The sequence below is a fragment of the Kribbella sp. NPDC058693 genome (assembly GCF_042715335.1).
GTDB classification, from domain to species: Bacteria; Actinomycetota; Actinomycetes; order Propionibacteriales; family Kribbellaceae; genus Kribbella; species Kribbella jiaozuonensis.
Genome location: NZ_JBHXSQ010000004.1, coordinates 1 through 56415 on the forward strand (window position 1 = coordinate 1; position 56415 = coordinate 56415).

Annotated in this window: 53 protein-coding genes, 1 tRNA gene and 1 pseudogene (1 of these 55 only partly in view); 21 read left to right on the forward strand and 34 right to left on the reverse strand. The window is 67.8% G+C overall.

Annotation, left to right across the window (positions count from 1 at the left end):
* From ACFWUU_RS26145 to hutH, 7 genes and pseudogenes are all read right to left on the reverse strand, one after another.
* Positions 1-315: pseudogene (locus ACFWUU_RS26145) on the reverse strand (allantoate amidohydrolase); the annotation flags it as partial.
* A gap of 7 nt (positions 316-322) precedes the next feature.
* Positions 323-1246, reverse strand: a complete 924-nt coding sequence (locus ACFWUU_RS26150) for an ABC transporter substrate-binding protein (RefSeq protein ID WP_137256220.1) — start codon at positions 1244-1246, stop codon at positions 323-325.
* Between the two features lie 79 nt (positions 1247-1325).
* Entirely contained in the window at positions 1326-1976 is a 651-nt protein-coding gene (locus tag ACFWUU_RS26155; protein WP_137256219.1) for an ABC transporter permease, read from the reverse strand.
* 1 nt (position 1977) lies between these two features.
* Positions 1978-2634: an ABC transporter permease gene (locus ACFWUU_RS26160; protein WP_137256218.1), complete on the reverse strand. Its 657-nt coding sequence runs from the start codon at positions 2632-2634 to the stop codon at positions 1978-1980.
* On the reverse strand, positions 2631-3629 hold the full coding sequence (locus tag ACFWUU_RS26165; protein ID WP_380179091.1) for an ABC transporter ATP-binding protein: 999 nt from the start codon (positions 3627-3629) through the stop codon (positions 2631-2633). Before ACFWUU_RS26165 ends, ACFWUU_RS26160 begins: the two co-directional genes overlap by 4 nt.
* A 135-nt stretch (positions 3630-3764) precedes the next feature.
* A complete protein-coding gene (hutU, locus tag ACFWUU_RS26170) occupies positions 3765-5420 on the reverse strand; it encodes a urocanate hydratase (protein ID WP_380179093.1) in 1656 nt (551 codons plus the stop codon).
* A gap of 17 nt (positions 5421-5437) precedes the next feature.
* Positions 5438-6967 carry a histidine ammonia-lyase gene (hutH, locus tag ACFWUU_RS26175; RefSeq protein ID WP_380179095.1) on the reverse strand — a complete coding sequence of 510 codons (1530 nt, stop codon included), beginning with the start codon at positions 6965-6967 and terminating at the stop codon, positions 5438-5440.
* 119 nt (positions 6968-7086) lie between these two features.
* On the opposite strand from hutH, the gene ACFWUU_RS26180 reads away from it, so the two are divergent.
* Genes ACFWUU_RS26180 through ACFWUU_RS26190 form a run of 3 tightly spaced genes read left to right on the forward strand, consistent with a single transcriptional unit; the run spans position 7087 to position 8949 of the window.
* Positions 7087-7977, forward strand: a complete 891-nt coding sequence (locus tag ACFWUU_RS26180) for a GNAT family N-acetyltransferase (RefSeq protein ID WP_380179097.1) — start codon at positions 7087-7089, stop codon at positions 7975-7977.
* Positions 7974-8165 carry a hypothetical protein gene (locus tag ACFWUU_RS26185; protein ID WP_137256214.1) on the forward strand — a complete coding sequence of 64 codons (192 nt, stop codon included), beginning with the start codon at positions 7974-7976 and terminating at the stop codon, positions 8163-8165. Before ACFWUU_RS26180 ends, ACFWUU_RS26185 begins: the two co-directional genes overlap by 4 nt.
* 25 nt (positions 8166-8190) lie before the next feature.
* On the forward strand, positions 8191-8949 hold the full coding sequence (locus ACFWUU_RS26190; protein WP_380179099.1) for an IclR family transcriptional regulator: 759 nt from the start codon (positions 8191-8193) through the stop codon (positions 8947-8949).
* Here the strand turns inward: ACFWUU_RS26190 and ACFWUU_RS26195 are convergent.
* The gene (locus ACFWUU_RS26195; RefSeq protein WP_380179101.1) at positions 8946-10367 is read right to left on the reverse strand and encodes an aromatic amino acid lyase; all 1422 of its coding nucleotides are present in this window, start codon (positions 10365-10367) and stop codon (positions 8946-8948) included. The genes ACFWUU_RS26190 and ACFWUU_RS26195 overlap by 4 nt on opposite strands.
* 86 nt (positions 10368-10453) lie before the next feature.
* Here ACFWUU_RS26195 and ACFWUU_RS26200 point away from each other — a divergent pair, with 86 nt between their 5' ends.
* Complete coding sequence (locus tag ACFWUU_RS26200; RefSeq protein WP_380179103.1) at positions 10454-10819, forward strand: nuclear transport factor 2 family protein; 366 nt, start codon at positions 10454-10456, stop codon at positions 10817-10819.
* A 47-nt stretch (positions 10820-10866) separates the two neighbouring features.
* Here the strand turns inward: ACFWUU_RS26200 and ACFWUU_RS26205 are convergent, their stop codons facing one another.
* Both ACFWUU_RS26205 and ACFWUU_RS26210 read right to left on the reverse strand, forming a co-directional pair.
* A complete protein-coding gene (locus tag ACFWUU_RS26205) occupies positions 10867-11112 on the reverse strand; it encodes a type B 50S ribosomal protein L31 (protein WP_134110539.1) in 246 nt (81 codons plus the stop codon).
* Positions 11109-12191: a GTP-binding protein gene (locus ACFWUU_RS26210; protein ID WP_380179105.1), complete on the reverse strand. Its 1083-nt coding sequence runs from the start codon at positions 12189-12191 to the stop codon at positions 11109-11111. Before ACFWUU_RS26210 ends, ACFWUU_RS26205 begins: the two co-directional genes overlap by 4 nt.
* Positions 12192-12315: 124 nt before the next feature.
* Between ACFWUU_RS26210 and rpmG the strand changes: the two genes are divergently transcribed.
* Positions 12316-12483 (forward strand): 50S ribosomal protein L33, encoded by a 168-nt coding sequence (rpmG, locus tag ACFWUU_RS26215; RefSeq protein ID WP_137256209.1) that lies wholly within the window; start codon positions 12316-12318, stop codon positions 12481-12483.
* A gap of 42 nt (positions 12484-12525) precedes the next feature.
* On the opposite strand, the gene ACFWUU_RS26220 is transcribed toward rpmG, so the two are convergent.
* From ACFWUU_RS26220 to kdpF, 7 genes are all read right to left on the reverse strand, one after another.
* Positions 12526-13368, reverse strand: a complete 843-nt coding sequence (locus ACFWUU_RS26220; RefSeq protein WP_380179107.1) for a hypothetical protein — start codon at positions 13366-13368, stop codon at positions 12526-12528.
* Positions 13369-13420: 52 nt separating this feature from the next.
* Entirely contained in the window at positions 13421-14098 is a 678-nt protein-coding gene (locus ACFWUU_RS26225; RefSeq protein ID WP_137256207.1) for a response regulator, read from the reverse strand.
* Entirely contained in the window at positions 14095-16656 is a 2562-nt protein-coding gene (locus tag ACFWUU_RS26230) for a DUF4118 domain-containing protein (protein ID WP_380179109.1), read from the reverse strand. Before ACFWUU_RS26230 ends, ACFWUU_RS26225 begins: the two co-directional genes overlap by 4 nt.
* A gap of 12 nt (positions 16657-16668) precedes the next feature.
* Positions 16669-17298 carry a K(+)-transporting ATPase subunit C gene (kdpC, locus tag ACFWUU_RS26235; RefSeq protein WP_380179111.1) on the reverse strand — a complete coding sequence of 210 codons (630 nt, stop codon included), beginning with the start codon at positions 17296-17298 and terminating at the stop codon, positions 16669-16671.
* 14 nt (positions 17299-17312) lie between these two features.
* A complete protein-coding gene (gene kdpB / locus ACFWUU_RS26240; protein ID WP_380181760.1) occupies positions 17313-19325 on the reverse strand; it encodes a potassium-transporting ATPase subunit KdpB in 2013 nt (670 codons plus the stop codon).
* A 62-nt stretch (positions 19326-19387) separates the two neighbouring features.
* Positions 19388-21049, reverse strand: a complete 1662-nt coding sequence (gene kdpA, locus ACFWUU_RS26245; RefSeq protein WP_137256203.1) for a potassium-transporting ATPase subunit KdpA — start codon at positions 21047-21049, stop codon at positions 19388-19390.
* Complete coding sequence (gene kdpF / locus ACFWUU_RS26250; RefSeq protein WP_137256202.1) at positions 21049-21138, reverse strand: K(+)-transporting ATPase subunit F; 90 nt, start codon at positions 21136-21138, stop codon at positions 21049-21051. Before kdpF ends, kdpA begins: the two co-directional genes overlap by 1 nt.
* A 247-nt stretch (positions 21139-21385) precedes the next feature.
* On the opposite strand from kdpF, the gene ACFWUU_RS26255 reads away from it, so the two are divergent.
* The gene (locus ACFWUU_RS26255) at positions 21386-22009 is read left to right on the forward strand and encodes a hypothetical protein (RefSeq protein WP_137256201.1); all 624 of its coding nucleotides are present in this window, start codon (positions 21386-21388) and stop codon (positions 22007-22009) included.
* Here ACFWUU_RS26255 and ACFWUU_RS26260 read toward each other — a convergent pair.
* Entirely contained in the window at positions 22006-22821 is an 816-nt protein-coding gene (locus ACFWUU_RS26260; RefSeq protein WP_380179113.1) for a PhzF family phenazine biosynthesis protein, read from the reverse strand. The two genes, ACFWUU_RS26255 and ACFWUU_RS26260, sit on opposite strands and share 4 nt — an antisense overlap.
* A 61-nt stretch (positions 22822-22882) precedes the next feature.
* The gene (locus ACFWUU_RS26265) at positions 22883-23275 is read right to left on the reverse strand and encodes a RidA family protein (protein WP_137256199.1); all 393 of its coding nucleotides are present in this window, start codon (positions 23273-23275) and stop codon (positions 22883-22885) included.
* Between the two features lie 132 nt (positions 23276-23407).
* On the opposite strand from ACFWUU_RS26265, the gene ACFWUU_RS26270 reads away from it, so the two are divergent.
* On the forward strand, positions 23408-24502 hold the full coding sequence (locus tag ACFWUU_RS26270) for a TIGR03118 family protein (protein WP_380179115.1): 1095 nt from the start codon (positions 23408-23410) through the stop codon (positions 24500-24502).
* A 3-nt stretch (positions 24503-24505) separates the two neighbouring features.
* Here the strand turns inward: ACFWUU_RS26270 and ACFWUU_RS26275 are convergent, their stop codons facing one another.
* The 4 genes from ACFWUU_RS26275 to ACFWUU_RS26290 form a co-directional block, all read right to left on the reverse strand.
* A complete protein-coding gene (locus ACFWUU_RS26275; protein ID WP_380179117.1) occupies positions 24506-25378 on the reverse strand; it encodes a GNAT family N-acetyltransferase in 873 nt (290 codons plus the stop codon).
* A gap of 13 nt (positions 25379-25391) precedes the next feature.
* Positions 25392-26210 carry a class I SAM-dependent methyltransferase gene (locus ACFWUU_RS26280; RefSeq protein ID WP_380179119.1) on the reverse strand — a complete coding sequence of 273 codons (819 nt, stop codon included), beginning with the start codon at positions 26208-26210 and terminating at the stop codon, positions 25392-25394.
* A gap of 85 nt (positions 26211-26295) precedes the next feature.
* Positions 26296-26856 (reverse strand): cysteine dioxygenase family protein, encoded by a 561-nt coding sequence (locus tag ACFWUU_RS26285; RefSeq protein ID WP_137256195.1) that lies wholly within the window; start codon positions 26854-26856, stop codon positions 26296-26298.
* Positions 26853-27755: an amidohydrolase family protein gene (locus tag ACFWUU_RS26290; protein WP_380179121.1), complete on the reverse strand. Its 903-nt coding sequence runs from the start codon at positions 27753-27755 to the stop codon at positions 26853-26855. Before ACFWUU_RS26290 ends, ACFWUU_RS26285 begins: the two co-directional genes overlap by 4 nt.
* Before the next feature lie 116 nt (positions 27756-27871).
* Between ACFWUU_RS26290 and ACFWUU_RS26295 the strand changes: the two genes are divergently transcribed.
* The gene (locus ACFWUU_RS26295) at positions 27872-28882 is read left to right on the forward strand and encodes a LacI family DNA-binding transcriptional regulator (protein WP_380179123.1); all 1011 of its coding nucleotides are present in this window, start codon (positions 27872-27874) and stop codon (positions 28880-28882) included.
* 480 nt (positions 28883-29362) lie between these two features.
* On the opposite strand, the gene ACFWUU_RS26300 is transcribed toward ACFWUU_RS26295, so the two are convergent.
* A complete protein-coding gene (locus ACFWUU_RS26300) occupies positions 29363-29932 on the reverse strand; it encodes a PadR family transcriptional regulator (protein WP_380179125.1) in 570 nt (189 codons plus the stop codon).
* 108 nt (positions 29933-30040) lie between these two features.
* Between ACFWUU_RS26300 and ACFWUU_RS26305 the strand changes: the two genes are divergently transcribed.
* Complete coding sequence (locus ACFWUU_RS26305; RefSeq protein ID WP_380179127.1) at positions 30041-30871, forward strand: SDR family NAD(P)-dependent oxidoreductase; 831 nt, start codon at positions 30041-30043, stop codon at positions 30869-30871.
* A 251-nt stretch (positions 30872-31122) separates the two neighbouring features.
* Here ACFWUU_RS26305 and ACFWUU_RS26310 read toward each other — a convergent pair whose 3' ends face one another.
* Both ACFWUU_RS26310 and ACFWUU_RS26315 read right to left on the reverse strand, forming a co-directional pair.
* On the reverse strand, positions 31123-34047 hold the full coding sequence (locus ACFWUU_RS26310) for a M36 family metallopeptidase (protein ID WP_380179129.1): 2925 nt from the start codon (positions 34045-34047) through the stop codon (positions 31123-31125).
* A gap of 209 nt (positions 34048-34256) precedes the next feature.
* Positions 34257-35465 (reverse strand): hypothetical protein, encoded by a 1209-nt coding sequence (locus ACFWUU_RS26315; protein ID WP_380179131.1) that lies wholly within the window; start codon positions 35463-35465, stop codon positions 34257-34259.
* A gap of 331 nt (positions 35466-35796) precedes the next feature.
* Here ACFWUU_RS26315 and ACFWUU_RS26320 point away from each other — a divergent pair, with 331 nt between their 5' ends.
* Positions 35797-37092 (forward strand): ABC transporter substrate-binding protein, encoded by a 1296-nt coding sequence (locus ACFWUU_RS26320; protein WP_380179133.1) that lies wholly within the window; start codon positions 35797-35799, stop codon positions 37090-37092.
* A gap of 28 nt (positions 37093-37120) precedes the next feature.
* On the opposite strand, the gene ACFWUU_RS26325 is transcribed toward ACFWUU_RS26320, so the two are convergent.
* Positions 37121-37300, reverse strand: a complete 180-nt coding sequence (locus ACFWUU_RS26325; protein WP_380179135.1) for a hypothetical protein — start codon at positions 37298-37300, stop codon at positions 37121-37123.
* On the opposite strand from ACFWUU_RS26325, the gene ACFWUU_RS26330 reads away from it, so the two are divergent.
* Genes ACFWUU_RS26330 through ACFWUU_RS26345 form a run of 4 tightly spaced genes read left to right on the forward strand, consistent with a single transcriptional unit; the run spans position 37290 to position 41839 of the window.
* Complete coding sequence (locus tag ACFWUU_RS26330; RefSeq protein WP_380179138.1) at positions 37290-37955, forward strand: carbohydrate ABC transporter permease; 666 nt, start codon at positions 37290-37292, stop codon at positions 37953-37955. The genes ACFWUU_RS26325 and ACFWUU_RS26330 overlap by 11 nt on opposite strands.
* A complete protein-coding gene (locus tag ACFWUU_RS26335; protein WP_380179141.1) occupies positions 37952-38764 on the forward strand; it encodes a carbohydrate ABC transporter permease in 813 nt (270 codons plus the stop codon). Before ACFWUU_RS26330 ends, ACFWUU_RS26335 begins: the two co-directional genes overlap by 4 nt.
* A complete protein-coding gene (locus tag ACFWUU_RS26340) occupies positions 38761-39390 on the forward strand; it encodes a hypothetical protein (protein WP_137256185.1) in 630 nt (209 codons plus the stop codon). The genes ACFWUU_RS26335 and ACFWUU_RS26340 overlap by 4 nt, the downstream gene beginning before the upstream one ends.
* Positions 39374-41839, forward strand: coding sequence for a GH116 family glycosyl-hydrolase (locus ACFWUU_RS26345; RefSeq protein WP_380179143.1), 2466 nt, complete (start codon positions 39374-39376; stop codon positions 41837-41839). Before ACFWUU_RS26340 ends, ACFWUU_RS26345 begins: the two co-directional genes overlap by 17 nt.
* A 56-nt stretch (positions 41840-41895) precedes the next feature.
* Here ACFWUU_RS26345 and ACFWUU_RS26350 read toward each other — a convergent pair whose 3' ends face one another.
* Both ACFWUU_RS26350 and adh read right to left on the reverse strand, forming a co-directional pair.
* The gene (locus tag ACFWUU_RS26350) at positions 41896-42273 is read right to left on the reverse strand and encodes a DUF779 domain-containing protein (RefSeq protein ID WP_137256183.1); all 378 of its coding nucleotides are present in this window, start codon (positions 42271-42273) and stop codon (positions 41896-41898) included.
* A gap of 2 nt (positions 42274-42275) precedes the next feature.
* Positions 42276-43799, reverse strand: coding sequence for an aldehyde dehydrogenase (adh, locus tag ACFWUU_RS26355; protein WP_380179145.1), 1524 nt, complete (start codon positions 43797-43799; stop codon positions 42276-42278).
* Positions 43800-43882: 83 nt separating this feature from the next.
* On the opposite strand from adh, the gene ACFWUU_RS26360 reads away from it, so the two are divergent.
* The 5 genes from ACFWUU_RS26360 to ACFWUU_RS26380 all read left to right on the forward strand — a co-directional run bounded on the left by ACFWUU_RS26360 (position 43883) and on the right by ACFWUU_RS26380 (position 50973).
* The gene (locus tag ACFWUU_RS26360) at positions 43883-45334 is read left to right on the forward strand and encodes a GAF domain-containing protein (RefSeq protein ID WP_380179147.1); all 1452 of its coding nucleotides are present in this window, start codon (positions 43883-43885) and stop codon (positions 45332-45334) included.
* 83 nt (positions 45335-45417) lie between these two features.
* On the forward strand, positions 45418-47577 hold the full coding sequence (locus tag ACFWUU_RS26365; RefSeq protein WP_380179149.1) for a (Fe-S)-binding protein: 2160 nt from the start codon (positions 45418-45420) through the stop codon (positions 47575-47577).
* 79 nt (positions 47578-47656) lie between these two features.
* On the forward strand, positions 47657-48451 hold the full coding sequence (locus ACFWUU_RS26370) for an LppX_LprAFG lipoprotein (protein WP_380179151.1): 795 nt from the start codon (positions 47657-47659) through the stop codon (positions 48449-48451).
* A 99-nt stretch (positions 48452-48550) separates the two neighbouring features.
* Complete coding sequence (locus ACFWUU_RS26375; RefSeq protein ID WP_380181762.1) at positions 48551-50122, forward strand: alkaline phosphatase D family protein; 1572 nt, start codon at positions 48551-48553, stop codon at positions 50120-50122.
* On the forward strand, positions 50119-50973 hold the full coding sequence (locus ACFWUU_RS26380; RefSeq protein WP_380179153.1) for a hypothetical protein: 855 nt from the start codon (positions 50119-50121) through the stop codon (positions 50971-50973). Before ACFWUU_RS26375 ends, ACFWUU_RS26380 begins: the two co-directional genes overlap by 4 nt.
* On the opposite strand, the gene ACFWUU_RS26385 is transcribed toward ACFWUU_RS26380, so the two are convergent.
* From ACFWUU_RS26385 to ACFWUU_RS26400, 4 genes are all read right to left on the reverse strand, one after another.
* The gene (locus ACFWUU_RS26385) at positions 50961-52301 is read right to left on the reverse strand and encodes an ATP-binding protein (RefSeq protein ID WP_380179155.1); all 1341 of its coding nucleotides are present in this window, start codon (positions 52299-52301) and stop codon (positions 50961-50963) included. The genes ACFWUU_RS26380 and ACFWUU_RS26385 overlap by 13 nt on opposite strands.
* Entirely contained in the window at positions 52298-52969 is a 672-nt protein-coding gene (locus ACFWUU_RS26390; RefSeq protein WP_137256176.1) for a response regulator transcription factor, read from the reverse strand. Before ACFWUU_RS26390 ends, ACFWUU_RS26385 begins: the two co-directional genes overlap by 4 nt.
* A gap of 46 nt (positions 52970-53015) precedes the next feature.
* Positions 53016-53666, reverse strand: coding sequence for a hypothetical protein (locus ACFWUU_RS26395; RefSeq protein WP_380179157.1), 651 nt, complete (start codon positions 53664-53666; stop codon positions 53016-53018).
* 240 nt (positions 53667-53906) lie between these two features.
* Positions 53907-53980 (reverse strand) — tRNA-Gly (locus tag ACFWUU_RS26400).
* Between the two features lie 319 nt (positions 53981-54299).
* Between ACFWUU_RS26400 and ACFWUU_RS26405 the strand changes: the two genes are divergently transcribed.
* Both ACFWUU_RS26405 and dcd read left to right on the forward strand, forming a co-directional pair.
* Positions 54300-54740: a MarR family winged helix-turn-helix transcriptional regulator gene (locus ACFWUU_RS26405; protein WP_137256174.1), complete on the forward strand. Its 441-nt coding sequence runs from the start codon at positions 54300-54302 to the stop codon at positions 54738-54740.
* Positions 54741-54878: 138 nt separating this feature from the next.
* Complete coding sequence (gene dcd / locus ACFWUU_RS26410; protein WP_137256173.1) at positions 54879-55454, forward strand: dCTP deaminase; 576 nt, start codon at positions 54879-54881, stop codon at positions 55452-55454.
* Positions 55455-55503: 49 nt separating this feature from the next.
* On the opposite strand, the gene ACFWUU_RS26415 is transcribed toward dcd, so the two are convergent.
* A protein-coding gene (locus ACFWUU_RS26415) for a hypothetical protein (protein ID WP_380179159.1) crosses the window boundary here: on the reverse strand, positions 55504-56415 show its 3' portion. 615 nt of this gene lie beyond the right edge of the window; 912 of the gene's 1527 nt are visible here — the last part of the coding sequence; its start codon lies off the right edge, out of view — the gene reads right to left on this strand; it ends in the stop codon at positions 55504-55506.

A 56415-nucleotide genomic window follows, 5' to 3' on the forward strand; every position in this document is an offset into this window, starting at 1 on the left:
CCAGGGACGAGAGAAGACCCCGCCCGGGGTTACAGACGAAGCAGCACCGCTGCCGGTTACTACGCCAAGCGCCGCCTCCGACGACCCGCCCGCGCGGGGAGCCGGCCGGAGGGCCGGCTCACCGTGCGGTTCCCACCAGGCGATCAGGTTTCCGATTCCGTCTGACTCGACGGATAGGCCGCGGGCGGCGCACTGGTTCAGGAACCAGTGCGTCGCCTCGCGTTCGGTGGGGGTCCAGCCGCCTCGGGTGTAACCGCCGGTTTCGGGGTTGCGGCCGATGGCGGACTGGTCGGCCCAAAGGGATTCGAAACTCAAGACCGGCTCACGACAAGGGGTTCTTCGACAGCCAGTCCTTGGCGACCGCGTCCGCGCTCTCCTTGCCGACGTCGATCCGCTTGACCAGGTCGGTCAGCGCGTCCGTGGTCAGCTTGGCGTCGACCGCGTTCAGCGTGGAGACGACGTCGTCGGACTTGTGGTCGGTCCGGATCAACGGAACGATGTTGTTCGGCGGCAGGATGTGCTCCGGGTCGTCCAGCTGGACCCAGCCCTTGTCCTTGATCACGGCCTGGGTGGTGAACAGGTCCGTCACCTGGATCTGGTTCGTCTCCAGCGCCTTGATGCTCAGCGGACCACCCGCGTCGAGCGTCTTGTACTCCTTGAAGTCGACGTCGTACTTCTCCTTCATGCCCTTCAGCCCGGCGGTCCGGACCTTGAACTCGGAGCTACCGCCGGCGACCAGGTTCTTGCCCTTCAGGTCACCGATCGACTTCAGGCTGTACTTGTCCGCGGTCGCCTTGGTCACCACGATGGTGTCCTCGTCGGTCGCCGGCGACATCTCCAGGATCTCCAGACCGGGCGTCAGCGCCTTCTTCAGCGCGTCGTACGCCTTCTGCGGGTCGGTCTCGGTGGAGTTCTTGTCGAAGTACGCCAGCGAGGCGCCGGTGTACTCCGGGACCAGGTCGACGGACCCGTCCTTGATCGCGGCCATGTAGGTCTCGCGGTTGCCGATGTTCGGCTTCTTCTTCACCTCGATGCCCTTGGCGGCCAGCGCCTGGCCGTAGATCTCCGCGATCAACTGGCTCTCGGAGAAGTCGGCGGACCCGACGGTGATGCTGCTCACCTTCGAGGGCGCCGGCGAGCTGCCGGCGTTGTCACTGCCGAGCTGGTCGCCCCCACCCCCACAACCAGCCAGGCCGAGCACCGCCACCCCGGCGATCGCAGTACGGATGAGTGTGGATCTCAACACGAGAGCCTCCAGTGTTCTCGTTCAGCCATCGACCGGTGCCGATGGATGCATCTCAAGTTCAGCAGGTACGACGGACAATTCAGCCGATCTTCAGCCCTTCGGAGACCGTGATCCGCCCGATCAGCGCGAAGACCGCGTCCAGCAGCAGCGCGAGCAACGCCACCAGCAATGCGCCGGTGAACATCTGCGGGAAGTCCCGGAGCTTCAGTCCGTCGACCACATAGCGGCCGAGGCCGCCGAGCGACACCAGGGCGGCGATCGTCGCGGTCGAGACGACCTGCAGGGTGGCGCTCCGGATGCCGGAGATGATCAGCGGCAGCCCGATCGGGATCTCCACCTTGGTCAGGATCTCGCGTCCGGTCATCCCCATCCCCCGCGCCGCGTCGATCGTGGCCGGATCGACACCGGACAGACCGGCGTACGTCGAGGCCAGGATCGGCGGGACACCCAGCGCGACCAGCGCGATCAGCACCGGCAGGAAGCCGATCTGATTGGTCAGCAGTACGGCGATCATCAGCAGACCGAGGCTCGGCAGGGCTCGTGCCGCGTTGCCGAGGTTGATCGCCAGGAACGCCCCGCGCCGGGTGTGCCCGATCCGCAATCCGATCGGTAGCGCGATCAGCACGGAGAGTCCGAGCGCGGCAAACGTGTACCAGAGGTGCTGCAGGATCCGCGCCCAGATCCCCTCGTTGCCGGACCAGTTGTACGAGTCGGTCAGGTACTGCCACATGTCACGCCACCTCCGCCACGGGTGTGGAAATCCGCGCCCAGGGAGTCAGTACCCGCTGCAATGACACCAGGATCAGGTCCGCGACCAGCGCCAGCGCCAGGGAGAGCACGACCCCGACCACGACCGGTGTGAGGAAGTCCTTCTGGAAGCCCAGCGTGAACAGCTCCCCCAGGCCGCCGATCCCGATCACGGCGCCGACGCTCACCATCGAGATGTTCGCGACCGTGACCACGCGCAACCCGGTGAAGATCACCGGTACGGCGATGGGCAGGTCGACCGCGATCAGCCGGTGCATCGACCCGTACCCGACCGCGATCGCCGACTGCCGGACGTCGGGTGGCACGGAGCGCAGTCCGTCGATCACGTTCCGGATCAGCAGCGAGACCGTATAAATGGTCAGCGCGACGATGATGTTGATCGTCGACAGCACCTTCGTGCCGATGATCGCCGGGATCACGATGAACAACGCGATCGACGGTACCGAGTACAGCACGCCGCCGAGCGCGATCAGCGGATTCGCCAGCCAGGAGTACCGGGTGGCGACGTACCCCAACGGCACCGAGATGATCAGCCCGAGGATCACCGGAATGATCGCCAGGTAGATGTGTTCGCGCAGTTGGTCCCAGATCAGCCCGAGGTTGTCACCGATCCACGTCATGACCGCAAGGCCTCTGCAACCGCGGCCTGGTCGATGACGCCGACGGCTTTCCCGTCGTCGTCGACGCAGACGCCACAACCGGTCGGCGACGTCAGTACTGCGTCCAGTGCCGCGCGCAACGAATCGCCGCGCTTGAACACCGCGCCGAGCGGCAACAGCTCACCGGACCCGTTCTTCCAGCCGACGGGTACGCCGTCCTTCAACGCGAGCTCGTCCGGAACCGGCTGCACGGCCATCGACTCGGGATGCACGAACGTAAGAGCCCGGTAACCGCGATCCTGACCGACGAAGCCGCGGACGAAGTCGTCGGCCGGCTCACCGAGCAGCTCGGCCGGCGGTGCGAACTGGGCCAGCTTCCCGCCGACCTGCAGTACTGCGACGTTGTCGCCGAGCTTGATCGCCTCGTCGATGTCGTGGGTGACGAACACGATCGTCTTGCCGATGTCGCGCTGCAGCCGGAGCAGCTCCTCCTGCAACTGGTGCCGCACGATCGGGTCGACCGCGCTGAACGGCTCGTCCATCAGCATGATCGCCGGATCGGCCGCCAGCGCACGGGCGACGCCGACTCGTTGCTGCTGGCCACCGGACAGCTGGGCCGGATACCGCTCGGCCAGCTTGAGGTCCAGGCCGACGCGTTCGAGCAGCTCCATCGCCGTACTGTGTGCTTTGCGCTTGTCCCAGCCGAGCAGCTTCGGGACGGTCGCGACGTTCTCCACAACGGTCTTGTGCGGGAACAGGCCGGCGTTCTGGATCACGTACCCGATGCCCCGGCGCAGGGTGACCGCATCCTTGCCGTTGATGTCCTCGCCATCGATCGAGATCGTCCCGCTGGTCCGCTCGATGGTGCGATTGATCATCCGCAGCGACGTGGTCTTGCCGCACCCGGAGGGCCCGACGAACACCGTGATCTGGTTGCTCGGGATCCGCAGGGACAGTTTGTCGACGGCGACGGTGCCGTCCGGGTACTGCTTGGTGACGTCCTCGAACTCGATCATGGCGCCCCTTCGCGCTGGTCATCGGTCGCCCGAAAGACCCTAGCGGAACGTAAGACCGAAACCACGCGATCGCATGGTTTCTCGCCCCTTGGAAAAGTGCACCGTAGCACTACAGATTGCCACGGTCGCACACAGTTAGCCTTCCCGCATCGGGATGCGCACACCCCGCTGGTCGGCGACCTCGACAGCCTTCTCGTAGCCTGCGTCGACGTGACGGATCACACCCATCGCCGGGTCGTTGCTGAGCACCCGTTCCAGCTTCTGCCGGGCCAGATCGGTGCCATCGGCAACAGATACCTGACCGGCGTGGATGGACCGGCCGATACCGACGCCGCCGCCGTGGTGGATCGACACCCAGGAAGCACCGCTGGCCACGTTCACCATCGCGTTCAGCAACGGCCAGTCCGCGATCGCGTCCGAACCGTCGAGCATGCCTTCGGTCTCCCGGTACGGCGATGCCACGCTGCCGGTGTCCAGGTGGTCGCGACCGATCACGATCGGCGCCTCGAGCTCGCCGGAGGCAACCATCTCGTTGAACCGCACGCCGGCCTTGTCCCGCTCGCCCTGTCCGAGCCAGCAGATCCGCGCCGGCAGACCCTGGAACGCGACCCGCTCACCGGCCAGCTTGATCCACCGGGTCAGATGTTCGTTGTCCGGGAACAGGTCAAGGATCGCCTGGTCCGTCTTCGCGATGTCGGCGGGGTTGCCGGACAGCGCGGCCCACCGGAACGGGCCCTTTCCTTCACAGAACAACGGCCGGATGTACGCCGGCACGAAGCCGGGGAACTCGAACGCGCGGGAGTACCCCGCCTTGCGCGCCTCGTCCCGAATCGAGTTGCCGTAGTCGAACACCTCGGCGCCCGCGTCCTGGAAGCCGACCATCGCGGCGACGTGTCGCGCCATCGACGCCTGCGCGCGCTCGGTGAACCCGGCCGGGTCCTTCTCCCGGGCGGTCGCCCAGTCGTCGAACTCGATACCCACCGGCAGGTACATCAGCGGGTCGTGCGCCGAGGTCTGGTCGGTGACGATGTCGATCGGCGCGCCCAGCTCCAGCAACTCCGGCACGATCACCGCAGCGTTGCCCAGGACACCGATCGACAACGGCCGGCGGGCCTTCTTCGCCTCCTCCGCCAACCGCAGCGCGTCGTCCAGGTCCTTCGCCCGTACGTCGAGGTAGCGGTGCTCGATCCGACGATCGATCCGCGAGGAGTCGACGTCGATGCAGATCGCGACGCCGTCGTTCATCGTGACGGCCAGCGGCTGCGCGCCGCCCATACCGCCGAGACCCGCGGTCAGCGTGATCGTGCCGGCCAGCGTGCCGCCGAAGCGCTTCTCGGCCACCGCGCCGAACGTCTCGTACGTGCCCTGCAGGATGCCCTGGGTGCCGATGTAGATCCACGAGCCGGCCGTCATCTGGCCGTACATCGTCAGCCCCATCGCCTCGAGCTTGCGGAACTCCTCCCAGGTGGCCCAGTCGCCGACCAGGTTCGAGTTCGCGATCAGCACCCGCGGCGCCCACTCGTGCGTCTGCATCACGCCGACCGGCTTGCCGGACTGCACGAGCATGGTCTCGTCGTCCTTGAGCGTGGTCAGGGTACGGACCATCGCGTCGAACGAGTTCCAGTCGCGGGCGGCCTTGCCGGAACCGCCGTACACGACGAGCTCGTCGGGGTGCTCGGCGACCTCGGGGTCGAGGTTGTTCTGCAGCATCCGCAGCGCGGCTTCCTGCTGCCAGCCGCGGGCGGTGAGGGTGGTGCCGCGGGGTGCGCGCACAGGACGGGGTCCGGACATGGGTGATCCAGCCTTTCTCAGTTGAGCGGGCCGGTGACGGCCTCGGTGGCTTCGATGTAGGTGCCGTCGGCAACGAGTTGGACGGAGTGCTCGAGCTCGGGCGCCAGGTGGCGGTCCGTGCCGGGGCCCTCGACGCGCTCCCGCAGTACGGCCTTGGCGGCTTCCGTTGCCGGGGCCGGGGTGAGCGGCGCGCGCAGGTCCAGCGCCCGTGCGGCGGTGAGGATCTCGATCGCCAGCACCCGCTGCAGGCCGTCGACCGACTTGCGCAGCTTGCGTGCGGCGGACCAGCCCATCGAGACGTGGTCCTCCTGCATCGCGCTGCTCGGGATCGAGTCGACGCTGGCGGGTACGGCGAGACGCTTGAGCTCGGACACGATCGCTGCCTGGGTGTACTGCGCGATCATGTGACCGCTATCGACACCGGGATCGTCGGCCAGGAAGGCGTTCAGCCCATGGTTGCGCGCGACGTCGAGGAAACGGTCGGTACGACGTTCGCTGATGCTGGCGAGGTCCGCGACGGCGATCGCGAGGAAGTCGAGCACGTAACCGACCGGAGCGCCGTGGAAGTTGCCGTTGGACTCGACGCGGCCGTCCTTCAGTACTACGGGGTTATCGATCGCGGCGGCGAGCTCGCGGTCGGCAACACTCGCTGCATGGGCGGCGGTGTCGCGGGCGGCGCCGTGGACCTGTGGGGAGCAGCGGAGCGAGTACGCGTCCTGGACGCGGTTGCAGTCCGGGCCGCGGTGGCTCGCGACGATCGCGCTGTCCTTGAGGATCCTGCGGAGGTTGGCGGCGGACGCGGCTTGGCCGGGGTGCGGGCGGAGAGCCTGCAGGTCTTCGGCGAACACGCGGTCGGTGGCGAGCTGCGCCTCGACGCTCATCGCGGCGGCGAGGTCGGCGGTCTTGAAGAGCCGCTCGAGGTCGGCGAGCGCGAGGACCAGCATGCCGAGCATGCCGTCGGTCCCGTTGATCAGCGCGAGACCCTCCTTCTCCGCGAGCACGATCGGCGTCAGACCGTTCTGCTGCAGGGCTTCGCCGGCGTCGAGAAGGTTGCCGTCGGCATCACGGACCTTGCCCTCGCCGAGGATCGCCAGCGCGACGTGGGACAGCGGTGCGAGATCGCCGGAGCAGCCGAGGCTGCCGTACTCGTGCACGACCGGAGTCAGGTAGGCGTTGAGCAGACCGGCGTACGCCTGGGCCGTCTCGACCTTCACGCCCGTACGGCCCGTCGCGAGGGTCGAGAGGCGGAGCAGGGCAAGCGCCCGTACGACCTCGGTCTCCACCTCCGGGCCGGAGCCGGCGGCGTGCGAGCGGATCAGGCTGCGCTGCAGCTGGGCCCGCAACTCCGGCGCGATGTGCCGCGTCGCGAGTGCGCCGAACCCGGTCGAGACGCCGTAGTGCGGGGTGTCCGCGTGGGCCAGCGCCTCGATCGCGGCGCGTGACTTCGCGATCTCTTCCAGAGCCTGGTCGTCGATCCGTACCTGCGCGCCGTACCGCGCGACCGCGACCACCTCGGCCGGGGTCAGCGGTCCAATGCCGACAATCACCGTGTCTTCCACCCGATCATTGGACCGCGCCGGGATGCTCCTCGACAGCAGCGGCGTACCAGTTTCTGTCTCGAATCTGAGACGTCAGCTGTGGACCCGCGAACACATAGAGTCAAGGCATGGTGTTCGAGATCCGGCCGGCGCGGCCGGCGGACGCGGTCGGCGTCGCCCAGGTCTGGGCTGCCGTGATGCCGCATCTGGTGAAGTCGGCGCGGGCCATCGAGACCGAACTGCGAGGTGGCCGGAGCCGGGTGATCCTGATCGCGGTGGACGGTCCGGACGTTGTCGGGTACTCGAACCTCTACCTGCCCGAGGCAGGCGTGGCCGGGGCGCGGGTGCGGATCACGGTCCAGGTGCCACCGTCGTACCGCGAGCGTGGGATCGGCACTGCGTTGCTGACCGCGATCTCCGCGGAGGCTGTCACGGCCGGGGCCGGTCGGCTGCTGGTCGCTGTGGCTGAGGATTCCAAGGCGTTCGCGGAGAAGCGCGGGTTCGAGCTGGGGCGGCGGATGAGCCATGCCGCCGCCGACCTGCGCGAGGCCCGCGACCCGATCGCGCCGCCGGCCGGGGTACGTCTGGCCACCTACGAGGAGCTGGAGCCGCGGCAGGTGTTCGACGCCGAGATCCAGGTGCGGGACGACGATCCGAGCGGGTTCTCCGGCGGACCGGCGTACGACGAATGGGTGAAGGTGTCGTGGAACAACCCGGACATCCGGCGGGACCTGAGCTTCGCCGTACTGGACGGTGATGGGGTGCTGTCGTTCGTGACCACGACTGCTGATCCGGATCGCGGGGTGATCTGGTCGAACCTGACCGGGACGATCCCGTCGGCACGCGGGCGCGGGCTGGCGAAGGTGGTGAAGTCGCACGCGCTGGCTGCGGCCCGGGACGCCGGGTTCGTGACGGCGTCGACCGGGAACGACGCGGGGAATCTTCCGATGCTCGCGGTGAACAAGTGGCTCGGTTACCGGACGACATCCGGGGCGTGGACCGCGGAGAAGGCTCTGTGAAGCGACTCGTTGTCTCGTTGCTGTTCTTCCTGGTCGTGTCGGTGGTGGTTGGGTTGCTGGTCTCGGGGTCGGAGTTCCTGGACTGGGGTGTCGCGGGCGGGCTGTTCGCGATCGCGGTGGCGGGTGAGGGGCTGAGGTTCTGGCTGCGACGGAGCCGCGCGAAGAAACGCCAATCGTCAGGGATCTAAGGCGGGGCCGGGTTACCCTGCCGTTGTGAGCGGCAACGTTCCCGCCTCGACCCGTACGCTGCGGGTGCTGACGTTCCTGGCCACCCAGCCCGGTCCGGTACCGATGGAGCGCATCGCCTCCGCGGTCGGCCTGCCGCGCTCGTCGACGTACCACTTGCTGCGGGCAATGATCGACGAGGGTTTCGTCGTGCATCTGCCTGAGGAGAAGCGGTACGGGCTCGGGGTTGCTGCGTTCGAGATCGGGTCGGCGTACTTGCGGCACGATCCGTTGGAGCGGCTGGCTCGGCCGTTGCTGGTGCAGCTGGTGCACGAGGTGGGGCAGACGGCGCATCTCGGGGTGTTGCATGGTCGGGAGCTGGTCTACCTGCTGAAGGAGCAGCCGCCGCGGCCGGTGACTTTGGTGACCGATGTCGGGGTGCGCCTACCGGCCACGCTCACCGCATCCGGCCGAGCCCTCCTCGCTGAGCTACCACCTGCGCAGGTGCGGGCATTGTTTCCCACGCCCGAGTCCTTCGTACGCCGGACCGACCACGGCCCGCAGACCCTCACCCAACTCCGTCGCCTACTGGCCGACGAGAAACGCCAAGGCTTCGCTGTCGAAGACTCCTTCATCACCCCCGGCATGGCATCCGTTGCCAGCGCCGCCGTCGACCACGCCGGCCACCCAGCCGCCGCCATCAGCGTCACCTTCCGCACAGACGCCGTCCCCCCACCCGACCGCCCCCACCTAGCCCACCGAATCCGCCAAGCCGCCACCGCCCTAACCCGCCGCCTCCACGGCTAGCCTGACTCGGCTGGGTGTTCGACCTGGCGGTCGCCCCATTGGGTTAGGACGCCGCGGGCTATTTCGAGGTCTTCACGGAGGGAGCGGTCGGCGAGGCTGTCTGGTAGGACGGCCAGGGCGTCGGCGAGCCAGGGGCCGACGGCTGCAGGTGATAGGTCGTCGGGGGTTAGGCCGGCCAGGCGGATGGCGCGTACGGCGGTGACTAGCTCGCTGGCTAGGACTTCGCGGAGGGCGTCCAGGAGTTGGGCGGTTAGGACTGCGGCTTGTGGCGCGAAGCTGGCGTGGAGTTCGGCGCCGCGGGACAAGGTCGCCGTGCCGAGCGTGGCGGGCTGGGCAGCGGAGCGGACCGCGGCGAGGGCGTCATGCGCGACGTACTCGATCATCATCACGCCTGAGCTTGCCTCCGCGCCGCTGGCCAGGAAGCGGCTGAGGCCGGTGTAATCCGGGTCAACCAGATTCGCGACGCGGGTGGTGGACAGGGTCGCGACGCTGTGCAGGCTGAGTCGGAGCGAGTCGAGGGCGAGTGCGATCGGCATCGCGTGCCAGTTGCCGTTGTGGAGCACGGTGTCGCCGGCCACCAGCGGGTTCTCCGCGGCTGCGTTGATGTCGATCCGCACGCTGTTGCCCAAGGCATCGGCATGATCGACGGCAGGACCGAGCACCTGCGCGAAAGCCCTTAATCCGAAGGGATCCTGGACGCGCGCAGGCAGGAGCGGCAGGCCGTCGAGCAGCCCACGCATCCGGCGGGCAACCCGCACCTGCCCCGGCTGCGGACGCGCCTCGTGGACGCGGACGTCGTACACCTCGGCGTTGCCACGCAGCGCCACATGGGAGAGCGCCCCGACCAACGGTACGACGTTGATCAGCGTGCCCGCCTCGACATACGCGAGGCAGCACTCGGCGAGCGTGAGCGCGTTGCTGGACAGCAGCGGGAGGGCGCTGGTCCCATCGATGACATCGCCCAGCGCGAGCCCGAGCTCCGCGAGCGGCCCGAGGTCGCCGGTCCCGATCGCGCCACCCCGATGCAGGTCCGGCAGCTCGTCATCGTTGAGCAGCCCAACGATCGCATCGGCCACCGCCGGGTCGAGCCCGGACCCGCCCGCGGCGAGCTGATTGACCCGGATCAGCAGCCCGAGTCGGACGACATCCTTCGGGTACGACGTCGTACCCGTCGTACTGTGCGACCCGAGCAATCGCGCGCCGTGCTCCGGGTCGGACGTGAGTACGTCGCGGTTCGCCCCGACGCCCGTCGTCCGCCCGTACACCGGCCGCCGTCCCGCGACCTCGGCGACCACCGCGGCCGACTCCTCCATCCGCTTCCGGGCGTCGTCGCTCAGCCGAACCGCAGTACGTCGCTGCCCCAGCGCGACCGCCTCGAGCGGGCTCAGCCCGGCACCCGTCAGCTCAACCGGCTCCATCCCCACAGTGTGGAACCGCCCCGGCCCGCGAGGTAAGCGCCGCGCCCACCCAAACGTCTCGAACCCGAGACGCGCAAAATCGACCCATGACAGTGGAGGAAGAAGTACGCGCGGAGGCGGCCGAGGCGGACGTGGTGCTGATCGGCAACGACGCCGAGCTGATCGCGAACTGCTGGACCGACGACTGGGTCGCCGTCGACGCCACCGGAATCACACCCAAGGCGGACATCATCGGCTGGATCGCGTCGGGCCGGCTGCAGCACCACAGCATGACGACTGTCGGCGGCGAGCGGATCGCCCGGGTCGGCGACACGGTCGTCCTGACTGCCCGGAAGGCGAGTTCCGGCAGCTGGGACGGGACGCCGTACGAGGTCGAGGAATGGATCAGCCAGGTCTACGTGCGCTCCGACGGACGCTGGCTACAGGCGTTCTGCCACAAAGCGACAGCATAGAAACAGCCCGCCGCCAAAGAGGCGACGGGCTGTGGAAAGACCAGGGATTACTTCTGGCCGTAGCGCTTCTTGAACTTCTCCACCCGGCCCTGGGTGTCCATCACGCGCTGCTGGCCCGTGTAGAACGGGTGACTCGCGGACGAGATCTCGACGTCGACGACCGGGTAGGTGTTCCCGTCGTGCCAGACGACCGTCTCGTTGCTCTCGCGGGTCGAACCGGTGAGGAAGCTGAAGTTACCGGACTTGTCCCGGAAGACAACCCGGCGGTAGTCGGGGTGAATGTCTTTCTTCATGCTGCCGTACTTCCTTCCAGATAAGGGGCGAACGGGTCGGTCAGGGGATGGACCGCTTCATCCGCACGCATCACACAACCGTCGAGGCGCTCGGTTAATTCCCGCAGCTCCAGACCGGGCCCGGTGATCGACAGGTACGACGCGCGGTCGCCGTACTCCGGGTGCCACTCGAGGGCGGACCGGGCCTGGTGCTGCTGCCCGACCGCGGGCCAGCGATCCGCCGGGAGGTCGGCCAGCCACGGACCGAGCACGCCGATCGAGATGTTCGTGCCGAAGCTGTCCCAGCTGAGTCGGTTGCGGTGCTGGGTCGCGATCCAGAGCGTGCCGCGGCCGCGGGCCGACCCGGCGACCAGATCCTCCAGGGCGTCGAACAAGCGCTCCGGATGAAACGGTCGATTGGATTGCCAGACCAGCGTCGGCACCTCGCCGTCCGCGGGAGCCGCGATCGAGCCCGGCTCGACGACGTTCCCAGGAGCGTGCAGCCGTACGCCGAGCAGCCCCGCCGGCGTGGACTTGATCAGCAGCCGCGGGTTGATCGCCTGCACCAGCGCCGCCGCATCCAGATCACTCAGCACCGCAGCATCGGCCGACTCCAACTGCCGGACAACAACCTCGGCGATCGCACGCCCGTCTTCCAAAGCGGTCGGGATTCCCCGCTCACGGATCAGCTCGTCACCGGTCAGATCGGCGACCACGCTGGCGGCGTCGACGGTCGTGACGATCGCGTCGATGTGGAGGTCATCGGCTGCCGAGAGCTCGGCCGCGATCGCCTGGGTGTCACCGGCGGCGGGGACGTTCACGATCGCCACGCCGTACCGCTCGATGGCCGCGATGCTGGAGAGCAGCTGGACGAGGGAGCCGCGCATCGCGCAGGAGACGCACGGGCGCTCCATGGTGATCACCTCGCGGTCGATCACGCCGGTCGCAGTACGCGCGATCCGTACGACGGAGCCCGCGCTCAGGCCGCTCACGTCGTACTCCACCAGGACGCCGGTCGGGCCGGCGGCAGCCAGCAGATTCCCCGCGACGGCGCCGCGAAGCTCCTCGTCGAGGCCCGTCAGCAAGGTCACCGGCAGCATCGACTCTCCTGTCTTATTGAAAACGATAACCACTACAAAGTACCCTCTGAGGCGGAATAGCCGCCACCCGGCCGGCGTTCACTGAGGTAAGGGTCACCCGCCAGGTGATCCGGGAAAGGACACCATGGCCAAGCGCAACGACCTCCGCCCCATCATCAAGCTCCGCAGCACCGCCGGCACCGGCTTCACCTATGTAACGCGGAAGAACCGCCGGAACAATCCCGACCGGCTGATCATCCGCAAGTACGACCCGAAGACCCGGTCCCACGTCGACTTCCGCGAAGAGCGGTAAACACGTGAAAGCCCCCCGCCGCAGCGGGGGGCTTCGTTGTGTCTAGAGGCGGTTGTACGCCTTCAGCGTTCGCAGTGCGCCGACGGTCACGATGCCGCGGTATTCGAGCGTGGACGCCGGTCCCGGCGGCTCCCAGGTGAGGGCCCAGCCGCCGTCGTCCTGCTGGTCGGCGATCAGCCGGTCCAGGTGCGCATCGAGTTGCTCGTCGGTGAACAGCTGCTTCCAGAAGCTGTCCGGCGTCGGCGCGAGGTGCAGCGGCGTCACGCCGTACGTCGGATCCGCGGCGTCGGCCCGGAACCACTGCAGCTTGGGCAGCCAGTCGCGGACCCGATCGACGTCGACGTCGTCGGTGTGCTCCATGAACTCCAGCGCCTCGTGCATCCCATGGGCGTCCTCGGGGAACCCCTTCGCCAGCTCGGCCGCACACCAGGCGCCCGCCTTGTCGCGCCACGGGTGCTCGACGCCCAACTGGTAGAGCCGGCCGACCAGACCCGCGGTCGGGTTGATGCCGGGCTGGTACGTCCACTCGGTGATGTGCTCGGCCCGGGGGTAGCCCTCCACCGCCGGACCGCACAGCGGGACCGCGCCATCGTCGTTGGCGAGCTGCGCCAGCCAATCGGCCGCGCGCCGGACCATCTCGTCGTCCCGAGCGCCTGCCGCGATCAGCGTGCTGAACGCGACCTCGACGTCGAGCGGCAGGCTGTCCGGACACCGCTTGTCCGGCTCCAGCCCCCACCCGAAGCCCCCGTCGGCGTTCTGGAACCCACGCAGCGCGTCGATCACGCCTTGTGGATCAGCGCCCTCGAAAACCGTGGCGAAGAGCCGACGCTCGAGCAGCCGAGCATCCCGCCGTACAAAGTCCCGACCTGCCGTGAAGATGTCCATGTGCCTACCCTCCCGCAGATCCGGCCGGAGGTCTTGAACGAAACGGACACCGTCAGGGCTCGAAGCGGTAGCCCATGCCTGGCTCGGTGAGGAGGTGCTTCGGGCGGGCCGGATCGGGCTCCAGTTTGCGGCGGAGCTGGCCCATGTAGAAGCGGAGGTTGCCGCTGGCGGTTTCGTAGCCGGGCCCCCAGACCTCGGTCAGGAGCTGGCGTTGGGACATCAGCTTGCCGGGGTTGCGGACCAGGACCTCGAGCAGGTGCCACTCGGTCGGGGTGAGGCGGATGTCCTCGCCGTTCTCCAGCGTGACGCGCTTGGCCGCCAGGTCGACGACCGAGCCGCCGACGGTCACCACGGGCTGGTCCTGGGCGATGTTGCTGCGTCGGAGTACGGCGCGCATCCGGGCCAGCAGCTCGTCGATGCCGAACGGTTTCGTCACGTAGTCGTCCGCGCCCGCGTCCAGCGCCTCGACCTTGTCGGTCTGGTCGGTCCGCCCGGACAGCACTAGGATCGGCGCGTCGGTCCAGCCGCGGAGCCCGCGGATCACGTCCACGCCGTCGAAGTCCGGCAGCCCGAGGTCGAGGATCACCAGCTCGGGCGGATGCTGCGCGGCGACCTTCAACGCCGACGTACCGGTGCCGGCCAGATGCACCTCGTACCCACGCGCCTTCAGGTTGATCTGCAACGCCCGCACGATCTGCGGCTCGTCGTCGACCACCAATACTCTCGTCACTCCTGCTCCGATCGTTCGCGTGCTCCCGGGACCGGGGCGTCGGTCGGGCGGAGGCTGGCAGTCGGGATCGTGACCACCATGGTCAGGCCGCCGCCGGGGGTGTCCTCGGGCAGCAGCGCGCCGTGCATCGCCTCGGCGAGGCCGCGGGCGAGCGCCAGCCCCAGCCCGACGCCGACCGTGTTGTCGGTGTCGCCGAGGCGCTGGAACGGCGCGAACATCCGGTCCCGGTCCTCGCGCGGGATCCCCGGCCCGCGGTCGATCACCCGGATCTCGACGATTTCGCCCAGAGCACTCCCGGTGATCAGCGGCGGACGTCCGGGCGGCGAGTAGCGGATCGCGTTCGCCAGCAGGTTCGCCACCACGCGCTCCAGCAGCGCCGGATCCGCCTCGACCAGCGGCAGCGTGTGCGGGATGTCGACGGTCACCTGATCGGCTTCGTCACCCAGCTCGGCCAGTACGCCGGGCATGATCTCGTCGAGCGCCATCGGCCGCGTGAACACCGGCAGTACGCCGGCCTGCAGCCGACTCAGGTCGAGCAGGTTGTCCACCAACCGCGACAACCGGTCCAGCGACTCGTCCGCGGTCTCCAGCAGCTCGGCCCGCTCGGACTCGCTCCACTCCACATCATCGCTGCGCAGCGAAGTCACCGACGCCTTCGCCGACGCCAACGGGGAACGCAGGTCGTGGCCGACGGCGCGCAACAACGCCGTACGCAGCTTGTCGGCCTCCGCGAGCGGCTTCGCCTCAGCGGCCGCTTCGCTCAACCGGGCCCGGTCGACCAGCGCCGCGGCGTGGGCCGCGAACGCTCCGACCAGCCGGCGCTCGTCCGCCTCCAGCTGATGACCTTGCAGCACCAGAACGAGGTCGTCCCGCGCCGGGATCTCCGCGTCGGCCTCCTCCGGACGGGTGCAGGTCAGGGAACCGGCCGAGGCCAGCGGTCGCCAGACCTCGGTCAGCTCGTCGTCGTCCACACGTTCCATCAGACACGCCCCGGTCATCCCGAAGGCCTCGCGCACCCGTTCGAGCAGCGCGGGCAGGGCGGTCTCACCTCGCAGTACCGATCCGGCCAAGGTCGCCAACGTCTCCGATTCCGCGGCCGCCCGGGCCGCCTGCCTGGTACGTCGTGCCGCCCGGTCGACGACCGAGCTCACCATCGCGGCGACCAGGATGAAGATCACCAGCGCCAACGCATTGTTCAGCTCGGCGATCGTGAACGTCCGCTTCGGCGGGGTGAAGAACCAGTTGAGTACCAGCGATCCGCCGACCGCGGTCACCATCGCCGGCCACATCCCACCGACCAGCGCCACCACGACCACCGCCAGCAGGAATGCCAGCACGTTGCTGGTCAGGTTGAGCGTGTCGCCACCCAGCCCGAGCACCAGCGCGAGCACCGGCGGCAGCACGATCGACAGGATGAAACCCTGGATCTTCCGGCGCCGGGACAGACTGCCGCGCAACCGCGGCAACCGCCCACGCCCCATCAACGAGTGCGTGACGATGTGTACGTCGATATCGCCCGAATCGCGGATCGTGGTCGCGCCGATCCCCGGTCCGGTGAACAGCGAGCCGATCCGTGACCGGCGGCTGCCGCCGAGCACCAGCTGGGTGGCGTTCTCGGCCTTCGCGAACGTGAGCAGGGCGGACGGGATGTCGTCGCCGACCACCTGGTGATAGGTCCCGCCGAGCTTCTCGACCAGGTTGCGCTGCTCGGCCAGCTTGCTCGGGTTCGCCCCGGTCAGGCCGTCCGAACGCGCGACATGCACGGCGAGCAGATCCCCGCCGGACGACCGCGCGGCGATCCGAGCAGCGCGCCGGATCAGCGTCTCGCCCTCGGGACCACCGGTGAGCGCGACCACGACCCGCTCCCGCGCCTCCCAGGTCGAGTCGATGTCGTGCTCCTGCCGGTACTGCTGCAGCCCCGCGTCCACCCGGTCGGCCAGCCAGAGCAGCGCCAGCTCGCGCAGGGCGGACAGGTTCCCGACCCGGAAGTAGTTGCCCAGGGCAGCGTCGATCTTGTCCGCGGCGTACACGTTGCCGTGGGCCATCCGCCGGCGCAGCGCCTCCGGGGTCATGTCGACCAGCTCGATCTGGTCCGCGGCCCGGACCACCCGGTCCGGGACCGTCTCCTGCTGCGGTACGCCGGTGATCTTCTCGACCACGTCGTTGATCGACTCGAGGTGCTGGATGTTGACCGCCGAGATCACGTCGATCCCGGCGGCCAGCAACTCCTCGATGTCCTGCCAGCGCTTCTCGTTCCGGCTACCCGGGACGTTGGTGTGCGCCAGTTCGTCGACCAGCGCGACCTCCGGGCGCCGCGCCAGTACCGCGTCGATGTCGAGCTCGGTGAAGCTCGCGCCACGGTAGTCGATGATCCGCCGCGGGATCACCTCGAGCCCGGCGAGCATCTCCGCGGTGTGTTCCCGGCCGTGGGTCTCGACGAACCCGACCACCACGTCGGTCCCCCGGGCGAGGCGCCGTTGCCCCTCGCCCAGCATCTTGTACGTCTTCCCGACACCAGGCGCGGCCCCGAGATAGACCCGCAGATGCCCGCGCTTCATACCTTCATACTCTCAGCTGGCAGCCAAGGCGGCGTTCAACGTCACCACATTGACCGTCGGCTCCCCGAGGAACCCGAGCGTGCGGCCCTTCGTGTTGTCCTTCACCAGCTGCTGGACCTTCTCCACCGGCAGTCCCCGCTCGCGAGCGACGCGGTTGACCTGCAGAGCGGCGTACGCCGGGCTGATGGCCGGGTCGAGGCCGCTACCGCTCGCGGTGACCGCGTCCGGCGGAACCTGCGACGGGTCGACGCCCTCGAGCTTGGCGACGTCCTGCCGGCGCTGTTCGATCAGCTTGACCAGGTCGGGGTTGTTCGGCCCGTACTGCGAGGCCGCGCTGCCCATCCCGTCGTAGTCGACCGCGGACGGCCGGGTCTGGAACCACTTCGGGTCCGCGACCATGATCGCGTTGCCGTCGGCATCCTTCTTCCCGGAGTCCATCGTGTACGCCTGGCCGATCAGGTCGGAGGCGACATCCTTGCCGTTGACCTTGACGACCGACCCGTTCGCGTTGCTGTGGAAGACGGCCTGCGCGACCCCGGTCATCACCAGCGGGTAGACGATCCCGAGGATCGCCGTGAACACGAGCAGCGCCCGTAGCGCCACTCCGAACTGCCGGACCGAGCCGGGCAGATTGCTTGCCATGAACAACTAGCCTTTCACCGCAGACCCGGGATCAAGGAGATCACCAGGTCGAGGAGTTTGATTCCGACGAACGGGCTGATCAGACCGCCGATGCCGTAGATCAGCAGGTTGCGGCGCAGCATCGCCGAGGCCGACGACGGCTTGTACCGGACCCCGCGCAGCGCCAGCGGCACCAGGGCCACGATCACCAGCGCGTTGAACACGATCGCGGACACGATCGCCGACTCCGGCGAGTGCAGCCCCATGATGTTCAGCTTGTCCAGCCCCGGGTACGCCGAGGCGAACAGCGCCGGCAGGATCGCGAAGTACTTGGCCACGTCGTTCGCGATCGAGAACGTGGTCAGCGATCCGCGGGTGATCAGCAACTGCTTGCCGATCTCGACGATCTCGATCAGCTTGGTCGGGTTCGAGTCGAGGTCGACCATGTTGCCGGCCTCCTTCGCGGCCGACGTACCGGAGTTCATCGCCACACCGACATCGGCCTGGGCCAGCGCCGGTGCGTCGTTGGTTCCGTCACCGGTCATCGCGACCAGCCGGCCGCCCTCCTGCTCCTTCTTGATCAGCGCCATCTTGTCCTCGGGCGTCGCCTCGGCCAGGAAGTCGTCGACCCCGGCCTCCTCGGCGATCGCCTTCGCGGTCAGCTGGTTGTCACCGGTGATCATCACGGTCCGGATGCCCATCGCGCGCATCTGGTCGAACCGCTCCCGCATGCCTTCCTTGACCACGTCCTTGAGGTGGATGACGCCGAGCGGACGCGCCTTGCCGTTGATGCTCTCGGCAACGACCAGCGGCGTACCGCCGGAGGCCGAGATGCCGTCGACGATCTCGCCGAGCTGTACGTCGATCTGCCCGCCGTGCTGGTTGATCCAGGCGTTGACCGCACCGGCCGCGCCCTTGCGGACCTGCCGGTCGTCCAGGTCGACACCACTCATCCGGGTCTGCGCGGTGAACTCGACGAAGGTTGCGTGCGGCAACTCTCCGGTGTGGCGCTCACGCAGTCCGTACCCGGTCTTCGCCAGTACGACGATCGACCGGCCCTCCGGCGTCTCGTCGGCGAGGCTGGACAGCTGGGCCGCGTCGGCGAGCTCGGTGTCGCTGACACCCTTGACCGGGATGAACTCCGCGGCCTGCCGGTTGCCCAGCGTGATGGTGCCGGTCTTGTCCAGCAGCAGCGTGTTCACGTCGCCCGCGGCCTCGACGGCCCGTCCGGACATCGCCAGTACGTTGCGCTGCACCAGCCGGTCCATGCCGGCGATACCGATCGCGGACAGCAGCGCGCCGATCGTGGTCGGGATCAGGCAGACCAGCAAGGCCACCAGGATCACGATGTTCAGATCGACGTGCGCGTAGTTCGCGAACGTCGGCAGCGTCACGGTCGCGATCAGGAACACGATCGTCAGGCTGGCCAGCAGGATGTTCAGCGCGATCTCGTTCGGCGTCTTCTGCCGCGAGGCGCCCTCGACCAGCGCGATCATCCGGTCGATGAAGCTCTCACCGGGCTTGGTGGTGATCTTCACGACGATCCGGTCCGACAGCACCTTGGTGCCACCGGTGACCGCGCTCCGGTCACCGCCGGACTCGCGGATGACCGGGGCCGACTCGCCGGTGATCGCCGACTCGTCGACGCTCGCGACACCCTCGACGACGTCACCGTCGCCGGGGATGATCTGCCCGGCCTCGACGACCACGAGGTCGCCGAGCTTGAGCTGGGTCGCGGGGACCTCCTCCTCGCGGTCGCCGGTCAGCCGGCGCGCGGTGGTCTCGGTCTTGGCCCGGCGCAGTGTCTCGGCCTGGGCCTTGCCCCGGCCTTCCGCGACGGCCTCGGCCAGGTTGGCGAAGATCACGGTCAGCCAGAGCCAGACCACGATCCACCAGACGAACACGCTCGAGTCGGTGAAGGCGAAGATCGTCGACGCGACCGCGCCCACCTCGACCACGAACATGACCGGGTTCTTCACCATCACCCGCGGGTCGAGCTTGCGGACCGCGTCGGGCAGGGCGGTGAGCAGCATCTTCGGGTCGAACAGACCCGAAGCTGCTCTCTTCGGGGGTACCGCCGGCGTGGACGCGGGCGGTTTTACGAGCGTGGTCACAGTCCCTCCGCGAGGGGTCCAAGAGTCAGTGCAGGGAAGTAGGTCAGGCCGGTCACGATCAGGACGGTGCCGACGAGCAGCGTCACGAACAGGGCCTTGTGGGTGGGCAGCGTGCCCTGGGTCACCGGTACCGGCTGCTGCTGGGCGAGCGAACCCGCCAGCGCGAGCGCGAACACGATCGGGACGAACCGGCCGAGCAACATCACCAGCCCGAGAGCGGTGTTGTAGAACGGGATGTTCGCGCTCAGACCGCCGAACGCGCTGCCGTTGTTGTTACCGGCCGACGTGAACGCGTACAGCACTTCGGAGAACCCGTGCGGGCTGTCGGTGTTGAAGATCGACGCCCGGGCCACCGCGAGCCCCATCGCCAGCGAGGCACCGATCAGTACGACGGTCGGCGTCGCCAGGATGTACAGCGAGACCAGCTTCATCTCGCGCGCGGTGATCTTCTTCTTCAGGTACTCCGGGGTGCGTCCGACCATCAGGCCCGCGACGAACACCGCCAGTACGGCGAGGATCAGCATGCCGTACAGACCCGTTCCAGTACCGCCCGGCGAGACTTCTCCGAGCATCATGTGGAACAGCGTCGTACCGCCGCCGAGTGGGGTGAACGAGTCGTGCGCCGAGTTCACGGCACCGGTCGACGTACCCGTCGTCGAGGTTGCGAACAGCGCCGAGGCCCATTCGCCGAAGCGGGTCTCCTTGCCTTCCATCGCAGCGCCCGCGGCCTGGGTCGCCGTACCGGCGCCCTGGTTCTCGAAGAAGGTCGCGGCGAAGGTGAAGGCCGCCCAGAGCGTGCCCATCACGCCGAGGATCGCGTAGCCCTGCCGCTTGTCCTTGACCATCAGGCCGAAGGTGCGGGTCAGCGCGACCGGGATGACCAGCTCGAGGAAGATCTCGAACAGGTTCGACAGGCCGTTCGGGTTCTCGAACGGGTGCGCGGAGTTGGCGTTGTAGAAGCCGCCGCCGTTGGTGCCGAGCTCCTTGATGACCTCCTGGCTGGCCACCGGGCCGCCGGGGATGGTCTGGCTCTGGCCGACGACCGACGCGACCTCGTGCCCGCCGGAGAAGTTCTGTACGACCCCCATCGCGACCAGCGCGAGGGTACCGAGAACCGCGATCGGCAGCAGGATCCGCAGCGTGGTCCGGGTCAGGTCGACCCAGAAGTTGCCGAGCCGGTCGGTCTTGGCCCGGGCGAACCCGCGGATCAGCGCGACCGCGACCACGATGCCGACGGCCGCTGACAGGAAGTTCTGCACCGCGAGGCCGGCGAACTGGACCAGGTGGCCCATCGTCACCTCTGGCGAGTACGACTGCCAGTTGGTGTTCGCGACGAACGAGGCGGCGGTGTTGAACGCCAGCCCGGACTCGACGTTCGGCAGGCCCAGCGACAGCGGCAGCCAGTGCTGGATCCGCTGCAACAGATAGAGCAGTACGAGGCTCAGGGCCGAGAAGGCGATCAGCGACCGGGCGTAGACGCCCCAGGTCTGGTCGGCCTTCGAGTCGACGCCGAAGAGCTTGTAGGTCACGCGCTCGACGGCCAGGTCCTTGTCGGACGTGAAGACCCGAGCCATGTACCCACCCAGCGGCCGGTAGACGGCCGCCAGGCACAGGAGGAGGAAGCCGACCTGCAACAGGCCGGCCGCGGTGTCTGACATCAGAACCTCTCGGGGAAGATCAGGGCGGCGATCAGGTAGAGGACCAGAGCAGCGGCCACCACCAGGCCGGCAATGTTCTCGGCGCTCACAACTTCTCCACTCCACGCAGCGCGAACCAGATGGCCGCGAACACGACGACGGTGACTGCGATGTAGATGACGTCACCCATGACGGCTCCACCTCGCGACAAATGTGCTCATGGGTTCAACTGCACACCGCTAGCTGCCTGCTCAGGAGGGTTCTCGCAGGCCTCTCACACCCGCTGACAGAGCTCTCACAGGCTTCTCACATACTTACGGCTGGCATGCCCACCGACAGACAGGGAAGATCCCGCACGTGACTGAACTGGACACCCCCGCCCCCGCCGAGCAGTTCTTCTCCGCGGAGACCCGGGCCGCGCTGGCCGAGGCCAGCCAGAAGCTGGCCGAGCGCCTGCTGGCCCACACCGACGCGCTGCTCGCGATGACCGGCGACGAGGACAACGCCGAGCTGTTCGAGCACAACGCCGCCCTCGAGGGTGTGGTCGAGGACTGGAACGAGGCCGTCTTCGAGCACACCGGTACGACGCCGCTGCTGCTGGACGACTCCGACGACGACGAGGACGAGGAAGACGTCGAGCCGGACCAGGTGATCAGCGTGGTGTCCCGGTTCGACCTGCGGGTGGTCGACCTGGACGCGCTGCTGGAGGCCGGCCGGGCCGCGCAGGAGCGGCACCCGGCCGAACTGGACGAGTCCGGCGAGCGGGAGCCGGTCGACTCCGCCGAGCAGGCGATCTACGAGATCAGCCGTGAGGTCGGCGAGGCCTGGTTCGAGCTGCCCGGGATCGAGATGGTCGCCGGCGCGCGGGCGTACGTCGTACCGGAGCCGCCGTTCGAGCCGCTGGACGCCGACGCGGAGGACGTCGTCACCGAACTCATCGCCCCGAACGGCGTGGCGACCCACGCCGAGACCTGGGCCTAGACCAGCAGCTCACCGTCCAGGACCGTGATCGCCTGGCCCTTCAGGTAGACGCGGTCGCCGGATGAGCTGACCTGGACGACCCCGCCTCGGGCGGACGCCTGGTACCCGACCAGTTCGTTCCGTCCGAGGCGTTCGCCCCAGTACGGCGTCAGACTGGTGTGCGCGCTGCCGGTCACCGGGTCCTCCGGGATCCCGCTGCCCGGCGCGAAGAACCGCGAGACGAAGTCGTACTCCGAACCCTGCGCCGTCACGATCACCCCGCGCAGCTTCTCCCGCTCGGTGATCGCCGCGATCGCGTCGTACTGCGGGATCACCGCGTGCACGGTCTCCTCGTCACGGACGACGACCAGGAGATCGCGGAGCTCGCCGGTGACGTAGACCTCGACCGGCTCGACCGGCTCCACCGACAACGCTGCCGCCATCCCGTCCGGGACCGGCACCTCGAACGGCCGGTTGACCGGGAAGTCCAGCGTGATCCCGTCGTCCTCGACAGTCGCGACGAGGATGCCGCTCAGGCTCGCGAACGCGACCTTGCCGGACACCTTTCCGTCCGCGGCCAGCGCATGGGTGATCGCCAGCGTCGCGTGCCCGCAGAGCACGACCTCCTTCGTCGGCGTGAACCAGCGCAGATCCCAGTCCGCGTCGGGCCGCTCCGACGGTCGCGCGAACGCGGTCTCGGCGTGCTTCAGCTCGGCCGCGACGGACCGCATCCAGGCCTCGTCGGGCCATTCCCCGGCTTCGAGGAGACACACCCCGGCGGGATTACCGCTGAACGGACGATCGGCGAACGCGTCGACAACCCTGATCCTCATAGCTCGACGCTAAACAGGACCGCTGTGGGTATCCATAGCCATTCGGCACGAGGTGGACCGCTCAGGCCATTGCGACGGCCTCGATCTCGAGGAGCCAGTTCTCCGCGTAGATGTCGGCGATGACGACCGTGAGCGCCGGGGCGTGATCGCCGAGGACCTCTTCGCGGATCTTCGCGTTCAGCGCGCGGTACTGCCGGTCGGACAGGTACGTCGTCACCTTCACCAGGTTCCGGATCCCCATCCCCGCCTCGGACAGTACGGCGAGCACGTTCCGCCAGACCATCCGGCACTGCGCCTCGAACGTCTCCGGCACCCGCCCGTGCTCGTTGCCCCACGGCACCTGCCCGCTGACGAACACCATCCGCTGCGCGCCGTCGACCTGGACGCCGTGGCTGTACTTACCCGACATCGGCAGGATCGACGGATTCAGCGGCTCGATTGCTAGATCAGACATGGATTCCCCCTTCTACTTCATCAATGCTTCCCCACCCGAGTTCTCCGCCATGTCTACCTTGCGGCGATTGAACCGCCTAGCCCACCCGGTCGTATCGATGGTGTTCCGCATCCCTACCGACAGGAAAGTGACATGTCACTCCGCTCGAAGGGCCGGCCACTCGCGGTTGCCACCGCACTGGTCAGCGGCCTCGCACTTGTCACCCCGGTGACCGCCAGCGCACACGGGTCGCATCACGCGCTCGCCGTACAACAGGTCAACCTGGTCTCGGACCAGGCCGGCAAAGCCGTCCTGACGGACCCGGACCTGGTGAACCCGTGGGGTCTGTCGCTCGGCGCGACCACCCCGCTCTGGGTGTCCAACCAAGGTACGTCGACGTCCACGCTGTACTCGTCCGCGCCCGGCTCGAACACCGTGACCAAGGTGCCGACCGTCCGGGTGACGGTGCCGCTGCCGACCGGGCAGGTGTCCAACCCGGGCACCGGGTTCCTGGTCAGCAACGCGACCGCGTCCGCGCCGGCACGGTTCATCTTCGCCACGCTGACCGGCCAGATCGCGGCCTGGAACCCGACGATCAACCCGTTGATGGGGCCGGCCGACATCAAGGCGACCGTGAAGGGCGCGGCGTACACAGGGCTGGCGATCTCGCCGGCGTCCGACCGGCTGTTCGCGGCGAACTTCGCGCAGGGCAAGGTGGACGTGTTCGACAACGCGTTCATGCCGGTGAAGCTGTCGAAGTGGGCGTTCCGGGACTTCTCGCTGCCGCGCGGGTACGCGCCGTTCAACGTGCAGACGCTGAACGACCACGTCTTCGTGACGTACGCGAAGCCCGACCCGAAGACCGGCCGCAGCCTGGCCGGGCGTGGACTCGGGTACGTCGATGAGTACACCGTGGACGGCAAGTTCGTCACCCGGGTTGCGTCTCGCGGCACGCTGAACGCGCCGTGGGGTCTGACGCTTGCTCCGGCGTCGTGGGGTGAGCCGACCGGTACGGTCCTCGTCGGCAACTTCGGCGACGGCCGGATCAACATCCTGCGGCCGAAGTCGCACGGCAGGTTCGACTTCGCGGGCCAGGTTCGCAACAGCCACGGCAAGACCCTGGTGATCGACGGCCTCTGGGCGCTGCTGCCAGGCACTGCCACCACTGGTGGGCCTGACGCACTGTGGTTCTCCGCCGGTCCGGCCAAGGAGACGCATGGTCTCCTCGGCCAGCTCCGGATGCCGTAGGTATCAGAGAGGTTTCTCGAACCAGTGATGCGCGTAGGGCTCGGTGTTGAACGCCGGCACCTCCTCGAAGCCCGAGGAGCGGTAGAGGGCGATCGCCTCCTTCAGGTTGCGGTTGGTCTCGAGCCGTACGGCGGTGGCGCCATTCGCGGCCGCCGTACGCTCGAGCTCTGCCAGCAGTCGACGGCCCAGCCCGAGCCCGCGCGCATCCGGTGACACCCACATCCGTTTGATCTCGGCCGGCCCGGTGCCGTGCAGTTTGAGCGCACCACACCCGACCGGCTCCGACCGCAACGTTGCCACGAGCAACAACCCGGCGGGGAGCGTCAACTCGGCATGGTCCGCCGAGATACTCCGCGCCGGGTCGAACCCGGTCTCGAACCGCCGGCCGAGCTCCTCGAAGTACAAGTTCAAGCAGTACTGCGCCACCGGCAGCCGCGGGTCGACGATCTCGACCTGCACCATCGACGCCGTCAGCAACCGGGTCACCTCATCCATCGCCGCCGTCAACCGCGCCCGCTGCCGCTCGTCCAGCGGCTCGAGGATCGAACCCGCCAACTCGTCCGACCTCTCATCAAGCACGCGCCGCTCGTCGAGCCCTGTGTTGGTCAGCCGCGCGATCCGCACCCGCGCATCCGCCGCGCTCGGCTCAACCTCCACGAGTCCAGCTTTCGTCAGCGACCGCAGCAGCCGACTCATGTACCCAGAGTCGAGATCAAGCCGCGCACGCAGGGTGCGCACGTCACACCCCTCCACCCCGATCTCCCACAACACCCGGTCCTCCCCCAGCGGACGACCGCGCGCCAAATAGTCCTCCTGCAACGCCCCCACCCGCTGAGTAACCATCCGGTTGAACCGCCGCACCTCCACAACACCCATCCTCTGACTTTAGTCAGAGATCTGCTCGTTGGCCTACTCCGAAGAGCAACGAGCTTGACTGGACCATCTCCGGGAAGGAGTCGGCGAGGCGGGCGCATTCGAGGGCTGTGCGGAGTGGATCCGGCTCTTGGAGGGTGTCGGGGAGGGGGCGGTCGCCGTAGTGGGCGTCGATCATCACGGTGAGCCAGCCGCCGGGGCCGGTCAGGCCGTGGATCATGACGCCGCGGAGGCCGGCGTGGGTGAGCTCGGCTCGTAGCTGCGCGACGGTGTGGTACGTCGTATGCGCCATCCGGTCGTTCCGCGGGCTGTACCCGTCGCGCAGGATGTCCGTCACCACCGCCTGCCGCTGGATCAACGTGTTGGCCAGCGTGGAGCCGATCAGATTCGCCGCCCGGTTGATCGCGACCACCGCGACGAACCCACCGAGCTTCGTCACCCGGATCGCCTCACGCAGCGCGAGCTGCCGCTCGTCCGGCTCCCGCAGGTGATACATCGGCCCGGCCACGAACGCGGCGTCGAACTCCTCGTCCTCCCACGGCAGCTCCCGCGCATCCCCTTGTACTGCGCTGATCCCGGCCTCGGTCGCCTGCCGCACGTGCCGCTCGACCGGATCGAGCAGCTCGACGTCGTACCCGCGATGTTTCAACCACCCCGCATGAACCCCGGGCCCGCCACCGATATCCGCCACCGCCGCGGGAGGCGCCGGCAGGTACCTGTTGAGCAGATCCTGTACCCGCGCCAGCTCCAACCGCCCTTTGACGGTCGACCCCAGCCGGCTCGCTTCGTCGTACCGCTCGCTGTAGTGCTCTTCGAGCTCCAAGTGCATCGTCATGACACCCGAGTCTGAGCACAAAACCCGCCCCCAGGCAGGCCAGATCCCGGGGCAGATCGATCTGCCCCGGGATGCCCCGTTCACCTCAGTCGATCGGGCGGAGTTCGTCGGCGTACGAGACCGAGACCCGGCGCAGCACGCCTTCCTTCACCGAGTACTGGCCCATCCGCCACAGCGGCGGGCTGTACGCGTGGACGGTGACGCTGCCCTTGTCGAGACCGGTCAGGCGGTGGATGTGGTCCGGCCCGAAGCCGTACACGTCGCCGGCCTCGACCTCGGTCTCGATCGACTCGACGCCGATCGCGAGGTTGTGTTCGACGAGCTTGCCGCGAGCAACCGCGACCGCGCCGGACGAGATGTCGTGGTCGTGCCAGCCGGTGTCGTTCACAGGGGTCCAGCAGATCAGCCAGACGTCGACATTCGCGTCACGGTGCAGGGACGCGAAGACGCGCTCCTCGTCGGAGTACGCGACCTGGTCCTCCCACAGGTGCGGCTGCGCCGCGATCGACGCGGCCAGCTCCGACAGCTCGTCGGGGTTGAGATCCCGGCCTGGAAGGTCATCCAGCGACAGACAGTTGTTGAGCTCCACGAGCCGGCTGGCCTGGCGAGCTGGGACGTTCGGTACGTCGATCGGCTGGGCAGTCACTGCACTCCCCTCTCAGGAGTAGTTCCACCGGTGCCGAAGAGCAGCCGGTGTGGGTTGTCGTGGCGGATCACCGCGGTCGCGGCGTCGCCCTGGCGGAGGTCGGTGGTTCCGGCGTACGGCCGGTCGGTGCCGTGCACGACCTGGTCGATGCCGAGGATCCGCGCGACCGCGTCGATCCCCTGCGGGCCGTAGCTCGAGGTGTCGACGTACAGATTGGGATCGATGGTGCCGAGCCGCCCGCCGCGAGCGGCCAGCCGCTCGTGGTGCACCGGCGCGAGACCGGCCGCGGCGGCGAAGCACAACCGCAGACCCGGGTACGTACGCCGTCCGCCGAACGCGTGCCACGCCCACCAGGCCGCCTGCAGCTGAGTGGTGTAGTCGACGACAGGCGCCCACCAGCACAGCGCTTCGTTCGAGCTGGCCGCGCCGGGGTGGACGAGGATCGGCTTGTTCGACCGCTCGAGGGTCTCGAGCAACTCGCCGAGCGCCTCCCAGGACGACGGTGCGCCGAGCACATGCGCAGGGAGCTGCAGTCCGAGAAATCCCTTATTCAGAAGGGATTTCAGCTCTTTAATGTCGGTCTCGAGCAGATCGACGGACGCCCAGGCCCGGAAGGGGCGCGGGAAGAGTGCGGCACCTTCGTGCCAGGCGGCCAGGAGCTCCGCGTCGCCGAGCTCCTCGATACCGAGCGGGCTCGACAGTGAAACGGCGGCGAGCGTCGTACCGGCGTCCTGTTCCAGCGCCACCCGCTTGCCGATCTCGTGCGCCGCGGGATCCACGTCGTACGGCGCCTCGGTCGCGGTGTGCAGCGTCCAGCCGTCGAGGTACGGCGGCTCGCGGCGCGCCCGGAGCCGGTCGACGAACGCTTCCGGCCACAGATGCTGGTGGACGTCGATCATCGGCTCCTCCTCACTGGAGTTTGATCAGATTGAAGCGCTTCAGGATGGTTAGAGTGAAGCGCTTCAATGCCGTCCTTGTCAAGTTTTTGTCCACGGCTGCGGCTAGGGTCGTGGGCATGTCCGGAACCGGCCGGAGGCCAACCCTCAAGGACATTGCCGCCGAGACCGGGCTCTCGATGGCCGCTGTGTCGTACGCGCTGCGCGGTCTGCACGGCACGCCCGAGACCCGGCAGCGGGTCCAGGACGCGGCCGACCGCCTCGGGTACCAGGCTGATCCGGTCGCCCGCGCGCTCGCCTCGGGCCGGAGCGGCTCGATCGGCGTACTCTGCGCATCCCTCGAGGACCTCTGGCAGCAGCGCGTCGCAGCCGCGCTCGGCCGCGAGCTCCTCGCCCCGGACCGGAACGCCTGGATCATCGACTCGGCCGGCGACGCAGACCGGCAGCTCGAGCTCGCCCAGCACCTGGTCGACCACCGCGCCGACGCGATCGTGGTGATCCCGATCGACCCGGCCGCCAAGGCCTGGGCCGAGATCGCCAAGCAGGCGCCGGTGATCGCGATCGGCGACGCCCTGCCCGGCGCGAAGGCGAAGTCCGAGGTGATCTTCGACAACGAAACCGGCGTGAGTACGGCGCTGCGCCGGCTCGCCGATGCGGGTCACCGCAACGTCGCCGTACTGAGCCCGACCCGGCGCTTCGAGGTCGAGCGGCCCGCCGAGGAGATCGCCCAGCGGTTCGCGGCCGACCTCGGGCTGGAGATCCGCCTGCTGCAATGCCCGCACGACCTGGCCGGCGCGACCGACGTCGCCCGCACGCTGCTGACCACCGCAAACCGCCCGACCGGCATCCTCGCACTCGCCGACTCGATGGCCTTCGGCGTGTACGCCGCCAGCCGCGAGCTCGGCCTCCGCATCCCCGACGACCTGTCCCTGCTCGGCTACGACGACCAGCCGCTGTCCCAGCTGCTCACCCCACCACTGTCGACGTTCCACTGGCCCCTCGACGACCTGGTCACCCACGTCGTCACCCGCGTCACGTCCGCTGTCGACACCAACCGCCGAGTCCGCCGCACCACCCTCACGCCAACCCTGATAGAACGCGGCTCGGTAGCCGCCCCGCCGACCACCTAGGCGAGCCGGCCACCGATACGCGACAGGATCCACGCGCTCGAAACTAGACTAACTCACTACACTTACTATCCGTTGTCCACGATCCGGACGAGCGTGATGGTATGTGGGCATCCCCGCACGCTCCGCAGGCGCTTCCTTCGTCGCTGCGCTCCTCAGCGCGCCCACTCCGCGCGCACCCGCCCACCCCCCGCTCAGCGCGGTGCATTCCCTTCCGGCTATCGCCGGGAGTTTCCGGCTACCGCCGGGGTGTTGCCGGCTATCGCCGGATCTCCCGGCTACCGCCGGACCGTGCGCGCTGCCGCGCGAGTGACCACACCGGGGTCAGGCAGGACCGCACCCGTCGCGCGGATCCGGCCCGCGGCCCCACGCGCGGCTCCTCCGCCGCCGTGCCCTAGCTCCTCCGCCGCCGTGCGGCCCTAGCTCCTCCGCCGGCTGGGAGCTCGGCTCGCGCAGGTACGCCAGAGTCCGTCCGTCGGCAAGCTACGTGCCGCTCCCACCCTTGCCCTCGCCACGCTGCTTCGACTGCTTGGCAGGTGGGACGGTCTGCGCCCATTCGGCCCAGTCGGCGAGAGCGGAGTACAGGCGGACCCCGGCTTCGATGGTCACGCGCATCGACTGCGTCTGCTCGCTGTAGCCGAACTCCCCGCGATCCTTCCGGGCGGCATAGTCGCGGTACTGCCCCGCGAGCTCGCGGTAGTAGCTAGCCTCCGCCTCCAGATGCCTCTGCAGTTCGTCGGTCTCCATCATCCAGAAGAACAACGAGCGCAGCAGAGGCTGCAGCCGCATCGTGTGGTCGACGTCGACCTCGGTCAGCCAGCGCTTCACCTCCGCCACGCCCGCATCGGTGATCCGGTACGCCTTCCGCCGCCGCGGCCCCTCGCTCTCGACCTCGACCAGACCCTCGGCCGCGAGCTTGTTCAGCTCGGCGTAGATCTTCGGGTGCTGCGCCGGCCAGATCGAACCGAGCACCTCGGTGAACCGTCCGGCCAGGTCGTACCCACTCGCCGGTCCTTCGGCGAGCAGCCCGAGCAACCCGTGCCGCAGTGACATGTCCACCCTCCTTCGTTGTCCAGCCATCTTGACATGTCCCTACGGACATGTGCATGCTCAGACATGTCCCTAGGGACATGTCCTAGAGAACATCTCCGAGGAGTTCATATGACTGAGGCACGGGCGGTTCTCGTCACCGGATCAACCGGCGGCATCGGTACGGCGACGGTCCGGCTGCTGCAGAGCCGGGGTTTCACCGTGTACGCCGGAGCGCGCGGACCAGCCGAGTTCGAACCGGGTGTGCGGGTGGTGCCGTTGGATGTGGCGGACCCGGAGAGCGTCGCCGCGGCGGCCAAGCGGGTCGCGGGTGAGGTGGACGGTCTGTGGGCGGTGATCAACAACGCCGGCGTGATCGTGCAGGGGCCGCTCGAGCTGGTCCCCGCCGACGAGTGGCGCCGCCAGCTCGAGGTGAACACGCTGGGCCCGGCGTCCGTAGTACGAGAGTTTCTGCCGTTGGTGCGTGCTGGCCATGGGCGGATCGTGAATGTGAGTGCGGCTACAGGACGCGTTGCGATGCCTTTGCTGGGCGCGCTGTCCGCGAGCAAGGCTGGGCTCGAGGCGCTGTCGAACGCGCTGCGGTTGGAACTGGCCGCCTGGAAGATCCCGGTGGTGGTGATCGAGCCGGGCACGACCGGGACCGAGATCTTCGCGCGAGCGGGCGCGGCCGCGGACGCCGCGATGCAGCAGGCCGATCGCGACCGGGTCGGGTTGTATCAGGCGCACTTGGCCGCCTACGAAAAGGCAATGGGCCGCTTCAAACCGGGCCCGGTGGAGAAGGTTGCGGAGGTGATCGTCCGCGCAGTCGAGTCCCGCCGTCCACGCCGCCGATACGCCATCGCCGAAGCCCGCACCCTCGGCGCGATCCTCCCGAAACTCCCACCAGGCCTGAGAGATCGCGTGCTGAGCAGCGCCGTCGGCCTGAACGGCATGAAGCTGTAAACGTACTGAGTTCGGCCTGACCCCGGTGTGGTCACTCGCGCGGCAGCGCGCACGGTCCGGCGGTAGCCGGAAGGGGATGCACCGCGATGAGCGGGGGGGTGGGTGGGGTCGCGCGGAGTGGGTGCGCTGAGGAGCGCAGCGACGAAGGAAGCACCTGCGTAGCGCGCGGGGGCAGGCAAGCGCGCGGGGCAGACAACAGAAAGGCCGGCCGAGCAAGATGCTCGGCCGGCCCTTCGTTCAGCTCTGCAGCGTTACTTCTTGCCGAAGACCTGGATTTCGGTCATGTCGGTGAACTGGCAGCCGCCGAAGGCGCCGGCCGGGCAGTTCGTTTCGAAGTCCGGGACCTGCGGGCTGGTCATCACGAACCGGACGTACTGGATGCCGGTCGCGTTGCCGGTCGGGGCGACCAGGTTGTACTTGCCCCGGTTCGTGGCGTCGAAGGTGCCGGACGCCGCGACTGCCCAGGTGGTGCCGTCGGCCGAGGTCTCCACCCGGTAGCCACCGGTCGAAGAGCTGCCCGGGTCACCACAGGTGTTGGACGGGTCGATGTTGAAGCCGCTGACGTTGACCTTCGCCGGCAGCTTGATGTCGATGTGCTTCTCGACCATCTTGTTGGTCGGCGTGCCGTTGTCGTCGCCGGTCGTGCTGCCCCAGCCGGTGCCCTGGGCGTTGTCGATGGCGAACGCCGGGCCACACTGCGGCGTGAAGTCCGGACCGTTGAAGTCGGTCACCGTGCCACCGCCGGAGGAGGCGGCCCAGTTGCGACGCGGGGTGAAGTTCGCCTTGGCGCCGGCCTTGACCGTGGCCGGCTGGACCAGCAGTTCGTACCCCGGAGCGGACATCACGAGCTTCGGGTACGTACCCGGTGCGACACCGGTGATCGAGTAGTTGCCGTTGGCATCGGTCGTACCGGCGTAGTCACCGGCGTACCCGGAGGAGTGGCCACCGACGTAGACCAGCGCGCCGGCCACCGGAGCACCGGTGTCCTTGTCCTTCACCGTGCCGGTCAGGGTCGTGGTCGCACCCGTCGGCGGCTTGTGGAAGTCCTCGGCCGGGAACGCGTCGCCGCCGTCGACGACACCGGCGTACCAGCCCATGCCGCGGTTGGCGAAGACGGTCCAGATGATGTCGGCGTTCTTGCCGCCGCTGGCGACCAGGTCGGCCTGGACGATCGCGTTGCGCATGTCGAGCATCGTCGGGTCGGCCGGCGACAGCTCCATCGCGCGGGTGATGATGCTCATCGCGTAGCTACGGCCGAAGCGCTCACGCAGGTCCCAGAGGGTCTGCGCCCAGACCTCGCCGGAGGCGTGGACCTCGGGCGAACCGCCGATGGTCGGGAAGTCGGCGTACGTGTAGCCGCCCTTCGAACCGTCGGGCTGGATGCAGTTCGCGCTGACCGCCTTCACGCGGCAGTCGATCGCCTGGGTCCGGAACAGCTCGCCGTGCGAGACGTACCGGCCCTCGAGGACCTCACCCGGAGCGGTGGTGTCCTTCTCCAGGCCGTGCGAGACCAGGTAGTCCATCGCGTAGAAGTCGCTCCACGCCTCACCCATCGAGCCGGCCTGGATGCTGTTCAGCGTCGAGTTGCCGGTGGCGTCGACGACCAGGCGGTTCGACAGACCGTGGGTGTACTCGTGGTACAGGATGCTGGCGTCGTTCGCGCCGCTGGACGGGACGTAGCCCTCCTGCGCGTCCGTCGTACCCGGGAAGTGCCACAGGTACATCTGCATGGTCGGCGACTGGCCGTCCGGCGGGGTGGACATGTTCGCGTTGTCGATGTGGTTGGCGTCCGGGCCGCCGTTCGCGGCGGTGGCGGCGCCGTCCAGCGCGTTCAGCATGACCGGGTCGCCGCCCGCGGCGTCGAACGAACCGGCCGCCGGGGTGAAGCTGATCGGCGGCTTCGCCAGCCAGTCGTGGTAGTTGCTGGCCAGGTAGAACGCGTTGGTGACGTCCTGGTTCATGTTGGTCTTCCAGGAGTCCGGCTTCGCCGGGTCCCAGGTGCAGATGAACGCGGCCGAGCAGAACGACGAGGCGTTCTGGAACGTCGTCAGCTTGTACTCCGAGCCGGTCTTGGTGCCCGGCACCTTGACGGTCTCGCCCGGGTTCGGCGTGTTGTCGTCGTTCACGTCGGCGAAGGCGGCGACCGACGTACCGTCGAGGAGGGTCTTCGCGTTCTTCGGCAGCCACTTGTTGTAGATCAGGTTCTCGGTGCGCTGCGTACCGCCCTTGGCCGCGCCCGGGTAGTAGTCCTGCACCAGCGCGTCGCCGTTGCCCTCGCTGACCAGGTCCTTGCGGTAGAGCGTGGCGCCGGTCTGGGCGTCGACGACGTGGCTGTAGATGTTCTGGCCACCGGAGTTGGTGTAGGTCAGCCAGCCCTTCTGCAGTCCGTCGGCGGTGTGGAACCACACCTGCTTGGCGGTGTCGCCGTTGCTCCACTTGGTGTTCACACCGGACGTGGTCGCGGTCGCGGACTTCGCCGTACCCCCGACGTCCTTGATCGCGGTGGTGCGGGCGTCGGCCGCGGAGACCTTCGGTGCGGCCTCGGCGGAGCGCGCCTGCGCGGCCGCGGTCAGACCGGAGACGGGCGAGCCCATCACGGAGATCAGCTGGCCGTTCTTCGTGACGTTGGCCTTCAGGCCGTTGCCGAAGACCTCGACGCCGTCGACCACCTGGGTCCAGAAGATGTGGTGGGTACCGAGATCGTCGACGTAGTCCTTGCGCAGCTTCAGCGTGCCGAGGTCCGCGTCGGAGAGCTTGAAGATCTCAGGGTGGGCCTTGACGTACCCGAGCGCGACGTCGGTGGCCTTCTTGCCGCTCTTGCCGGTCAGGAAGCCGTTCAGCTTGGTGACCTGGGCCGGGGTGCCGGTGTTCGGGTCGACCTGGACGACGCCCTGGGTGCCGAGCGAGTCGCGGAACTTCTTCGCCGCGGCCGTCTCCTTGCCCTGCACCTTGGCGGAGCGGGCGTAGGTGGTCTTGGCGTTCGGCGTCCGGGCGTCGTAGTTGCCCTTGCGCTCCTTGCCCGACGTCTGCTTGTCGGCCTGGGCAGGCTTCTTGGCGTCGGCGCCGCCCGGCTTCTGCGCGGCGTCCGCGCCACCGGCGGTCATGGCCAGCACGACGGCGGCCGCGGAGACGGCTGAGACTGCCAGGAGCCCCCGCCCTCTGCGTGATGTTGTCACAGCAAATCTCCATGGAGTTCGAATTAGCGGGTCGCCCTCCACGACCCGTCCCGGGGGCTGACCTTAAGCCTGCCGAGGGCTCCGGGGAAGAGAAATCCCCGGAATGTCGTGGAGTTGAGGGTTGTCCTTCGTGCTCGGAACAGTACTAAAAGCGACCGGACAATGGTTGCACGCAGCCATTGTCCGGTCGCCCAGAGTGTTACAACCGCTCAGAAAGCGCCGGCGCCGTTCGGAGTACCGAGGCCGGTCGGGCCGTCCCAACCGGTACGGGCGTTGCACCACTGGGTCGTGGGGCACGAACCGTTGCTGCCGCTGGTCACGTCGAACAGCGAGCCCGGATGGGCGTACGGGAACGAGTTCGCGTAGCCGCTGGTGTTGCCGGACAGCGCGTAGACCGCGGCGATGATCGGAGCCGCCTCACTGGTCCCGCCGAACTGCGCCCAGGTCGACGCGGTCTTGCTCGTCGGGTAGTAGATCGCCATACCGCCCTTGCCCGGGTCGGCCGCGGCGGAGACGTCCGCCATCGCCCGCTTCGAGCAGCCGGTGCTGAACGACGCCGCACCCGGCAGTGCGGTGTTGTACGTCGAGCAGCCCGAACCGGCACCGCTCCACACCGACTCGCTCCAGCCCCGAGAGTTGCTCGCGGCAACCAACGACGTACCGCCGACCGCCGTCGTGTACGACGAGGACGCCGGGTAGCTGCCGCCCTGGTAGCCGTCGTCACCGGTGGAGGCGGTGACTGCGATACCCGGGTGGTTGTAGTACTTGCCATAGGTGGAATCGGAGGCGTCGCCGCCGCCGTAACTGTTCGAGATCGCGACCACACCGGCCTGCTTGGCCGCGGTCTGGACCGCAGTACCGAGGTCGGCGAAGCTGGCCGAGTTGGCCTGTACGACGACGATCTTCGCGTCCGGCGCCGCGGCCGAGACCGCGTCGACGTCGAGCGCCTGCTCGCCGGCCCAGCCCACGTTGAACGTCGGCAGCGACGTACCGCCGGTCTGGTTGATGATCTTCAGGCAGCCGTTCGCCTTGGTGCAGGCGGACAGGCCGAACTGCGAGCGGTAGACGCCGAGGTCGCGCTCCAGGTTCGGGTAGCCGTAGGCGTCGACGATGGCGACCGTGCGGCCGCCGGCGCTGAGGCCGTTGAGCTTGTACGCGTCGCGCAGACCGGTTGGGGTCAGGCCGGTCGACGGCGGCGCGCTGGCTGCCGGCGCGAACCCGTCCGGGTTCACGAGTTTCACCGCGTCGCAGCTTGCGGTGTGCTTCGCCTTGGCGGTCGAGCACACCCGGGCGGCGTGCTTCCCGGCGGTGTAGGGGGTGGCCGCGTCGGCTCCCGATGCGGACAGTGCTTGGACGGTCAGACCTGCGACGGCCAGTGCGCCGACGCCCAGGGCGGACACGAGAATCCGTTGCCTCAACTGGACTCCTCGAGTTGGGCAGGCCTCCGCTCACAAAACCCTGATGGCCGGGGCGGAGGCCAGCATTAATTGGGGGGTATTCGCATCGTCCGTCGGCCGGGCAAGCCGATGCCAGCGATCGGACCGCTGACAAATGTCATGGGTGAACCCATGACACCCGCCCCGATCGGACCGGAAATTCCGCGTAATCGCGGGCTTACGCAGGGTGCGCAAAGCGGTGAAGGTTTCCCCCTGAGTTTCCCGGCGCCCGAGTCTTGACACGGTTTGGACAGCCGGGGCTATGCTGCCGGGAACCTTCGAGAAATCGATTTCCCTGCCTGGAGGTCCGGACATGGATCAGTCCCTGTTGAGTCGGCGAAACTTCCTCCAGGTGACAGGCGGTACGGCGCTTGCCGCCGCGCTGGCCGCCTGTGGTGGCGGCGGCGGAAGTGGCGGCTCGTCGTCCAAGGAGCTGTCGTTCGTCTACATGGGCACGGCCGAGCAACAGGCGACGTGGAACAAGCTGTTCGCGAAGTTCACCGAGCAGCACCCGGAGATCAAGCTCAAGGCCGAGGGCATCCCGCTGTCGAACTGGGGCGACTTCTTCAACAAGCTCTCCACCCGGATCGCCGGCGGCCAGGTCCCGGACGTCATCCAGATCGCGACCGAGGGCCAGCGGCTGTTCGCCTCGAAGGGCCTGCTCGCGCCGCTCGACGACTACATCGCCAAGGACAAGTCGACGATCGACGAGTACTACGGCGACATGGACCCGAACCTGGTCGAGTGGGACAAGAAGTACGCGTCGACCGACGGAAAGACGTACTACCTGCCGGGCGAGTTCAACACGATGTGCATGTGGTACTCGAAGGACCTGTTCGCGAAGGCCGGCGTACCGGAGCCGACGCCGAAGTGGACCTGGGACGACTTCCGGCACGCGTGTGAGCAGATCAAGGCCAAGACCGGCGCGTTCGGGTACGCCGCAGGCCCGGAGTACTTCGCCGCGATCATGCCGTGGCTGCTCACCAACGGGACCAGCAGCTTCAGCGAGGACTGGTCGAGGCCGACGTACAACGACCCTCGCGTGATCGAGGCCGCTGACTTCAACCGCAAACTGGTCGCCGACAAGCTGTCGCCGCCGCCGGGTGGCACGTTCGACGCGACGACCGCGGCCGCGCAGGGCAAGCTGGCGATGTTCGGCGGCGGGCGCTGGCCGATCATCAGCATCCGGAACCTGAAGGCGACCGCGAAGATGGGGATCGTGCCGTGGCCGGTGAAGGCCGGGCAGGGCTCGCCGGTCGGCTGGAACGGGTACCCGATCCTCAAGGCGTCGAAGAAGAAGGACGACGCCTGGACGTTCATCAAGTTCCTGATCTCGAAGGAAGGCTCGTCGTTCTTCGCCCAGCTCGGCGGGACGATCGTGCCGGCCCGCAAGTCGGTCGCGAACAGCCAGTCGTTCCTCGAGGACGCGCCGAAGGGGACGGAGTACCTGTACCAGGCGCTCTCGTACGCGACGCCGATCCCGTCGCCGGACAAGGGCGCCGCCGTACAGAAGGCGATCGAGGACGGCTGGAAGCAAGTGCTGACCGGCAACGCCTCGTCGGCCGATGCGCTCGGTAAGGCGCAGTCCACGCTGGAGGGATTGGTCTGAAACCCCAACGCCGGGACTGGCTGCCGGGCTACCTGTTCATCAGCCCCGCCGTCCTGCTCTTCGTCGTCTTCGTCGCCCTGCCGCTGGTCGCGGCGTTCGGGCTGAGCCTGTTCCACTGGGATCTGCTGAGTACGCCGGAGTTCGCCGGGCTGGACAACTTCAAACAGCTGGTCAGCGACGGCGCGACGATCCGCGCGGTGATCAACACGTTCGTGTTCGCGCTGTCGTCGGTCGTGACGCATATCGGTCTGGGGATGCTGCTCGCGCTCGGCGTGCATCGGACGATGACGCGGGGGACGAAGTACTTCGTGCGGACGGCGTACTTCTTTCCGTTCCTGGTCTCGTGGGCCGCGGTCGCGCTGATCTGGAAGTACGTGCTCGATCCGGCCTTCGGGTTGGCGAACTACTACCTCTCGACGACGACCAACTGGTTGGCATCTCCAACGTGGGCGCTGCCAACGCTGATCATCGTCGACTGGTGGCACACGATCGGGTACACGTTCATCATCCTGCTCGCCGGTCTGCAGACGGTGCCCACGCAGTTGCACGAGGCCGCGCGGGTGGACGGCGCGAACGCGTGGTGGCGGTTCTGGAGCGTGACGTTGCCGGTGATGTCACCGACGATCTTCTTCGCCACCGTGATCACGTTCATCGGCGCGTTCCAGATCTTCGACCCGATGGTGATCATGACGCAGGGCGGTCCGGACGGCGCGACCCGCAGCATCGTGCAGTACACGTACGAGAAGGGCTTCCAGTCCTTCGAGGTCGGGTACGCCGCGGCGCTGTCGCTCGTGTTGTTCGTGGTGATCATGATCGTGACCGGTCTGCAGTTCCGGCTGAGCCGACGGTGGGTGCACCAATGAGGGGCAGACTGCTCGACCTCATCCTGGTGCTCGGCGGGTTGTTGATGATCGCGCCGCTGGTGTGGTTGATCGTGAACGCGTTGTCGGAGCCGATCAACGCGTTCCAGCTGCCGCCGCAGTGGATCCCGCGGCCGCCGACGCTGCAGAACTTCCAGCAGGTGCCGGACCTGATCCCGTTCGCGCAGATGGCGTGGAACAGCCTGCAGATCGCGGTGCTGACGACGGCGGGTGCGCTGCTCACGAGCGCGTTGGCGGCGTACGCGTTCAACCGGATGCGGTTTCCGGGACGCGATCAGATCTTCTCGGTGCTGCTGGCGGCGCTTGTCGTACCTGTGCAGCTGACTGTGGTGCCGATCTTCATCATGATGCGGTGGCTGCATCTGGTCGACACGACCGTCGCGATCTGGCTGCCGGCGTTGGTGAATGTGTTCGGGATCTTCTTCCTGCGGCAGTACATCGCCTCGATCCCGCGTGAGCTCGACGAGGCGGCGATCATGGACGGCGCCGGGCACTTCTGGATCCTGTTCCGGGTGATCCTGCCGCTGGCTCGGCCGGGGCTGACCGCGTTGGGGATCTTCGTCTTCGAGGCGTCGTGGAACAACTTCTTCTGGCCGTACATCTTCCTGTCGTCACCGGAGAAGATGACGCTGCCCGTTGGGCTGGTGTCCCTGCAGGGCGCGATGGGCGGCGGTCCGGCGGTCGTGCTGTTTGCCGCGATCACGCTGGTCGTGCTGCCGATCCTCGTGTTGTTCTTGATCTTCCAGCGCTCGTTCATTGCCTCCATCGCGTCGACGGGTTTGCGCGCATGACCTATCTACCGGCCGCCTTCAAAGCTTTGTGGCATGAGCTCCCGCTCCTCGCGGCCGCGGGCGTGCTGGTCTGCGTTGCCTCGGGCGTGGTCGTCCTCTTCTCCCCTGGCCTGTCCCCGGTCAGCATCCTGCTGGGCGGGGTCGTGGCCGGACCAGCTTGGGCGGCCGTGGTCGCCACGACCGACTCCATCGTCCGTGATGATCGCGGGGGCGTGCTGCTCCTGCTTCGAAACCTCAAACGCCATGCGCTGGACGGCCTCGAGGTCGCCTGTGTGCCGGCCGTGTTGGTTGGGCTGGCGATGCTCAACTGGCAGGTGTACGCCGGCCCCGTCTTCGCGATCCCGCTGGCTGTCAGCGGGTGCGCGAGCGTGCTCGCCATACTCGCCTCCTGCTACGCCTTCAGCCTCCGCGTCACCGCTGGGCTTCGCGGCAAGACGCTCTGGCTAGCTGCATTGCAACTAGTTGCACGTGCACCGCTGGTTCCGCTCGGCGTACTGGCACTAGTTGCTGTGGCACTAGTTCTCGGCACCTCGGTAACCGCCTCACTGCTTCTGCTCGCCCCCGGTCCGGTGGCGTTGTTCGCCTCTGCTGGTACATGGACGGAGAAACATGCACTACACCGGTGACAACCTTCGACACTTCGCTCTGCCGCTCGGCGGGCTCGGCACAGGCACGGTCGCGCTGGCCGGCAACGGTGCGCTGCGCCAGTGGCAACTGCACAACATCGGCAACCACGAGGGCCATGTACCAGGCAGCTTCTTCGTACTGCGTCTCTCGCAGGTCGAGCCGCCGCTGGACGAGATCCGCCTGCTACAAGGTCCACCTCTCGACCCGTCGGACACGCCGCTGGTGACCGACGACGTCGTACCGGCTGGTGAGCGGCAGCTGCACGAGGTGATCCGGCCGATCGGTCCGACGACGGTGACTGCCACATATCCACAGGCACATGTGGACTACGAGACGGATCTGCCTGTCCAGGTGAGTCTGGACGTTTTCAACCCGCTGGTGTCGAGCGATCCAGCGGCCAGCTCGCAGCCGATCGTCGGGTTCACGTTCACGCTGCACAACCCGGGTGAGATCGGACTGCACGGGAAGCTGGGCGGTGCGTTGCAGAACTCGGTCGGCTGGGACGGCGTCACCCCCATCGACGGCACCTCGTGCAGCCTGTACGGCGGCAACACCAACCGCATCCGCCGCACCGCCGACTGGACCCACCTCGTCCTCGAGAACACGACTCTGCCCGTCGACCATCCCGGCTCCGGGCAGCTGGTGCTCTCGACCGACACACCCGATTCGCCCGCCCACCCGCAATGGACCCGCCCCGAAGAGTTCGTTGCCTTCCTCAACGGTCCGGCCACGCCTGTCAGCGGCGCAAGTGCACCAGGTGAGAGCTGGAACGGCGGTCTGGCCGTCCCGTTCAACCTGCAGCCGGGCGAGACCAACCAGGTGCGTTTCTTGATCGCATGGCACTTCCCGAACCGATATGTCGACTTCAACCAGTTCGGCCCGCACCCGGAGTACGGCCACAGCCGCTTCTGGCTCGGCAACGCGTACACCCGTCGTACGCCGGATGCCGTCGCGGCAGCCGAGTCCTTCATCGCGCAGTGGTCCGAGCAGGAGGCGCTGACGACCGCGTGGGCGGAGGCGTTCGAGTCGAGCAGTCTGCCCGGTGAGGCGGGTTCACGGCTCGCTGCGCTGGTGGCCGACGTACGTAGCCCAACGGTGTTCCAGACCGCGGACGGCGACGTACTGGGGTTCGAGGGTGTGCTCGGTGCGTCCACGGCGATGTGGGGCGGCCGGTACGGCGGCTCGTGTCCGCTCAACTGCACGCATGTGTGGAACTACGAGCAGACGCTCTCCCGCCTCTTCCCGTCGCTGGAGCGGAACATGCGGGACACGGAGTACGACGTGATGCAGGCACCGGAGGGGTACATCCCGCACCGCGTCCGCGCACCGCTTTATATGAAGCAGTTGTGGGATGTGGTGATCGGCGGGCCGGAGGAGCCCGCGCTGGACGGGATGCTCGGCAGCGTGTTGAAGACGTACCGAGAGGTGCGCCAGGGCGCCGGTCTGGACTGGCTGGGTCGACGCTGGTCCAACGTCGTACGCCTGCTCGACCACATCCACGACAAGTGGCTGCGGGACGGCGTACTGCGTGGCATCCAGCCCAGCACGCACGACATCGACCTGTGCGGCGTCAACTCGTTCATGGGCACGCTCTGGCTGGCAGCGCTGCGTGCTACTGAAGAGATGGCGTTGCTGCTCGGCGAGGACGGCACGCCGTACCGGAAGCTGTTCGAGGCCGGCAGCAAGGCGTACGACGAGCTGCTGTTCACCGGCGAGTACTACCGGCAGATCCTCGAGCCGGACGAGACGAGGGACTTCCAGTGGGGCGACGGCTGCCTCGCGGATCAGCTGATCGGGCAGTGGTGGGCGCATCAGCTGGAGCTCGGGTACATCCTTCCCGCTGACCATGTGCGGACCGCGCTGCGCAACGTCGTACGGCACAACCTGCGGACCGGCTTCCACGACTTCGACCACCCGTACCGCGTCTTTGCCGACGCCGACGACACCGGCCTCCTCATGTGCACCTGGCCCCACGGCGGCCGCCCCGACATACCCACCCGGTACTGCGACGAGGTGTGGACGGGTTCGGAGTACCAGGTAGCCGCCCACTGCCTCTACGAAGGCCTCGCCGACGAGGGAATGTCGATCCTGACCGGCCTCTGGCAACGGTACGACGGCACCCGCCGCAACCCCTTCAACCCCATCGAATGCGGCGACCACTACATCCGCAACGCCGCCGGCTGGTCCGTCCTAGAAGCCCTGACCGGCTACCACCACAACGCCCTCACCAAGACAGTCACCTTCGCCCCGCTGGAAATCGCCCGCACCAACGACACCTGGCAAACACCGTTCGTCACCAACACCGGCTGGGCCACCGCCACCCACACCAACAACACCCTCACCATCACCTGCCAAGGAGGCCACCTGGACCTCCGAGCCATCACCATCGACGGCACCACCCACGCGATCGACGCCCCGGTCCACCCCGGAAACCCGTTGGTGATCTGACCCGAAAAGAAGAGTGCCGGCCGTCCGGCAACGCCGCCGGGCGGTCGGCACTCGTTTCAGAGGAGTCCTAGGGCTGCGGACTCCTGGTCGGTGAAGAGGCGGGAGCGGATCAGGAAGCGGACGCCCTCGGGGGCCTCCACGGAGAAGCCGCTGCCGCGGCCCTTGACCACGTCGACGGTGAGCTGCGTGTGCTTCCAGTACTCGTACTGATTCGCGGACATCCAGAACGCGATCGGTTTGTCCAAACCGTCGACGACGAGATCGCCGAGATGCACGTCCGCCGACCCCGTTCGAAATTCCCCGTCCGGGTAGCACATCGGCGAGCTGCCGTCGCAGCAGCCACCGGACTGGTGGAACATCAGCGGACCATGCATCTCGGTGAGACGGCGGAGCCAGCCCGCCGCCTCGTCCGAGAGCAACACCTTCTCGACCATGATCAGAAGAATCCCGCTGCGTTCGGGCTGTAGCTGACCAGCAGGTTCTTGGTCTGCTGGTAGTGGTCGAGCATCATCTTGTGATTCTCCCGGCCGATGCCGGAGTTCTTGTAGCCGCCGAACGCCGCGTGCGCCGGGTAGGTGTGGTACGAGTTCGTCCAGACCCGGCCGGCCTGGATCTCCCGCCCGGCCCGGTACGCCGTGTTGATGTCCCGCGACCAGACGCCCGCGCCCAGACCGTAGAGCGTGTCGTTGGCGATCTTCATCGCGTCGGCGTAGTCGTCGAACTTGGTCACCGAGACGACCGGGCCGAAGATCTCCTCCTGGAAGATCCGCATCTTGTTGTCGCCCTCGAAGATGGTCGGCTGGATGTAGTAGCCGCCGGACAGATCGCCGTCGAGCTCGGCGCGAGCGCCGCCGGTGAGCACCTTCGCACCCTCGGCCTGACCGATGTCGATGTAGGCCAGGATCTTCTCGTACTGGTCGTTGCTGGCCTGCGCGCCCATCATCGTCTCGGTGTCGAGCGGGTTGCCCATCTTGATCGCGTTGGTCCGCGCGGTCGCGTCGCCGAGGAAGTCGTCGTAGATCGACGACTGGATCAGCGCCCGCGACGGGCAGGTGCAGACCTCGCCCTGGTTCAGCGCGAACATCGTGAAGCCCTCGAGCGCCTTGTCGTAGTAGTCGTCCTTCGAGGACGCGACATCGGCGAAGAACACGTTCGGGCTCTTGCCGCCGAGCTCGAGCGTGACCGGGATGATGTTCTCCGACGCGTACTGCATGATCAGGCGCCCGGTCGTGGTCTCACCAGTGAACGCGACCTTGGCAACTCTGTTGCTTGAGGCAAGCGGTTTGCCGGCCTCGACGCCGAACCCGTTGACGATGTTCAGCACACCGGGCGGCAGCAGGTCGTGGATCAGCTCCATGAACACGTGGATCGACGCCGGTGTCTGTTCGGCCGGCTTCAGGACGACGGTGTTACCGGCCGCCAGCGCGGGCGCCAGCTTCCAGGTCGCCATCAGGATCGGGAAGTTCCACGGGATGATCTGCCCGACCACGCCGAGCGGCTCGTGGAAGTGGTACGCGATCGTGTCGTCGTCGATCACCGACACCGAGCCCTCCTGGGCCCGCAGCGCGCCGGCGAAGTACCGGAAGTGGTCGATCACCAGCGGCATGTCCGCGCCGAGCGTCTCGCGCACGGCCTTGCCGTTGTCCCAGGTCTCGGCGACCGCGAGCAGCTCGAGGTTGGCCTCGACCCGGTCGGCGATCTTGTTCAGGATGTTCGCCCGTTCGGCCGGCGAGGTGCGGCCCCAGGCGGGCGCGGCACCGTGGGCGGCGTCGAGGGCGCGCTCGACGTCGTCCGCCGTACCGCGGGCGATCTCGGTGAAGTTCTCTCCGGTGACCGGAGTCGGGTTCTCGAAGTACTGACCCTTGGCCGGCGGCACCCACTCGCCGCCGATGTAGTGCTCGTAGCGGGATTTGTACGTGACCGGGCTGCCATCCTGCCCGGGAGCTGCGAAGATCGTCATAGGTCCTCCTTGGAAACCTGACGTTGCAGTGGACACTAGGCAGCAGGACGTTGCACGGACGTTGCAGCGTGGAGTGAGGCGGCATGGATCAACGCGAGCAGGCCCGCCGACTGAGCGAGTTGTACGACGAAGTGCTCAGCGGCAACCGGGTGCCTGGCGCGCCGCGCCCTCTCGTCGCCGCGTCATGGGAGCGTTCACTGGCCGCCGCGGTCGACCCGGAGCTCGACCAGCCGCCCGTCGTCGTCAACCACGAGATGGTCGAGACGCTGCGCGAGAACCATCCGCTCCGCGCGGTCCTGCCGGTACTGCGGCAGACGCTGACGACGATCGCCGACGAGGCGTCGCACATCATGATCATCACCGACGCGCAGGGCATGATCCTGTGGCGCGAGGGCTCCGCCGAGGTCAAGCGCCAGGCCGACCGCATCGCTCTCTCCGAGGGTGCGGTGTGGTCCGAGGACCAGATCGGCACCAACGGCATGGGTACGGCGCTCGCGGTCGGCGAGCCGGTCCAGATCCACTCGGCCGAACATCTCGTCCGGCGGATCCACGAGTGGACCTGTGCCGCCGCGCCCGTCCACGATCCCGACACCGGCAAGCTGCTCGGTGCGGTCGACGTCTCCGGACCGCTGCGCACGGTCCATCCCGCAATGGTCGCGCTGGTGACCGCGGCGGCCCAGCTCGCCGAAGGTCAGCTGCGGGTCCGGATGGCCGCGGCCGACGAGATGCTCCGCGCGCGCAACATGCGGCACCTGATGGCGCTCGGCGACGCACCCGGCGCCCTGCTGACCCCGACCGGCCGCGTCCTCGCCGTACAGCCGCTCGAATGGCTGCCCAACCGTCTCGTCGTACCGGACGGTGCCGATCGGATCGATCTCGGCGACGGCCGTGAAGGAGTCGTCGAGCGACTCGACGAGGGCTACCTGCTCCGCATGCCCGGTACGCCGGTACGCCGTTCCCGGCCGTCGCTCCAGCTGAAGCTGCTCGGCTCCGGTCAGCCGACCGCGATCGTCGGCGGCCGCGAGATCGCGCTGACGTTGCGGCGGGCCGAAGTACTTGCACTGTTATTACTGCACCCGTCAGGTCTGACCGCCGAGCAGCTGATGCTTCAGCTGTACGGCGACGAGGGCAACCCGACCACAGTGCGCGCGGAGATGCACCGACTGCGCAACCTGCTCGGCAGCGGCGTGCTCGACACCAAGCCGTACCGGATCATCGCTGACGTCACCGGCGACGTGACCCAGGTCCAGAGCGCGCTCCGCCAGGGCAACCTGGACACAGCCCTCAACCTGTACGTCGGCCCGCTGCTCGCGCGCTCCGACGCTCCTGCCCTCCGCGCGGAACGCGACGAACTCGACGCGACCATCCGGCGCGCGGCCCTCGACGCCCGCAGTCCGGACCTCCTGTGGCAGTTCGCCCAGACGCCCACCGGCGCCGAGGATCTGGAGATCTTCGAGTCGCTGGCCGCCGTACTCCCGACCGACGACCCACGCCACGCCGCGGTCGCCGCGCGCCTGGCCAGACTGGTCGACTGAACCGAACGTGACACGAAACACGCGGGCGTGATGATGACCGCAAGCACATGACTGACGAGTAACCAACCAATAACATCGCTGGTATGCAGATCCTCGCCATCGTCGTCTCGCTCGCGGTGACACTCGTCGCCGTTGCGCTGTTCGGCAAGACGATCGGGCACATCGTGTCCGTCATCAAGCTCGGACAGCCGGCCGGCCGGACCGACAATCCAGGCAAGCGGACCGTCACCCTGGCCAAGGAGACCCTCGGCCACACCCGGATGCTGCAGTGGAGTCACATCGGGGTGATGCACTGGTTCGTCGCGTTCGGGTTCATCGGGTTGTTCCTGACCCTCGTGACGGCGTTCGGCCAGCTGTTCGACCCGCACTGGGCGTTGCCTGTCATCGGGCACTGGTTCGTGTTCGAGTGGGTCAGCGAGGCCCTCACCTGGACCGGCCTGCTGTCGATCATCGGGCTGATCGTCTATCGGCTGATGCATCTGCCGAAGGGCGACAACCCTCGCTCGTCCCGGTTCTACGGGTCGACGGCCTGGCAGGCGTACTACGTCGAGTACACGATCCTCGGCGTACTGGTCTGCATCCTCTTGCTGCGCGGCCTCGAGTACCAGCTCGGCGACGGTGACAAGTTCCACTTCCCGACGACGTTCTTCATCGGGTCCGGACTCTTCGGCGGGCTGAGTGAGCACGGGCTGGAGAACGCGGTCTATCTGGTCGCGATGATCAAGATCCTGATCTCGTTCGCGTGGATGATCACGATCTCGCTGAACGCGACGATGGGCGTGGCCTGGCACCGGTTCACCGCCTGGCCGAACATCTGGTTCAAGCGCAACCCGGGTGGTCCAGGCGGCGGTACGGCGCTGGGCGCGCTGCAGCCGATCATGGTCAACGGCGCCCCGATCGACTTCGAGAACATCGAAGAGCTCGACGAGGACGCGGCGCTGGGCGTCGGCAAGGTCGAGGACTTCACCTGGAAGGGCCTGCTCGACTTCACCACCTGCACGGAGTGCGGCCGCTGCCAGTCGCAGTGCCCGGCGTGGAACACCGACAAGCCGTTGTCGCCGAAGCTCATCATGATGGGCCTGCGCGACCACGCGTACGCCAAAGCGCCGTACCTGCTGGCCAGCGACGACGACACGCGCAAGTCGCTGCCGGAGCTCGTGCTCGCCGAGCAGGACAAGCCGTTGGTCGGTCCCGCGGATGTCGCGGTCATCGACGAGGAGGCGCTGTGGGCGTGTACGTCGTGTGGCGCCTGCGTGCAGCAGTGCCCCGTCGACATCGAGCACGTCGACGCGATCATGGACATGCGCCGGTACCAGGTGCTGATCGAGTCGTCGTTCCCGTCCGAGCTCAACGGGCTGTTCAAGGGCCTGGAGAACAAGGGCAACCCGTGGAACATGAACCCGTCCGGCCGGATGGACTGGGCCAAGGACCTGCCGTTCGAGGTCAAGCAGGTCGGCACGGACGTCGAGTCGCTGGACGAGGTCGACTACCTGTTCTGGGTCGGCTGCGCCGGCGCGTTCGAGGACCGCGCGAAGAAGACCACGCAGGCCGTCGCCGAGCTGCTGAACATCGCGGGCGTGACGTTCGCCGTACTCGGTGACGGCGAGACCTGCACCGGCGACCCAGCCCGGCGCTCCGGCAACGAGTTCGTGTTCCAGCAACTGGCAATGCAGAACGCCGAGGTCTTCAAGGAGACCAAGGTCCGCAAGGTCGTCTCCACCTGCGCGCACTGCTTCAACACCTTGAAGAACGAGTACTCCCAGCTCGGCGTCGAGCTCGACGTCATCCACCACACGCAGCTGCTCAACCGCCTCGTCCGCGACGGCAAGCTGACCCCGGTCGCGCCCGCGGACAGCTCCCTCAACGGCCAGACGATCACGTACCACGACCCGTGCTACCTCGGCCGCCACAACCAGGTGTACGACGCCCCGCGCGAACTGCTCGACATCATCCCGGGCGCGCAGTACGCCGAGATGCCCCGCAACCAGACCAAGTCGTTCTGCTGCGGCGCCGGCGGCGCGCGGATGTGGATGGAAGAGAAACTCGGCACCCGGATCAACCTGAACCGCACCACCGAGGCGGTCGAGACCGGCGCCGACAAGATCGCCACCGGCTGCCCGTTCTGCCGGGTGATGCTGTCCGACGGCCTCACCGCCAAGCAGGCCGACGGCTCGGCCCGCGAGTCCGTCGAGGTGCAGGACGTCGCCCAACTGCTGCTCGCGTCCGTCAAACGTGGCGAGTAGCTGCAACTAGCTGCAAAACCCTTCCTCCCCAGGTGGTCCAGACCATAAGATCCCTCGTCTGCATCATCTGGGGAGGGACATGAAGCTGCACACCGCGGTGGCGACCGTTGCCGCCGTACCACTGGTTCTCGGCCTCGCCGCCTGCGGCAACGGCGACCCGAAGGCCACGGGCTACCGCCCGTCGGTGCCGGCCGAGACGCCGACCGCGATCGTCACCAAGACCGCGGCACCGATCGTGAAGGCCCCGGCCGCGCGGTTGAACCGCGTCACCTTCGTCCCGGCGATGAAGGCCGCGCTGACCAAGCAGAAGTCGTGGCACATCGTCGGCAAGGTGACGGCGAACGGCAGCACGCTGATGACGATGGACGGCTTCCAGACCGCCAAGCCGAACGCGCTGTCGATGGAGATGGCCGGCGCGGCCTTCGAGGGCAAGACCGCCAAGATCGTCGCGATCAACAACGTCGCGTACATGTCGTTCCCCGGGCTGACCCCGGCCGGCAAGTTCGTGAAGTTCACCGGGGCGAAAACCGGTGACGTCGGCGAACTTCTCGAGAGCGGTGACCCGACGAAGATCTTCAACTCGTTCGGCTCCAGCCTGGGCAGCGTGAAGTACGTCGGCGCCGAGACCGTCGACGGTCAGAAGCTCGAGCGCTACGACATCAGCGTCAGCACCGCCAAGGCGCTCGCCCTGCAGGGCAAGAAGCTGCCGGCCGGCGCCCCGAAGACGATGACGTACTCACTCTGGATGGACAGCTCGCACCTGGTCCGGCGGATGTCGTTCGACCTGGTCGGTGTCTCGATGCTGATGACGATGACCGACTACAACAAGCCCGTGCACATCACCGCGCCGCCGGCGAGCAAGATCGTCAAGTAACGACCGGATTCGGTCAGATCCCACCCGATTGTGTGAACTTCTCGTAATCTCCCGTTACGGATGTGATCACCTCTCGATGATCGGGTGGGGCCTGTGCCGATGCGGAGTAGTCGACGAAGCTTTCTGACAGCGACCGGAGCGGCGGCGGCGCTTGCGCTGACCGGCAGCCTCCCGGAGATCAAGAGTGCCGCGGCCGGCTGGACCGGCCGTCCCGACCGGCGCGACCCGTTCACGCTCGGCGTCGCCTCCGGCGATCCGCTTCCGGACGCGGTCGTGATCTGGACCCGGCTCGCGCCGGATCCGCTCGCGCCGTTCGGCGGGATGGATCGCCGGCCGGTCGACGTCGAGTGGCAGGTCGCGGAGGACGAGCACTTCCGTCGCGTCGTCCGCCAAGGTTCGGTGAAGGCGGGTCCGGAGGCGAGCCACTCCGTCCACGTCGACGTACGCGGGCTGCGTCCGTGGCGGCACTACTGGTACCGCTTCCGCGTGAACGGTCACCTCAGCCCGGTCGGTCGTACCAAGACCGCGCCGACCGCCGACACCCAACTGTCGAAGCTTTCGCTGGCGTTCGCGTCCTGCCAGGCGTGGTGGGAGGGCTGGTACACGGCGTACGCCGACATGGCGAAACGCGACCACGACGTGGTGTTCTTCCTCGGCGACTACATCTACGAGTTCGGCATCGACCGCGGGATCCGGCCGCATTCGAACGAGCCGTACATCACCCAGCAGACGGTGACGCTGGACGAGTACCGGCAGCGCTATGCGGCGTACAAGACGGACCCGGATCTGCAGACCGCGCACGCGAACGCGCCGTGGATCGTGACCCTCGACGATCACGAGGTGGTCGACAACTGGGCCGACGAGGCGCATCCGAGCGCGCCGCCCGCGCAGTTCCGGGTACGCCGGGCCAACGCGTTCCGCGCGTACTGGGAACACATGCCGCTGCGGCTCGCTCAGCTGCCGACAGGCCCGGACATGCAGCTGTACCGGCGGATCAACTACGGGCGGCTCGCGGAGTTCAACGTGCTGGACACACGCCAGTACCGGTCCGACCAGGCGTACGGCGACGGCACGAAGGCGCCGGGCCCGGAGACCGCCGACCCGAGCCGCACGATCACGGGGGACGCGCAGGAGAAGTGGCTCCTCGACGGCTGGTCGGCGTCGCGGGCGCGATGGAACGTGATGGCGCACCAGACCGCGATCGCGCGGCTCGACACGAAGGACGGGCCGGAGGTGCTGGTCCCGATGGACACCTGGGACGGGTACGAGGCGTCGCGGAACCGCATCCTCGGCGGCGCCGCGCAACGCAAGGTTCGCAACCTCGTGTCGATCGCCGGCGACCTGCACCGCAGCGTCGCGTCGGACCTGAAGCTCGACTTCACCGATCCGGCATCGGCGACGGTCGGCGCCGAGTTCGTCGGTACCTCGATCACGTCCGGGATCGACGGCGAGGACCTCGACGCGGGCGGCGCCACATTGCTGCGGGAGAACCCGCACATGAAGTTCGGCAACTTCCAGCGCGGCTACGTCAGCTGCACGATCACGCCGCAGCAATGGGTCTCGGACTACCGCGTCGTCGACAAGGTGTCGGTCCAGCACGGCACTGTCAGCACCCGCGCCAAACTCCTCGTCGAGGACGGCCGCCCCGGCATCTCGGAGGTCCAGGAATGAACATCCCCCGGCAGACCGTCATCGCGGCCGGCACGCTGCTGACCGCCGCACTGCTCGGCTCCAGCTCGGTGCCCAAGGCAACTACCTCCGACGTGGCCGTCAGCGTCGCGCCGGAGCAGCTGAGCGTGGTCGGCCTCCCGTGCTTCCCCGGCCTGCTGAACCTGACGATGACCAACACCGGCTCGAAAGACCGGTACGCCGACCTCACGCTCGACCCGACCGGCCCGCTGCAGCTCTCCCGCACTCTGTTCTCGTCCTGGCTGCCCGCACTCGATCCCGACCAGCCCATCTCCGCGCCGGTCGAGGTCCGCGTACCGCGCGACGCCAAGCCCGGCTCGTACAAGATCGGTGTCGAGGTCGACCGGAAGCGCGTGACCGTTCCGGTGACGGTCAACCCGCTGCCGCCGAAGGGTCCCGGCGACAACCTCGCGCTCGGCGAGCAGGCGACGGCATCGTCCACGCACGGCAACTTCACCCTCTGCGGCGCCGTCGACGGCGACAAGGACTCCGAGCACTGGGACACGCTGACCGGCTGGAACGACGGCACCCGCGCCGCCTTCCCCGACACGTACGACGTTGCTCTGTCGACACCGGCAACGATCAACCGGGTCGAGCTGTACACGCTGGACTCGGCGAAGTACCCGGCTCGGGTGAACGGCCTGAAGGACTGGGACGTCCAGGTCAACGTCGGCGGCACCTGGCAGACCGTCGACCAGGTCCGCGGCAACACGGTCGGACACGTCACGTCGACGTTCACTCCCATCCAGGCGGACGCCGTACGGATCCTCTGCCTCGACGGGAACGACCACACGTACTCCCGCATCGTCGAGCTCGAGGTCTACGGAAGCTGACACACCGGCAACGTCAGGCGCAGTAGGGCACCGGTCGGGCGCGGCACGGCTTCGGCCGTGCCGCCATGGGCCTCGGCGACCTGTCGGACGATGGCCAGGCCCAGCCCGGATCCGGGATGCGCGCGGGCAGCGGGTGAACGGTAGAAGCGGTCGAAGACGAACTTGAGGTCGCTGTCGGGGATGCCCGGGCCGGCGTCCCCGACCTCGAGAGCGCCCGCCTCGAGGCTGATCAGGACCCGGCCGCCGGGCGGGCTCCACTTCACGGCGTTGTCGACGAGGTTCGCGACTGCGCGTTCCAGGGCGTCGGGATCGCCGTGGACGAGGGTGGGCGCACAGGCCAGGTCGAATTCGATCTCTGCGGCCCGACGGGAGGCGCGGGCCGCGACGCGCTCCGCTACGAGATCGAGGCGGACGTCTTCGGTGTGGAAAGCGGGTTGACCGTAGCGGGCCAGGTCGACCAGGTCGTTGATCAGTGTCCTGAGTTCGCCGGCCTGGCCGAGCGCTTCGGCAGCCAGGTGTGGGGCCTGCGCGTCGGCCAGGTTCTCCGCCAGCAGTTCGAGATTCACGGTCAGGCTCGTGAGCGGTGTGCGCAGTTCGTGCGAGGCATCGGCGACCAGACGCCGCTGGGCACCGACGGATTCGTCCAGCGTGGCAGTCATCCCGGCGAACGCGGAGCCGAGCCGACCGATCTCGTCCTGGCTGTCGGCGGGGATCGGGATGGCCAGGTCTCCGGTCGTGCGGATCAGTTCGACAGTCTCGGTGAGTCGGCGTACCGGCCGCAGCACGCGGCGCGCGGCCAGACGTGCGGCAAGCGCTGCCAGGAGGCCGGCGGCCACCGTGCTTCCGGCGAGCATCCAAGCGAGTTGGTGCAGCGTGGGCGCCGGATCGGATTGCGGAATAGCTGTACGCACGAGCGTGCTGGGCGATCCTGGGAAGGGGGCGGTGTAGATGCGGTATTCGATGCCGTCGTACACCGCGTTGCGGAAGTAGGGAGCGGCAGTTCCTTTCGCGACCTTGACGTCCCGCTCGGTGACGTCGACGAACTCCGTCGACGGCCCGGCCTGGACCGGGTCCGGCACGATCTGCAGCTGGGTGCTCCCTATCCCCAGCGGAACAGTCGGAAAGGCCGATTCGTTGGGCGTCCCCTTGAACTTCTGCTTGATGGCTTTGGCCACGTCCGGGGCCTTTGCGGCCGCCGCCACCAGGGAGCTGTCGATCTGGCCGCGGAGGTTGGCTTCCACGGCCGGATACAGAACCACCGACACGAGCAGCATTGCGCCCGCGGCAATCGCCCCCGCGGCTATGGTCAACCGGGTGCGCAGGTTCATGGCTCCTCGCGCAGGACGTAGCCCAGGCCGCGCACCGTTTGGATCAGTCTGCTGCCGCCGTCCGCTTCGAGCTTGCGACGCAAGTAGCTGATGTAGACCCACAGCGCGTTCGACTCCGGGCCGAAGTCGTAGCCCCACACGGACTCGAAGATCTGGGTCCGGCTGAGCACTCGCTGGGGATTGCGCAGGAACAGCTCCAGCAGGGACAGCTCGGTCTTGGTCAGCTCCAGCCGCCTACCGGCGCGTTCGACCCGACGGCCACTGAGGTCCAGATCGACGTCGGCGAAATGCAGTACCTCGTCCCTTGCGCCGCTACGCCGCAGCAAGGCTCGAAGCCGGGCCCGCAGCTCCTCCAGAGCGAAGGGCTTCGCCAGGTAGTCGTCGGCCCCCGCGTCCAGCCCGGCGACCCGGTCGGCAACCAGGTCCCGGGCCGTCAGCATCAGGATCGGCGTGTCGTGCCCGCCCGAACGCAGCCTCCGGCATACCTCGAGTCCGTTCGGTTCCGGCATCAGGACGTCGAGCACCACCGCGTCCGGGCGGAACACTCCGTGCTCAGCGAGGGCGGACGCCCCGTCCATCACGGATGCCACGTCGTAGCCGTCCCGGCGCAGCGCATGCTCGAGCGATCGCCGTACCGCCGGGTCGTCGTCGACGACAAGTATCCGCATGGTCGACCATCCTCGCCGTCAATCATGAAGTTCTGATGAGCGGCTGTCAGCCTTTGGCGAGTGACTGCTTCAGCTCGCCCAACGCCACCATCAGGCGGTCGGTGCTGACTCCGAGAGAGGCGGCGATCTGGCGGAAGGACTTGGAGGTCGGAGTGATGCCGCCCGGTGTCGCGACCAACTTGGCAAGGGCGGCCTTGGCCTTGGCCTGTGACACGCCGAGCTTGGAGGCCAGGCTTGCCGCCGCGGCGTTCGACGTGAACGGCGAGTTCTTCCGGTCGTCCGCCCCCTCCTTGCCCTTGTCGTTCTTGTCGCCGGCACGCGGGCGCCCGGGCTTCAGTAGCAGGGGTTCCACGGCTGCTTTGACCCGGGCGACCGGCAGCCCCAGGTCGGCCGCGACCGCTGCGGCGAATGCCTGCGGCGTCACCGTGGTCTTGCCGGTGAACGACCTCTTGGCTGCGACCAGCGCGGCAACAAGCCGGTCGCTCGTCACCCCGAGCTTCGCCGCGATCGCGGCGAACTCGGCATCCGCGGTCGGCTTGGACTTACCGTCCTTGGTCGCGGTACCTGCTTTCGCAGCACCGGATTTCGCGGCACCGGGTTTCGGATCCGGGCCGGACGCCTGCGCCGCCGCCGTACCGGTCGTGGCCAGTGCGGCGAGCACGACCGTGGCCACGATCCGCTGTGAGCGTTTCATCATCGTGAATCCCCTTCGTCCACTGAACGCGCCGGACGGGAACCGGCGCCGTGGCTACAACCCAAACAGCGCGGCCTCAGGTGTGGTTTCAGCCAGCTTTAGAGCTTCCTTAGAAGCACGGGCAGGCGGGTCAAACGAACGCCTGAAGCGTTCGTTTTCCTGGCACGGCAGACAGTTGCGCAGGTCAACGTTCCACCGGAACGACGAAACCCCGGGCCAGAATCCTGGCCCGGGGTCTCGCAATGGAGCGGGTGACGGGAATCGAACCCGCACTGTCAGCTTGGGAAGCTGATGTTCTGCCATTGAACTACACCCGCGCGCTGCCGGTGACCCGGCAGCGGTGAAGAGCATAGCCGATCGGTGGGCTGTCAACCACGCCGGGTCCGCGCGTCGGTTGTTGCGCGGTCAGGGTCTTGTCCCCAGAAGGTGCCGAATGCATCGAAAAGAGGGGTGCGGACGGTTTGCGCCGGGGGTTCTTGGGCAGTTTTCCACAAAGGGCGCGTTCAGGACTGGGCAGGTTCGTCATCTTCTGGCAGATTAGAACGCGTTGCCGGGGGCAACATTCGACGCAACGTGAGGACGCGGTCCTCCGGACCGGACAAGATGGTTGCGGGCAACTGGATGAAGGGGTGAACGGTGGCAACAGACACAAGTGACGCGGTGGACAACCTCGAGAAGGAACTCGTCACGTTGGCACGGCGGCTGCGGGGTCTGCAGCGGACGCTGTCCGACGAGGCGCACCCGGACCTGGAGCCGGCGCAGTACGCGTTGCTGAACCACGTCGAAGAACTGGCGCCGGTGCGGATGGCCGACCTGGTGGCAGCGCTCGAGGTGGACAAGGGTCCGGTCAGCCGGGCCTGCGCGCGACTCGAGGAAGAGGGTCTGCTGAAGCGTGCCGCCGACAAGTCGGACGCGCGGGCGACCCTGCTGACGCTGACCGCGGCCGGCAAGCGCAAGCTGACGGCGGCCCGGAAGAAGCGGCACAAGGTGATCGAGGACCTGCTCAAGGACTGGTCGCCGGCCCAGGTGAAGACCTTCGCCACCCAGGTGTCGAAGTTCAACAAGCTGGCCGACTGAGGTTAGTTGCCTCAGGCCCAGGTTGGTGGTGCGGTCCCACCGGAGAGCTGAGGGCTCCGGACGATTCACCACCAGCCGCTGGGATCGGGTTCTGGGTGCAAGCTGTGCGGATGAGCAGCACGCTGCTAACGTGCGACCGTGCTGCTCTCCGACCGTGACATCTTGGCCGAGCTCGACGCGAAGCGGGTCCAGCTGGATCCGTTCGATGCTGCGATGGTGCAGCCGTCGAGCGTCGACGTACGGCTGGACCGGTTCTTCCGGGTTTTCGAGAACCACCGGTACCCGCACATCGACCCGGCCGAGGAGCAGCCGGATCTGACCCGGCTGGTCGAGCCGGACGGCGAAGAGCCGTTCATCCTGCATCCCGGTGAGTTCGTCCTGGGATCGACGTACGAGCTGATCACGCTTCCCGACGACGTCGCGGCCCGCCTCGAGGGCAAGTCGTCGCTCGGCCGGCTGGGGCTGCTGACGCATTCGACGGCCGGCTTCATCGACCCGGGCTTCTCCGGACACGTGACGCTGGAGCTGTCGAACGTCGCGACACTGCCGATCAAGCTCTGGCCGGGGATGAAGATCGGCCAGCTCTGTTTCTTCCGGCTCTCCTCCCCTGCGGAGCACCCGTACGGCTCGGAGAAGTACGGCTCCCGATACCAGGGTCAGCGCGGCCCGACGCCGTCCCGGTCCTACCGCAACTTCCACCGCACCGACGTCTGAAGACATAAGTAAAGGCCCCGGGACGAGCTCCCGGGGCCTTTACCAATTGTCAGGCGGTCGCCTTGACGAAGATGCAGACCGACTCGAGGTCGGACGAGTCGTTGCCGGTCGGCAACTGCCGGTAGACGCCTCCGAAGGGGGAGACGGCAACGGGCGATTCCTGCTTGCCGTTGTAGAGGCTGAGACCCAGGTCGCCGTTCCCCGGGGAGCTGTTGTCCGACGGGGAGTCGCTCTCGGACGGCGTGTCACCGGTCGACGGGGTATCGCCGGACGAGGGCGTGTCACCGGAGGACGGCGTGTCGCTCGAGCTCGGCGTGCCGGACGGTGCCGCGCTCGGCAGGTCCTGGCCGGTCTTGGCGTCCAGCATCACCGGCTGCGCCTCGGTCTTCGCGTACACGACACCGTGGAACGCCGCGGTCACGCTGGGCACGACGCGCCCGCCGGACTTGCTGGTGAAGCCCCAGGTCTTCTTGCCGGTCGTGTCGTCGATGCCGAGGATCTCGGCGTCGCCGGGGCCGGAGCCGTCGGTGCAGACGATCGAGGTCGTCTGGTCCGCGAAGCAGTCGTAGTCGCCGGCACCGATGCTGTCCGACGGGAGTGCGGAGACCGTCTGCGCCACGGCACCGGTCGACAGGTCGAGCGCGAAGATACCTTCGGTCTTGGTCCCCTGGCCGTAGTCGATGTACCTCATGCCGTAGAAGTACGCGTGCTTGGCCGCGCCGGCGATCGGCTTCAGGTAGGCCTGCTTCAACGGGATCTGCTTGGTGATCTTCCCGCTCGCACCGTCGGCGAGCAGCGCCGTGCCGTCGGAGGCGCTGTCGGCCTGCTGCCCCTTGGCGCCCGCGACCACACCGCTGTGCACGGCGGCCGGGTTCATACCCGGCAGGATCGTGGACTTCTGCGTCTTCGGGTCCGCGAACACGGTCATGTCGATGCGCTTGACGGTGATGCTGCCCGCGGC

Excerpts from the sequence above, each read along its gene's own strand:
- ACFWUU_RS26155 (WP_137256219.1), bottom strand. The coding sequence starts at position 1,976 with ATGTGGCAGTACCTGACCGACTCGTACAACTGGTCCGGCAACGAGGGG.
- ACFWUU_RS26160 (WP_137256218.1), bottom strand. The coding sequence starts at position 2,634 with ATGACGTGGATCGGTGACAACCTCGGGCTGATCTGGGACCAACTGCGC.
- ACFWUU_RS26165 (WP_380179091.1), bottom strand. The coding sequence starts at position 3,629 with ATGATCGAGTTCGAGGACGTCACCAAGCAGTACCCGGACGGCACCGTC.
- hutU (WP_380179093.1), bottom strand. The coding sequence starts at position 5,420 with ATGTCCGGACCCCGTCCTGTGCGCGCACCCCGCGGCACCACCCTCACC.
- ACFWUU_RS26180 (WP_380179097.1), top strand. The coding sequence starts at position 7,087 with ATGGTGTTCGAGATCCGGCCGGCGCGGCCGGCGGACGCGGTCGGCGTC.
- ACFWUU_RS26195 (WP_380179101.1), bottom strand. The coding sequence starts at position 10,367 with ATGGAGCCGGTTGAGCTGACGGGTGCCGGGCTGAGCCCGCTCGAGGCG.
- ACFWUU_RS26200 (WP_380179103.1), top strand. The coding sequence starts at position 10,454 with ATGACAGTGGAGGAAGAAGTACGCGCGGAGGCGGCCGAGGCGGACGTG.
- ACFWUU_RS26205 (WP_134110539.1), bottom strand. The coding sequence starts at position 11,112 with ATGAAGAAAGACATTCACCCCGACTACCGCCGGGTTGTCTTCCGGGAC.
- ACFWUU_RS26210 (WP_380179105.1), bottom strand. The coding sequence starts at position 12,191 with ATGCTGCCGGTGACCTTGCTGACGGGCCTCGACGAGGAGCTTCGCGGC.
- rpmG (WP_137256209.1), top strand. The coding sequence starts at position 12,316 with ATGGCCAAGCGCAACGACCTCCGCCCCATCATCAAGCTCCGCAGCACC.
- ACFWUU_RS26220 (WP_380179107.1), bottom strand. The coding sequence starts at position 13,368 with ATGGACATCTTCACGGCAGGTCGGGACTTTGTACGGCGGGATGCTCGG.
- ACFWUU_RS26230 (WP_380179109.1), bottom strand. The coding sequence starts at position 16,656 with ATGAAGCGCGGGCATCTGCGGGTCTATCTCGGGGCCGCGCCTGGTGTC.
- kdpC (WP_380179111.1), bottom strand. The coding sequence starts at position 17,298 with ATGGCAAGCAATCTGCCCGGCTCGGTCCGGCAGTTCGGAGTGGCGCTA.
- kdpA (WP_137256203.1), bottom strand. The coding sequence starts at position 21,049 with ATGTCAGACACCGCGGCCGGCCTGTTGCAGGTCGGCTTCCTCCTCCTG.
- ACFWUU_RS26260 (WP_380179113.1), bottom strand. The coding sequence starts at position 22,821 with ATGAGGATCAGGGTTGTCGACGCGTTCGCCGATCGTCCGTTCAGCGGT.
- ACFWUU_RS26265 (WP_137256199.1), bottom strand. The coding sequence starts at position 23,275 with ATGTCTGATCTAGCAATCGAGCCGCTGAATCCGTCGATCCTGCCGATG.
- ACFWUU_RS26270 (WP_380179115.1), top strand. The coding sequence starts at position 23,408 with ATGTCACTCCGCTCGAAGGGCCGGCCACTCGCGGTTGCCACCGCACTG.
- ACFWUU_RS26275 (WP_380179117.1), bottom strand. The coding sequence starts at position 25,378 with ATGGGTGTTGTGGAGGTGCGGCGGTTCAACCGGATGGTTACTCAGCGG.
- ACFWUU_RS26280 (WP_380179119.1), bottom strand. The coding sequence starts at position 26,210 with ATGACGATGCACTTGGAGCTCGAAGAGCACTACAGCGAGCGGTACGAC.
- ACFWUU_RS26290 (WP_380179121.1), bottom strand. The coding sequence starts at position 27,755 with ATGATCGACGTCCACCAGCATCTGTGGCCGGAAGCGTTCGTCGACCGG.
- ACFWUU_RS26295 (WP_380179123.1), top strand. The coding sequence starts at position 27,872 with ATGTCCGGAACCGGCCGGAGGCCAACCCTCAAGGACATTGCCGCCGAG.
- ACFWUU_RS26300 (WP_380179125.1), bottom strand. The coding sequence starts at position 29,932 with ATGTCACTGCGGCACGGGTTGCTCGGGCTGCTCGCCGAAGGACCGGCG.
- ACFWUU_RS26305 (WP_380179127.1), top strand. The coding sequence starts at position 30,041 with ATGACTGAGGCACGGGCGGTTCTCGTCACCGGATCAACCGGCGGCATC.
- ACFWUU_RS26320 (WP_380179133.1), top strand. The coding sequence starts at position 35,797 with ATGGATCAGTCCCTGTTGAGTCGGCGAAACTTCCTCCAGGTGACAGGC.
- ACFWUU_RS26335 (WP_380179141.1), top strand. The coding sequence starts at position 37,952 with ATGAGGGGCAGACTGCTCGACCTCATCCTGGTGCTCGGCGGGTTGTTG.
- ACFWUU_RS26340 (WP_137256185.1), top strand. The coding sequence starts at position 38,761 with ATGACCTATCTACCGGCCGCCTTCAAAGCTTTGTGGCATGAGCTCCCG.
- ACFWUU_RS26345 (WP_380179143.1), top strand. The coding sequence starts at position 39,374 with ATGCACTACACCGGTGACAACCTTCGACACTTCGCTCTGCCGCTCGGC.
- ACFWUU_RS26350 (WP_137256183.1), bottom strand. The coding sequence starts at position 42,273 with ATGGTCGAGAAGGTGTTGCTCTCGGACGAGGCGGCGGGCTGGCTCCGC.
- adh (WP_380179145.1), bottom strand. The coding sequence starts at position 43,799 with ATGACGATCTTCGCAGCTCCCGGGCAGGATGGCAGCCCGGTCACGTAC.
- ACFWUU_RS26360 (WP_380179147.1), top strand. The coding sequence starts at position 43,883 with ATGGATCAACGCGAGCAGGCCCGCCGACTGAGCGAGTTGTACGACGAA.
- ACFWUU_RS26365 (WP_380179149.1), top strand. The coding sequence starts at position 45,418 with ATGCAGATCCTCGCCATCGTCGTCTCGCTCGCGGTGACACTCGTCGCC.
- ACFWUU_RS26370 (WP_380179151.1), top strand. The coding sequence starts at position 47,657 with ATGAAGCTGCACACCGCGGTGGCGACCGTTGCCGCCGTACCACTGGTT.
- ACFWUU_RS26375 (WP_380181762.1), top strand. The coding sequence starts at position 48,551 with ATGCGGAGTAGTCGACGAAGCTTTCTGACAGCGACCGGAGCGGCGGCG.
- ACFWUU_RS26380 (WP_380179153.1), top strand. The coding sequence starts at position 50,119 with ATGAACATCCCCCGGCAGACCGTCATCGCGGCCGGCACGCTGCTGACC.
- ACFWUU_RS26385 (WP_380179155.1), bottom strand. The coding sequence starts at position 52,301 with ATGAACCTGCGCACCCGGTTGACCATAGCCGCGGGGGCGATTGCCGCG.
- ACFWUU_RS26390 (WP_137256176.1), bottom strand. The coding sequence starts at position 52,969 with ATGCGGATACTTGTCGTCGACGACGACCCGGCGGTACGGCGATCGCTC.
- ACFWUU_RS26395 (WP_380179157.1), bottom strand. The coding sequence starts at position 53,666 with ATGATGAAACGCTCACAGCGGATCGTGGCCACGGTCGTGCTCGCCGCA.